Here is a 57,671-nt window from a genome sequence, read left to right on the forward strand (position 1 = left end):
GCTTGATCTGGATGACGCCGCCAGCGTTGAAAACGCCGCCGCCCAGGTCATTGCATTGACCGGGAACCGTCTGTACGGGCTGTTCAACAACGCCGGATTCGGATTATATGGGCCATTAAGCGGCATTTCGCGCCGGCAGCTTGAGCATCAGTTTTCCAGCAACCTGTTTGGCACGCATCAGCTAACCCAACTGTTGCTGCCCGCTATGCTGCCGCACGGCGAAGGGCGAATTATTCAAACCAGTTCGGTGATGGGGCTGGTGTCCACGCCCGGACGGGGTGCTTACGCCGCCAGCAAATTCGCCCTTGAAGCCTGGTCGGATACGTTGCGCATGGAGCTACACGGCAGCGGCCTGCATGTCAGCCTGATCGAACCCGGCCCGCTGGCGACCCGATTCACCGAGAATGTCGATCAGACCCGAACCGATAAACCGGTAACCAATCCCGGCATTGCCAAACGTTTTACGCTGCCGCCGGAAGCCGTATTGCCCAAACTTCATCATGCGCTGGAAAGCCCGCGCCCCAGGCTTCGTTACCCGGTGACGCTGGTTGCGCACGGTTTATCGTGGTTACGTCGTCTGCTGCCCGGACGCTATCTGGATAATCTATTACGAACCCGTTCCTGATATTGGCTTGAAGCGGCCGATTTTAGCCCCCACATATAGCCAAAACGGATAAGAGAGAACCCCATGCTAGAACAACAAGCCGATATTATTGATGTTAACGAGTCCAACCTTCATCAGGTTTTGGAACATTCCACAACGCTTCCCGTGTTGTTTTACTTTTGGTCGGCGCGTAGCCAGCACTGCCAACAGTTGGAACCCGTGCTGAACAAACTGGCTCAGGAGTATGCCGGCCAATTTATTCTTGCCCGGGTGGATTGTGATGCCGAGCAGCGCGTCGCCGCGCAATTCGGTCTGCGCGCCATCCCGACGGTCTATCTGTTCAAAGACGGCCAGCCGCTGGATGGCTTCCAGGGGCCGCAGCCGGAAGAAGCCATTCGTGAACTGCTCCAGCGCGCATTACCGAAAGAAGAGGAATTGAAGGTCGCCGAGGCCCAGCAGTTGATTCAGGAGGGCAAACTGCCGGAAGCGATGGTATTGCTGAAAGAAGCCTGGCAGCTCAGCCAACAGCGTAGCGATATCGGCCTGATGCTGGCGGAAATCCAGATTCAGCTAAACCGCAGCGAAGACGCCGAAGCCGTACTGGCGACCATTCCGCTACAGGATCAGGATACCCGCTATCACAGCCTGGTAGCGCAGATCGAACTGCTGAAGCAGGCCGCGGATACCCCGGAGATTCAGCTATTGCAACAACAGTTGGAAGCCGATCCGCAGAATGCCGAACTGGCCGTGCAACTGGCGCTGCAGATGCATCAGGTCGGCCGTAATGAAGAAGCGCTCGAACTGCTGATGGGTTTTCTGCAGAAAGATCTGGGCGCGGCGGGAGGCAACGCGCGTAAAACGCTGATGGATATCATGTCCGCGCTCGGCACCGGCGATGCCCTCGCCGCCCGCTACCGCCGCCAGCTCTACTCGCTGCTATATTAATGCCGGCTATCTCCGCACGAGTCTGTCTTTAGCCCCATTTATATGCGGACAAGCAGGCAGGATCGTGCGCCGCAACGCCGCCATTTTTATGCGGCCTTGCGGCCCGCCCCGGCGCAGAGCGCACAAGCGCCGCCGGGGATGGCGACATAATCAGTCCAGCGTCTCCAACACATTTATCCAGCCGTGACCGCTGCATACCGGCCAGCCGTTCAGCCAGCGGCGTAGCATGTTCATCGCCAGCATCGCCACCACTTCCTGATGCGTCTGCAGACTGTAACGCGACACGTTAAACTGTATCGCCAGCGCAAAAGCGCCCTGCGGCGTATGCAGCGCTATCGCCAGCCGATCGCCCACTCTGGCGCTTATCGTCAATCCCAGCGCGGCCTGACGGCTTTCCGCCGTTTGCCGGGCGGCATCAGCCAGTCGTTGCAAGTCCTGCGAATCCGTATTTACCAGTAGCTCGCCGCCGGCCAGCGGCACGCCGGCCGACTGCAACTGCCAGTTCAGCAGACCGGCGGTAAAGTCTTCGCTCACCGCCAGTTGAAGTTCGCGTTCCGCCAGCCGGCGGGCCAACTGGGCGGGCAGCCCTTCCGTGCCTTCAAATACGGTATTTTCTCCCGCGACGGTGCGCACCTGCTCCCAAAGTTGTTCCATTGCGGCCTGCTGCGAGGCCGGTCCGGTCAACTTCAGCTCAATCACCGGAACGGACGAGCGATACCCCAACACCACGCCGGGAGGAAGCGCGACGCCATCCAGATGGCTGGCGAGATCGCTTTCGGAACGGCCAAAGGTGGTTAAACGCAAGCATAGCGGCGGTTCATCGATAGTAAAGCGATCGCGCAAGCGCGGCATGATTTGCTGATCCACCATGACTTTGAATTCGGAAGGCACGCCCGGAGTAAAAAACATCAGGCATTTGTTTAATTGCAGTGCAAAACCGCAGGCGGTGCCCACCGGGTTATCAACCAATTCCGCGCTGGCGGGGAGCAGCGCCTGCTTACGGTTGTTCGGCGACATAACGCGGCCGCGCTCTGCGAAGAAAGCCTCCATGCGTTCAAGCCATTCCGTATGTTCCACCAGCGCTTCCCCCGCCGCGGTCGCGGCGGCCAACGAGCTGAGGTCGTCGCTGGTCGGCCCCAATCCGCCGTTAACAATCAGAATATCCGCGACCTGGCTGCGCTGGTTCAGCGCCGATACCAAAGCATCGAGATCGTCTCCCACCGTCATGCGGCTTGCCATCGGCAATCCCTGATGGAACAGGTAATCCGCCAGCCAGGCCGCATTGGTATCAATAATCTGACCATGCAGAACTTCATCACCGGTACATAACATCTCGACCCTAAGCATTTTTCACTCCTAATGTTGTTCTACAGCCGCGGGAAATCCAGCTGATAAACAATGATTTTTTCTTGTTCCTATTACAATACGACTCGACGGCGGATAATGGATCCAACATTTGTAAAAATATAAGAGATGCAAAACGGGCGCGAATTATCGCGCCCGTTTTTGACGTCACCGCGACCGCGCAGTAATTAGAAATTCAAACCTACGCCGATATAGGCGGAATCGGCCAATTTGTTGTCTGAACGACCGCTCTCGCCCGCCAGATTGATATAACGATAGCCCACATCCACATTCAGCGGGCCAACAACCTGCCAGCGGACGCCGGCCTTGCCTTCGACGTAGTGATCTACGTGGCTGGAGAAGGCGTCAGGAGAGTAATAACCTTCGCCGTATAGCGAGAAATAACGGTTGATCGGCCACTGCACGCCGCCGCCCAGCGCCAGCGCATGGCCGTCTGAACCGTGATCCTGGTTCAAATACAGCGCCTTACCGCCGAGCGTCACTTTCAACGGGCCGGCAGGGATCGTGTAGCCCAGACCAAAACCGTAAACATCGTTATTGCTGTCGCCGTGAGCGTAGCTCACATTACCCGACAATCCAGGAACCAGCAGGCCAAAACCGACATTCGCCCCCGCATAATCACGCCCAGCTTCCCCGGAGATGCCGATGGCGTACACAGAGGATGCCGCGAACAGCAAACTTCCTGCACAAGCAATCACAAACTTTTTCATTTTTAATATCCTTCAAAGCAGTTATTAAACGCGCGTGCAAAAACAAGTTGATATCGTCGCCGATTCTACGCGAATCGCACAGGTACTCCAGCGTAACGTTGTCCTAAAGTGTCATTTTTCCCTTCGGAAGCGCCGCAAATAGCCAGGGTAAAAAGATAAGCGCCATCATTTGCCTAAAAACCACATAATGACTAATAGTATTAGGGGCAACTCAAATACTCATAGCGATAATATAAGGAAAAGATGATGAGCAAAAAAAAGCTGACGACCGTTGCCGGTTCGCCCGTGGTTGATAATAACAATGTAGTCACCGCCGGTCCGCGTGGTCCTATGTTATTGCAAGATGTATGGTTTTTGGAAAAACTGGCGCATTTCGATCGTGAGGTGATTCCGGAACGACGGATGCATGCCAAAGGCTCCGGCGCTTACGGCACCTTCACCGTAACCCACGATATCACCCGTTACACCCGAGCTAAAATTTTCTCCGAAGTAGGCAAAAAAACCGACATGTTCGTACGTTTCTCCACGGTGGCCGGCGAACGCGGCGGCGCCGATGCTGAGCGCGATATCCGCGGTTTCGCCATGAAATTCTATACCGAAGAGGGCAACTGGGATCTGGTCGGTAACAACACGCCGGTATTCTATTTACGCGATCCGCTGAAATTTCCCGATCTCAACCATGTGGTCAAACGCGATCCGCGCACCAACCTGCGCAATCCGGTTTATAAATGGGACTTCTTCTCACAGCTGCCGGAAGCCCTGCACCAGTTGACGATCGATTTCAGCGATCGGGGCTTACCCAAATCCTACCGCCACATTCATGGCTTTGGCAGTCACACTTACAGCTTTATCAATGACGCCAACGAACGTTTCTGGGTGAAATTCCATTTCCGCTGCCAGCAGGGCATCGAAAATCTGATGGACGACGAAGCGGAAGCGCTGATTGGCAAAGATCGTGAAAGTTCACAGCGCGATCTGTTCAACGCGATTGAAAACGGCGATTTCCCGCGCTGGAATCTGCAGATACAGATTATGCCGGAAGCCGAAGCCGCTCAGGTTCCCTATAATCCGTTCGATCTGACCAAGGTTTGGCCGCACGGCGATTACCCGCTGATTGATGTCGGTTTTTTCGAACTGAACCGTAATCCGGGCAACTACTTTTCCGACGTAGAGCAGGCCGCGTTTAACCCGGCGCACACCGTACCGGGCATCAGCTTCTCGCCGGATAAAATGTTGCAGGGCCGCCTGTTCTCCTATGGCGATGCGGAACGCTACCGTCTGGGCGTGAACCATCACCAGATCCCGGTGAATGCGCCCAAATGTCCGTTCCATAACTATCACCGCGACGGCGCCATGCGTATCGACGGCAACAGCGGCAACGGCGCGACCTATGAGCCGAACAGCTTTGGCGTATTTCAGGAACAGCCGAATTTCAGCGAGCCGCCGTTAACGCTGGAAGGCGCGGCCGATCACTGGAATCACCGTGCAGACGATGACTACTACAGCCAGCCTCGCGCGCTGTTTAATCTGCTGAGTGAAGAAGAGCACCAGCGTATGTTCCAGCGTATCGCCGGTGAACTGTCGCAGGTGCCGGAGTTTATCCAGGAACGCCAGATCGCGCTGTTCAACAAGGTCGATCCCGCCTATGGCGCCGGGGTTAAGAAAGCGCTGGAAGCCGTTGGGAAATAACCAAATAGGTGAGAGCGCGTTTCAAAACTCGCGTTGCCCTTAACTACCTCCCCTTTGCAGGGGAGGAGCAACTACGCGCCCTTCCCTGCAAAGGGGGATGGAGCAGAATCGGAACCACAAAGCCGCTCATCAAACCAACGGGAATACACGCCTCAGCCTTTCTGCTGATTGCTTTTACTATCAACCCACGCCTGCACCTGGCGGCGAGAGATTTTAATTCCGTTGTTTTTCAGTTCCGCCGCTAGATGATAATAGGCCACCGGACGCTGAAATCCCGCTAACTGGGGCGACAGCCAATTGCGAAGATCGTCCAGCGTCGCCGCCCCGGTGATTTCAACCACCGCCGCCGGACGCTGACCGAACTCCGCGTCATCAACCGGCACCACGCAGGCCTGCTGAACATCCGGGTGTGTGAGCAGCAGCGATTCAATATTTTCCGGCTGAATGCCTTCGCCGCCGCTGAAAAACTGGTTATCCAGACGCCCCAGAATCCGCCATTCGCCATCAACGAAACATCCGCGATCGCGAGTATGGAACCATCCCTCATCATCAACTAGCGGAAAAAGCCGCCCATCCCGCCAGTAGCCCGACGCCAGCGTACTGCCGCGCAGCAGCACTTCCTCGCCCGCCAGCCGGATTTCCCGTCCGCGCAGCGGCACACCGACACCGGCCCGGCCATCGGCGCGTTTGGCGCACACCGTCGAAGCCAGTTCGGTTAAACCGTATCCGCACCAACAGCTCACGCCGCAGGCTTCGGCCTGCCGCACTAACTCCTGCGGGATCATCGCGCCGCCCAGCAATACCGCTTTCAGCGCGACCGGCACGCTATTCTTCGATAACAGCCGCCATAGCTGGGTCGGCACCAACGATGCGTGAGTACAGCCCTGTAGCGCGAATTCCAAAGGCTGCCGGACACGCACCGCCAGCGTCGCGCCGGAGGCCAGCCAACGCCATACAATCCCCTGTCCCGACACATGAAACAGCGGCAACGACAACAGCCAGCTATCGCCGGCCGTGAACGGCATCATATCCAAAACGCCTTCCGCGCTGGCCAGATGAGCGGCAAAGGTATGCGCCGCCGCTTTCGGCGCGCCGCTGGAGCCGGAGGTTAACGTCAGCGTCGCCAATCGTTCCGGCCGCCAGGGTTGTACAGGGCGGCAAGAGAGCGGCTCTGCGGTTTCATGCCGCAAGGCGGCGATGCCGGACGGCCACGGCTGCCCGCTCAGGCACAATCCATAGGTAACGTCGAGAGAACGCAACAAAGGAAGGGTCAACGATTCGGGCAGTTGCGGATTAAGCGGCAGCAAACGGGCGCCGCATTGCAGCAGCGCCAGATAACAGAACAGCATCGTCCCGCTGTTCTTGCCGCGCAGCGCCACGCCGCAGCCGGGTTTCACCCCTTGTTGCTCAAAACCGGCCGCAAGTTGATTAATCCGCTCCGCCGCCTGCGGCCAGCTCCAGCGGGTATTCTCTTCAATCAGCGCGACGCCTTGCGGCGTCTCTCTGGCCCAGTAACGCCAGGGCCAGTCGTTCAACATTGCCATACCAGTTCCAGTTGATCGGCCGTCAACAGCGGCAGCGCGCTTTCCGGCCAGCGTTTGATCACCTGCGTCTGCATCAAATCCAGCGTGTCCAGACCGGGAACGGTATCCGGCGTCAGCCAGTGCGCCAGCCGCGCCAACTGGGTCAATCCCAGGCTGGATTCGATGCTGGAGCTGATAACGGCGGCTAACCCCGCCTGATGCGCTTCCTGAACCAGTTGCCGACAGCGCGCCAGACTACCGACCAGCGTCGGTTTTATCACGATGGCGCTGACGCCCGGTTCCGCTTCGACCCGGAAATCGGCTTCACGCACGCTTTCATCCCAGGCGATGTTGATACCGGTTTCCAGCGCAAACTCGCGGGATTCCTGACGGGTCTTGCAGGGTTCTTCCAGAAAAGCGATGCGCGAACGCAACGCCGGCGCCACATAGCGGGCAAAGCCGTCCGCTTTGGCGCGCGTCCAACTGCGATTGGCGTCCAAGCGCAGTTTCAGCTCCGGCAGGGCTTCCAGCAATACATTTACGATCATGCCGTCGCGCACGGCTTCATACAGCCCGACCTTAACCTTGGCGACCTTTTCGCCCGGCAACCCCTGAAGCATCGCGAACAGTTCGTCAGGATCGCCGGTGCACAGCGGCGCTTTACGATAGTCAGCCGCTTCCGGCAAGCGATGTTCCAGCTCAGCCAGGGCGCAGCTCAGGCCAAAAGCGACGGATGGAGGCAGCGCCTCCTCGGCCAGCGCATCGCCGGCAACCCAGCGCCGCAGCTGCGCCAGCGTTGCCGACTCCGCTTCCGCCAGCGTTTCCTTGCTGAACTCAGGCAGCGGCGCAATCTCGCCCCAGCCTTGTTCGCCATCCTGCCGCAGGAGAATAATTAGCCCGTCGCGGCTTTTCAGGCGCTGGTTGCGCAGCACCACGCCGGCCTCCATCGGTACGCTGTAGCGATAAACCTTAACCTGACGCATTACGGATTCCGTTTGAATTTACTGAAATCGGGCTGACGTTTTTCATTAAAGGCGTTACGCCCCTCCTGTCCTTCATCCGTCATGTAGAACAGCATGGTGGCGTTGCCGGCCAGCTCCTGCAACCCGGCCTGGCCGTCGCAGTCGGCGTTCAATGCCGCCTTCAGGCAACGCAGCGCCATCGGGCTGTTCTGCAACATTTCACGGCACCAGCGAACCGTTTCTTTTTCAAGCTCGGCCAACGGCACCACGGTATTAACCAGCCCCATATCCAGCGCCTGCGCGGCATCATACTGGCGGCACAGGAACCAGATTTCGCGGGCTTTTTTCTGTCCGACGATGCGCGCCATATAAGAAGCGCCCCAACCGCCGTCGAACGATCCGACGCGCGGCCCGGTCTGACCAAAGATGGCGTTTTCCGCCGCGATAGTCAGATCGCACATCATATGCAGCACATGGCCGCCGCCGATGGAGTAGCCGGCGACCATCGCCACCACCGGTTTCGGACAGGTGCGGATTTGACGCTGGAAATCCAGCACGTTCAGGTGATGCACGCCGCTGTCATCTTTATAACCGCCGTAATCGCCGCGCACTTTCTGATCGCCGCCGGAACAAAAGGCCTTTTCCCCGGCGCCGGTCAGAATAATGACGCCGACGCCGTCGTCATAGCGGGCATTTTCCAATGCGTGGATCATCTCTTTCACCGTCTGCGGGCGAAAAGCATTCCGCACCTGAGGACGATTAATAGTGATTTTGGCGATGCCGTCAGTGGATTTGTGATAGAGAATATCGACGAAATCGCCGCTGCAATCGTGCCATTCCACCGGTGCGTAAAGCAGTTCTTCACTGGGATAAAGCATAGTAATTAATCCTTAACGGGATGCGAAATGAAAGAAAGTATCCGCGCGGCATACTCCGCCGGATTGGCTAAATGAGCATTATGCCCGGCTTGCGCCACACTCAGTAACGGCAGATTATACTGTTTTGCCAGCATCTGAAATTTAGCGTCGCGATCGCCGCACAGATAGGCAAAGGGAAAAGCCAATTGCCGGAGCCGTTCCCCCAGCCAGGGCTGACGCCCGAGCGAGGTCGCCTCCAGCATATTCGCCACCGCCGCGCCCTGATTGCGTCGCCGCCGGGCCGCCAGATCGGCGCGCTGAGCCGCGTTTAAATCAGCGAATACCGCCTGCCGATACCAATCGTTCAATACCATGTCGATTGGCTCATGGCGAAAACGCCGCGCCCAGCGGGCATCATGCAACAGGCGCTCCTCACGCTGTAGCGGCTGCGTCAAACCGGGATTTCCCCCTTCGACCAGCAGGCCTTGCATGCCGTCATGCCGGCCGCAGCAGGCATGATACATGGCAATACGCCCGCCCAGCGAATACCCCAGCAGCCAATACGCATCAATGCCCTGCCGCCGCAGCGTAGCGGTCAACAGCCGGCTGACCTGGGCAAAACCGTCGCCGGCGTCGAGCGTCAGGTCTTGCGAGCCGCCATGTCCCGGCAAATCCGCCAGCAGCAAAGGCCGGTCATGGAAAAACGGCGTTATCGATCGCCAATCTTCGCCGCTGCCTAACAGACCGTGCAGGCACACCAGCCACGGACGAGAGGGAGAGACGCCCGCAGGGAGGATTTTCCGGCAGTTCAGCGTTGCCACGTCGCCGCCTGCGAAACTAATGCGTTCAACGTCTGCGCGCCGTCCTGCGGCGGTACAACCACTTCCAACAGCGTCACGCCCCCCTGTTCCCAGGCATTGGCGACCGACCCGGCGATCGCTTCCCAGTTGTCGGCGCGGATATAGTCAAGACCGAACATCGCCGCCGCATGGCCGAACTCCACATTTTGCGGCATGCAGTAAAACGCATCCCGCTGTTCCGGCGGCGTCGGCAGCAGCGAAAAGATCTGGCCGCCATTGTTGTTAATCACGATCAGCACCAGCGGAGCCGGCGCCTGACGCAGCAAAGCCAGCGCATTCAGATCGTACAGCGCGGAAAGATCGCCCACGATCCCCAACGTAGCTTTGCCGTTGCCCCGCTGAACCCCCGCCAGCGTCGAGATCAGGCCATCAATGCCGCTGGCCCCGCGATTGCCGTACACCGGATACTCCGCCGGCAGCTGCGCCAGCGCATCGACAAGGCGGATCGCCAGGCTATTGCCGACAAAAAGTTGTCCTCCCGGCGGCAGAAGTTCGGGAATGCGCTGCGCCAGCTGCGCTTCGCCAAAGCGCGACGCCAGATAGGTTATGACCTGTTGTTGGGCCTGATGCGCCAGCGTAGTCAGATCGCCGGCCCACGGAGCCTGCGCCAGAGGAGGATGGGCGGTGAGCCAGTCGCCAATATCGGCGACCAGGCGGCGGCCCCGATGGTGAGCCGGATCCAGACGACCGGGCAGCTCATCAACCAGCCAAAACTCTTGCGGCCGGCACTGTTCCTGCCATTGCAACAGCCGTTTCCCGGTCAGATTGCCGCCGAATTGCACGACGATGTCGGCCTGCCGCAGCCGTTCGGCCGCCAAAGGCGTAGCCAGCCAGATATCGGCGCAGGGCAACGGCTGGCCGCTTTGCGACAGCACATCGCCAATCAGCGGCCAGCCGAGCGTACTTGCCCACTGCGCTATCTGCGCGCCCTGCCGCGCGCCGACCTTGCCGACAATCGCCACGCCGCGCTTTTGCCGCCACGCCGCCCAGTCTGGCTGCACCATTAACGCGGACTGTCGCGCCTCGCGCAGCCAGGGTTCCCGACTTTGCCGCCAGTCGCCCAGCGGCATCAGCCAGTCACGATAAGCGTTTTCATCATCAGCGCCATATAACGGCTCCGCAAACGGGCAATTGATATGTAATACGCCGTGGGTAAGGCGGGCCATGGCGCTATCCAGCGTGGATACCAGCCAACTGGCGGGAATGTCCGGCGTAGGTCGCGGCAGGTTCAGCGCCTGCGCCGGGTGGGAAGCATATAATCCATGCTGGCGGATGGCCTGATTAGCGCCGCAGTCAATCAATTCAGGAGGGCGATCGGCGGTCAGTACGATTAAACGCTCGCCGGTCAATCCCGCTTCAACAATCGCCGGATAAAGATTCGCCGCCGCCGTACCCGATGTCACCACCACCGCAACGGGTTCGCGGCTGGTTTTCGCCAACCCCAGAGCCAAATGCCCCAATCCCCGCTCGTCAAAATGGGTGTGGCAAATCAGCGCGCCATGTTCGGCCGCGGACAGCGTCAGCGGAGTGGAACGGGAGCCGGGAGCAATGCAGATATGGCGGACGCCATGACGGGTCAGCGCCTCAAGCAGCAACGCGGCCCAGCGACGATTAAATACACTTGTTGACATTATTCACTCAACGGCCCAGGTGATAGTAATGATGATATTTTTCACTGTGCCGACTTTGATATAAACCGGCACCGGACACAACACACATAAAACAAAACTATGACATATCGCCATCTAACAGGGATTTTAACCCGGCCGCCTTGTTTTCCAACTCCAGCCACTCCTGTTCCGGATCGGAACCGGTCACGATTCCGGCACCGGCATACAGTTTCAAAATATTGTCGTTGATTTCCGCCGAACGCAACGACACGCAAAATTCCGACTGCTGAAGAGAGAGATAACCGGCGGATCCGGCATACCAGCCGCGCTCGAATGGTTCATGTTCCGCAATGAAACGGCGTGCGACGTCTCTGGGCAGACCGGCTACGGCCGCCGTGGGCTGTAAATCATTGAGGCAGACGGCGTCCGAGCGCCCCTTCAGCCCCGCCAGAATGGCGCGGCGCAGATGTTGCACTTTGCGCAGGCGGACAATTTCAGGCGGCATCACATCCAGCGATAGCGTCGACTGCCGCAGCCGTTGACAGATATCATCGACCACCAGCATGTTTTCAGCCTGGTTTTTCGCATCTTTCATCAGCCAGTCGGCAAGCGCCGCCGTTTTACCTTCGTCCTTATCACTCGCCGCCGTACCGGCCAGCGCTTCGGTCTCAAGCTGCGCTTCACATCGGCGGTAAAGCCGCTCAGGACTGGAGCCGAGAAACGCCTGCCGGGCGTTATGCGCCAGCATAAAATGAAAACAGCGATGATTGGCTTCACGGCTGGCGGCCATAAAGGTCGCCGCCTGTAATGGCCGATCCAGCGTCAGCGTCGTTGCTCTCGCCAGCACCACTTTTTCCATCGCGCCGGCCGCGATATCGCGTAGCGCAAGCTGCAATAGAGTACCCCAGCGCCGGCGATCAGGCCGATGCTCTGTCTTCCTGATTTCCGCCTGCAGAGGGGTTTGCGGGCGCATCGGCAGCAGAAAATTTATGAACGCCGAGGCTTCATCGGCATCCTGCTGCAACGCGGTTTCACTGAACAAGTTAATCCGCACGCTAAGCGTATTATCCTGACGCAGCAGCTCGATGCGGGGCAAAAAGAGATAGCCGGGGAACGTACCTTGCGCGCTCTCGCGTGGCGTCTGGTTAAATGCGTTCAATCCCCAGATACGCACATTCCGCGCGCAATTTTGCCGAGTCAGAAACGCTTCGGCATCCTGAATATGATGAAAACCGCATACCCGCCCGCACGCCGCGGCCTCTTCGTTCCCCTGACGATGCTGCCAGTAAAACTGTGGGTAAACGGGTTGCGTTGCCAGCCACGGCAATAGCTCAGCCGGTTCGCTGATGACCACAGAATGCGTTATCTGTCTGAAACCCGCATTGGGAGGCTGCGGCTTGCGCAATTCCTGCTGCATGTGGCGCAACAAGTCGGAAAGTTGTCTCAACGTAACCCCGGTGTACTAACTTAAAGTACGGGATTATACGGAAAAAAAGGCGCGGTGGGTGAGAGGTTATCAGGATAAAAGAATAATGGATCTTATGTTAAGCCGCGCTTTGCTAAGGCATCGTCTTTGCCTGCCTCATGCCGCTTTACGCTGGATGATTGCTCATCTTTCGCACAACTCGCGTTAACTTATCCGATAATCCCGCGATCTATGGTCGGAAAATAACGATCTCTTCGATTCAGCGCCGCAATTATGGTAGAAAGAATCCCCATTGCATCCACCAGGTATGTGTCGTTTAGTCCATGAGTACAACACTGAGTTCCGAGCAATCCATCAACCAGCGACATCCCGGTAAAAAGGCCCAGACAGCAACGCGTATAATTTTTTTCATCGCGGGCTTTGCCATGGCTTCCTGGGCGCCGCTGGTGCCGTTTGTTAAAGAACGCCTGGCGGTCAACGATGCATCCTTAGGCATGCTGTTGCTTTCTCTCGGCATTGGTTCCCTTCTGGCGATGCCGTTCGCCGGCTTGCTGACCGGAAAACTGGGATGCCGGACCGTCATCTTGTCGGCCGGCGCATTGTTGTGCCTGGTGCTGCCGATGCTGACGCAGGCGGATACGCTGCCGCTGATGGCCGTTACCCTGCTCTTTTTCGGCGCGACCATCGGCACGATTGATGTGTCGATGAATATTCAGGCCGTTATCGTCGAACAGGCCAGCGGCCGGGCAATGATGTCGGGATTCCACGGTTTCTTCAGCGTTGGCGGGATAGCCGGCGCAGGCGGCGTCAGCGCCTTGCTATGGCTGGGGCTGACCCCCATTATGGCAATTCTGGTTATCGTCGCCCTATGCCTGGCGCTGTTCTCTTTGGCGCAAAACCATCTGTTGCGCACCACCAATCAGGTTGATAGAACCCCGTTATTTGTGATCCCTCGGGGTTGGATCATGTTTATTGGCCTGCTGTGTTTTATTATGTTTTTGGCTGAAGGCGCAATTCTGGACTGGAGCGCGCTGTTTTTAAACGCCGAGCGCCGTCTGAACCATGCGCAAGCGGGTATCGGCTATGCCGCATTTTCCGTCGCGATGACGCTGGGCAGGCTGAACGGCGACCGTATCGTCAATACGCTGGGACGCTACGCCATCCTTGCCGGCGGCAGCCTTTGCGCGGCGTCGGGCTTGCTCTTGGCCATCGGCATCGACAACGCGGCAGCATCCATTTTCGGTTTTGTTATGGTGGGAATCGGCGCATCGAACGTAGTGCCGATCCTTTTTAGCGCGGCGGGTAATCAAAAAGTCATGCCTGCGAATCTGGCTATCGCCTCTATTACTACCGTCGGTTACGCCGGTATTTTGATTGGTCCGACACTGTTGGGATTTATCGCGCAAATCAGCAATCTGGCAATGGCATTCGGGTGTGTCGCGCTATTGTTATTGATCGTCAGCATCAGCGCGCGTGCGGTTTTTCGTTAATCAGGAGCGTTAAATAATGCCAGCAATAATAATGCGCTATTTTTCTTTGTTCATCGTGCTGTTGCTGCTAACCACCGGCACGTTTAGCTATAACTATATCTGTAGCTGGCTAATCGACAAGAAACATGCATTAACGGATATTGCTCAAGGCGTGCAAAAACGCATCGATACTTATCGGTTTTTCACCTACCAGATTTACGGCAGCCTAAACGGCGCGCCGCTGCCCGGCGATACGAATGTCAACGCCATCAGCCTGATGCCGGATGTCTTTTACGTAGAGAAAAACGATCAAAAAACCGATGCCCTGATATTCGGTCAACACGATGAGTCAACGTTAAATTCCGTATACCGCATATCGCGTTATCTGGATATCCTGTGGGGCGCGGAAAACGATGTCTATTCCATGTACTATCTCAACGGCATGGATAATAGTCTGACGATGATCTCGACCCAGACGTTGAAAGATATCTCATCCCAGTTCCGGGGAAGCTATATCACCGCGATAGCGGAAGCGCGCCGGACGGAAATGCTGCAACAGGCCAATGCCCTGGACGAACGTGAAAGTTTCTCTCCCATCCGTAAGTTGCGTTTTTATAACAACTATTATTTCACGCTGCGCACCACCTTCAATCAGCCCGGCCACCTGGCCACCATCATCGCTTTCGACTTGCCCATTAACGATTTGATCCCTCTCGATATGTCGCGAGAAAACTTCATGCTGCGGCAGGATACCTCGGCCAGTATCGACGCCAGCGGCAGCGGCGAGGATATTTCGGTGATACAGTTGAACGGCTCGCTGATCGAGATATCTTCCCAGTTGATCAACGCACCGGTAAAAATCGTTTTTCAGGTGCCGATCAGGGTGCTGGTTCTCAATATGCTGAATAATAATATTTGGCTGCTATTGCTTAATCTGGCGTTGCTGATCCTCGTTCTTTCCGGCTTTTATATTTTCCGCCGGAAATATATTCAGCCCAGTGAAGATGTCTCCCAGCAGTTAACCAATCAGTTGAGTATTTATGACGAAACGATTAGCCGAATTCCGATGGGCGTGCTGATTTATGATTTCAGCAGCAATAAGGTCGTTATGCAGAACGCGCAGTCAGAGAGTTTATTACCCCATCTCAGTCTGCAGAAAATCACCAATATGGCCGATGAACATCAGGGCATCGTTCAGGTCACGGTGAATAATGAAATGTATGAAATACGCCAGTTCCGCAGTCAATACTCCCCGGACTACTGCCTGTTTTTGCTGCGCGAGCAAGACAAAGAGATTCTGGTTAATAAAAAACTCCAGTTGGCGCAGCGTGAATATGAGAAAAATGTTCAGGCCAGGAAGCGCCTGTTCAAAAACCTGCTCAATGAAATCAAGCAGCCTTTGCTTTCTTTGCGTCAAAATGCGCTTTCCATTAGCCGCGCCGATGACATTGCCGAACGGCAGCGGATAATTCGGCAGCTCTTGACGGATGCCGGCGGCGCAATTGAATTGCTGGAGAATATCGAACTACAGGAAAAACTGGAGCAGCAGGAATGGCAGCCCGCGCACAATAGTTTTTCTCCCCTGACGATGATCGACGGTCTGTTGCTGGAACTGCTGCCGCGGATTAATCAGAAAGGACTTCTCCTGTTTAATCACTACAACCTGGATCTCAACCAAACCTATCTGGGCGATAGCGAACTTCTGCGCAAGACGCTGTCGCTGCTGCTGAATTACGCCATTACCAATACCGACTACGGCAAAATTACGGTTTCCGCCGATCGCGATGCGAATATCGCGGGGAAACTGATTATTCAGATCAGCGATACCGGAACGGAAGTTTCAGCCGCCGACCAGGATAATCTCGACTATCCATTCTTACATCCGGCGATTTCGGATCGCTTCAATCAAAGTTCGGGACTAACGATATTTCTGTGCAATCAACTCTGCAATAAACTTGGCGGCAAACTGAATATCCACAATAAAACAGGTCTTGGAACGCACTATACCTTAACGGTAACCCTGGAGCCCGAAGCTGTCCCCGTGGAGGAAGAGAAGTTACTGGACGGCATTAATGTCTTACTGGATATCACTTCAGATGAAGTGCGGAATATCGTCAGCCGGCTCCTGACAGGATGGGGAGCCAACTATGCGCTTGTTGATGAACGTCAGGTTAATCAACAAGCGGATTTAAGCATCACTGACGATGCGGAAAAAAACGAGGATTATTCCATACTGCTTAATGGCGACGCTACGACGCTAGTTTCTTTGGCGCCTCACCGTTTGCAGACGAATTATAATATCAGCCAGCACTTGCTGGAGGCGCTGCTTAAGCTGATTGAACAGCGCTTGGAAACATCTGCGGATACGCCGTCGATAGAGGATAGCGGTGATACCGGCTTTTACGTCCGTCAACTGGCGTCAAGCGATTATTATTCCCTATTTGTCGAGACAGTACCGGATGATTTAAAGAGGCTGTATACTGAGGCGGAAGATGGCGATTTTTTGTCACTCGCACAGACAGCCCATCGATTGAAAGGCGTGTTTGCCATGTTGAATCTGCATCCCGGCAAACAATTGTGTGAGCAGCTTGAACAGCATATTACCGCGCGCGATAGCGCACAGATAGAAAATAACCTTCATGAAATTGAGGAATTCGTCAGTGCGTTATTACAGCAAGGTAGCCAACATATGAGTAACCAAAACGATGAGTAATCTAAACGTAATTATTGCCGACGACCATCCCATTGTCCTTTTTGGCATCAGAAAGTCGCTTGAACAAATTGAATGGGTCAATGTGGTTGGTGAATTTGAAGACTCAACAGCGCTGATAAATAATCTGCCTAAATTGGACGCCAACGTCTTAATTACCGATTTGTCCATGCCGGGAGATAAATACGGCGACGGCATCACGCTAATTAAATACATTAAACGTCACTTCCCACATCTTTCCATTATTGTTCTAACCATGAACAATAATCCGGCGATTTTAAGCGCGGTGCTGGATTTGGATATTGAAGGCATTGTTCTGAAACAAGGCGCGCCCACCGATTTGCCGAAGGCGTTGGCCGCTTTGCAGAAAGGCAAGAAATTTACGCCGGACAGCGTATCTAAAGTATTGGAGAAAATCAGCGCCAGCGGTTATGGCGACAAACGTCTGTCTCCAAAAGAGAGCGAAGTCTTGCGGCTATTCGCCGAAGGTTTCCTGGTAACCGAAATTGCCAAGAAACTTAACCGTAGTATCAAAACCATCAGCAGTCAGAAAAAGTCGGCCATGACCAAATTGGGCGTGGATAACGATATCGCCCTGCTGAACTACCTGTCATCCGTTAACGGCAACGGTTCTTCGCAAGCAGAATAACGGCTCTTGTGGTTTTAACCCCACCCCATCCCTCCCCTTCGCAGGGGAGGGAGAAAACCCCGCGTTTTTAGCTCGTTAGCTCCTCCCCCTGACAAGGGAAGAGAAAGTTCCCGCGTTTTTAGCTCGTTAGCTCCTCTCCCTGACAAGGGGGAGGCCGGGAGGGGGTCATTAACGGCAATATTGCGAACTTATGGTTGCCGGAAACTCAACTCAGGTTTCTGATGCTTCCGTCGCTTGCCTCGATTGACGAACCACATTGCTGTAATAGGACAGGCTCTGCTGCAAGGTATCCAGCGTCACGGGTTTGGATAAACAGTTATCCATGCCCGACTGCAGACAGCGCTGCCGTTCTTCCGCCAATGCATTCGCCGTAACGCCGATAACCGGGAAAGTCATTTCCATTTCACGCAGCCGCTGCGTTAACCGGTATCCATCCATATTCGGCATATTGACATCCGTCAGCACGATATCGATTTTGTTTTTGCTTAATACGCTGAGCGCATCAACGCCGTCATTGGCCGTCATCACCATATAACCCAGCGATCCTAGCTGATCGGCCAGTAAGCGGCGGTTGATCGGATGATCGTCCACCACCAGAATCATAATGTCGCCATTTTCGACGCAGCTATAGTTGTTCAACGGCGTCGAGAGCGCGGTATGCGATGAAGCATCTACATCCGGGCGGTAAATTTTCTCCAGCAAATTCGGCAAATATTGGGGCGCAGAGGTGCTATGCACCCAGTATCCGGGGCGGATTTCCTGTGCGGATCCGGTGTGCGAACCGCTAATAATAATAAAGGCTCTCGCCTCAAACTGCTGCGAAACCGGATAATCGCTGATAATCACATCATCCCGACCGATGGTTTGATGCTGATAACGGCAAGCCTGCATCCCGTGCGCCTGTAAAAACGCGAGCAAATAAGACTCCATCCGCGCATTACGCACCATCAGCCAACATATTTTTCCCTGCAAGCCGGCGCTGATCGCCAACGGCACATAACTCGCTTTATACAGCGGGATCCTGACGCCGAACTGGCTGCCCAGACCAGGCTCCGATTCAATTGAGATATCGCCATCCATCAGGTTGACCAATTTCTCGCAGATGGCCAGACCTAACCCCGTCCCCTGGAAATGGCGCTGAACGCCGCTGCCGGCCTGGAAGAAGGGATCAAATAGCTTAACGGTTTCCCGGAACGGGATGCCCAGCCCGGTATCCCGCACCAGAAACTCCAGATAACCGTCGCGGCAGCCGACCTGGAAAATAATGCATCCGGTATCGGTAAACTTGATGGCGTTGCTCAATAGGTTAGAGAGCACCTGCTGCAGGCGCACCGGATCGCCGGATAAGCTGACCGGCACATTCGGGTCAATAAAGCAGTACAGCGTAAGGCGTTTTTTCACCACCAACGGTAAATAGTTGCTGGAAATATGACTAATCACCTCATGCGGCGCGAAATCACAGGGTTCAATTTTTAATTGTTCAGATTCAATCTTGGAGAAGTCGAGAATATCGCTGATGATTTTCAATAATAGCGAGGATGAGTTATTCATCGCCGCCACCAGACGATTGGCATCCTTGGGTAAGGCTTTGGTCTGCAATAAATCCAGGTTGCCGATAATGCCATAGAGCGGCGTGCGCAACTCGTGACTGACCGTTGCCAGGAACATCGACTTAGACTGACTCGCCTGCTCCGCGGCGTTGGCCATTTCCTGCAGCGACTCTTCCATTTTAACCCGGGCGCTGACGTCCAGCAGCACGCAGATCGCCACATTCTCATTGCGATAACGGGAGTGCACAAAGCTGATTTGCAGGTGATGGTTCCGGCTGGTCATTACATCGACGAACTTCGACTGCTGCTCGCAAATAATACGGGTAATACGCAGACGATCTTCGTGAGTAAGCAAATTCAGGTAATTATGCGCTAATTCATTACTGAGAATATTCGTCCCGTCATTGATGCGCAGAATACAGATCCCTACCGGCGCGGAGGCCACAATCTTACGGTTGAACTGTTCATTTTCTTCCAGCTGAAACGCATTGACTTCGGCAGGCAGCAACATTTTCCGCTCGAAGAACCAGCTCAGCATAAACAATAGAATGGCCGACAGCGTATTAAGCACCGTCATATTAATAATCAGCGGCCCGATATGAGACAACAATACCTTTAACGGCAGAGAATAGATGATGCTGAAATTAGTCGGTAACAGACTCTTCTTCAGAATAATTTCGTCATAACCGTTCACGTAGCCAAAATAGTTATGATCGACGGGATAGATGCTGGTAGATGAGGAATGATGGCCAGACTCCTCAGAAAACTGCAGTACCGTCTGGTTATATTGGTTGATCAGCTTGGCGCTGATCGGGAATTTCCCCAACAGCACAAAATCATCAAGGCGAATTGTCTGCTCAATTCCCATGATCACTTCCAGCTTGCTGCCGATATAGATTGGCGTCAGCGCATACAGATAACCGACATCCGAGATGGAGGCGGGCGTAATCCAATAGACGGTTTCATCCCGTATCACGGACTGATTGGTATTTTTCTGCTCCACAAAGCGATCCTGCACATTCTTAAGCAGAGTATCGCGGTCGAGCGACTGATTGCGAATACCGAAATCGACCATACACTGCCGATCGCCGCCGACAAAAAACACCCGATTAAGATCGTACACGGCGGAAAAGTTTTCTCGCCAGCCGTTAAAAAAATTATTCAGCGCGGCTAAGGAGCTATTACTATCCTCATAATCAACCGAGCAGTTCGCCCCAGGCAATAGCGGATAAATTGATAAGGATGAATCCCCATCAATCGGCTGGTTTTGATTCCCGATGGTGTTCATCAGACGGTTGGCGGCCAGATATTTAAGCTCGCGCACAATATCCGCGGCGTGACGAATATAGCCCTGAGACTGATCGAAGCTCAGGTTGTATTCCTGACGCAGCTCCGATTCTTTTTCATTCAGCATGTTGCTGATATAAAAAATGGATATCAGCGCGCCAAGCGTCCATAGCATAACCGCCAGCACTCGGAACAAATAACGGGAGACTTTTAATGTCGTATGGAACGAGGCCAGATATTTCAAATGGATACCATTGAACAGAGAGTGCTGATGAGCGTAATTATCTGTCGATACACTACCGATACTACATAAAAAAAGCCAGCGTATAACACGCTGGCCTGATATTTACAATAAGCTTACCGATGCTTATCCTTATTCGTCGTCTTCCACGATGTCGTCATCATCGGCGTCAATGTCGTCGGCAGCGCCTTCGTCTTCGGCGATTTCACCGTCAACGCTGGCAACGCCATCCAACTCTTCATCTTCCACCGGTTCGGCTACACGTTGCAGACCCACCACATTTTCATCTTCAGCCGTACGAATCAGCGTTACGCCCTGGGTATTACGCCCAACGATACTGACTTCGGAAACACGGGTACGAACCAGCGTTCCGGCATCGGTGATCATCATGATCTGATCGGCGGCGTCTACCTGAACGGCGCCGACAACTTTGCCGTTGCGCTCGCTCACCTTGATGGAGATAACCCCCTTGGTGGCGCGGGACTTGGTCGGGTATTCGCTGACCGCGGTACGCTTACCAAAACCATTCTGCGTCACGGTCAGGATGTCGCCCTCGCCTCGCGGAATAATCAGGGAAACGACGCGATCTTCGCCTTGCAGGTTGATGCCGCGCACCCCGGTCGCGGTACGGCCCATGGAGCGCACCGCTTCTTCAGAGAAGCGAACGACTTTCCCATCCGCCGAGAACAGCATGACTTCGTTGCTGCCGTCGGTCAGATCGACGCCAATCAGCTCATCGCCGTCATTCAGATTAACGGCGATGATGCCGGCGCTGCGCGGACGGCTGAATTCGGTCAGCGCGGTTTTCTTCACCGTTCCGCTGGCGGTCGCCATAAAGACGTTCAGCCCTTCTTCGTATTCCCGTACCGGTAAAATCGCCGTGATACGTTCATCCGGCTCCAGCGGCAGCAGGTTGACGATAGGACGGCCGCGCGCGCCGCGGCTGGCTTCCGGCAACTGATAAACCTTCATCCAATACAGACGGCCACGGCTGGAGAAGCACAGGATCGTATCGTGCGTATTGGCGACCAACAGACGATCGATAAAGTCTTCTTCTTTAATACGCGCGGCGGATTTGCCGCGCCCGCCGCGGCGCTGCGCTTCATAGTCACTCAGCGGCTGATATTTAACGTAGCCCTGATGCGACAAGGTTACGACCACATCTTCCTGATTAATCAGATCTTCGATGTTGATATCAGCGGTATTGACGGTGATTTCAGTACGGCGCTCGTCACTGTATTGTTCCTTGATGGCTTCCAGCTCTTCGCGGATCACTTCCATCAGGCGCTCAGGACTTTCCAGGATATAAAGCAGTTCGGCGATTTGCTCCAACAACGCTTTATATTCATCCAACAGTTTTTCATGCTCCAGACCGGTCAGTTTCTGCAAACGCAGATCCAGAATCGCCTGAGCCTGTTGCTCCGTCAGATAGTAACGCCCGTCGCGGATGCCGAACTCCGGCTCCAGCCATTCAGGACGCGCGGCGTCGTCGCCCGCACGTTCCAGCATCGCGGCAACCGTACCCAGCTCCCACGATTGGGCGATCAATCCGGCCTTCGCCTCCGCCGGCGATTGCGCCCGGCGAATCAGCTCGATGATCGGATCGATGTTAGCCAGCGCAATCGCCAGACCTTCCAGGATGTGCGCGCGGTCGCGGGCTTTACGCAGTTCAAAAATGGTCCGGCGGGTCACCACTTCACGGCGGTGACGGACAAACGCGGCGAGAATGTCCTTCAGCGGCATAATCTTCGGCTGGCCCTGATGCAGCGCCACCATGTTGATGCCGAAAGAGGTTTGCAGCTGCGTCTGGGAGTAAAGGTTGTTCAGAACCACTTCGCCCACGGCATCGCGTTTGATCTCGATGACGATACGCATACCGTCTTTATCGGATTCGTCACGCAGCGCGCTGATGCCCTCGATACGCTTGTCTTTCACCAGTTCGGCAATCTTTTCAATCAGGCGCGCTTTGTTCACCTGATAAGGAATTTCATGCACGATAATGGTTTCACGCCCGTTTTTATCGTCGACTTCCACCTCGGCGCGCGCGCGAATATAAATCTTGCCGCGTCCGGTACGGTAAGCCTCTTCGATACCGCGCCGGCCATTAATAATGGCGGCGGTCGGAAAATCCGGCCCTTTAATATGCTCCATCAACCCTTCAAGGCTGATGTTTTCGTCATCGATATAAGCCAGACAGCCATTCACCACTTCCGTCAGGTTATGCGGCGGAATGTTGGTCGCCATCCCCACCGCAATACCGGAAGACCCGTTAACCAACAGGTTAGGTATACGGGTTGGCATGACGTCGGGAATTTGCTCCGTGCCATCGTAGTTCGGCACGAAATCAACGGTATCTTTTTCCAGATCGGCTAACAACTCATGGGCGATTTTCGCCATGCGTATTTCGGTATAACGCATAGCCGCCGCTGAGTCGCCGTCAATTGAACCAAAGTTGCCCTGTCCGTCAACCAGCATGTAACGCAGTGAAAACGGCTGCGCCATACGTACGATAGTTTCATAAACGGCAGAATCGCCGTGTGGGTGATATTTACCGATCACATCCCCAACGACGCGGGCCGATTTTTTATAAGGTTTGTTCCAGTCATTCCCCAATACACTCATCGCGTATAACACGCGGCGGTGTACCGGCTTTAGTCCATCACGAACATCTGGTAACGCACGCCCGACAATAACGGACATGGCATAGTCCAGATATGAGCTCTTAAGCTCTTCTTCGATGTTGACCGGTGTGATTTCTCTGGCAAGGTCGCTCATGGAGCCGCTATCCCTCTATTTATGCATCTACCCGAGTTCAAAAGGTGAAAAAGTATATCACAAACCGCAGTTTCGGGGGAAACTCCCCGCCATTCAGCAAATGATATCTTCCGGGCATGGCCGTTAACGGATACGGCCGGAACCCGGTGATAACGAAACGATGATTGCTACAACATTGCAGGCGCTGACGATATACTCGCAGCAGATAACGCTAACCAAAGGTCGTAATTGCACATGAATGCAGAAAATCAGAAACCGAATGTCGACCAGCAGGAAATAGCCAAATTTGAGGCGATAGCCCCCCGCTGGTGGGATTTGGAAGGTGAATTCAAACCCTTGCACCGCATCAACCCGCTGCGGCTGGGTTATATCGCGCAGCGCGCCGAGGGGCTGTTCGGCAAGAAAGTGCTGGATGTAGGCTGCGGCGGCGGTATTCTGGCCGAAAGCATGGCAAAGGAAGGCGCCGATGTCACCGGCCTGGATATGGGCGCGGAACCGTTGCAGGTGGCCCGCCTACACGCGCTGGAAAGCGGCATGACGATGAATTACATTCAGGAAACCGTGGAAGCGCATTCCCAGGCGCACCCCGGCGAATACGATGTGGTTACCTGCATGGAAATGCTGGAGCACGTTCCCGATCCGCAGTCAGTGGTTCAAGCCTGCGCGCAGTTAGTCAAGCCGGGCGGCCACGTGTTCTTCTCCACCATTAATCGCAACGCCAAAGCCTGGGCGATGGCCGTTATCGGCGCCGAATACATTTTGAAGATGGTGCCGCGCGGAACGCACGATATAAAAAAATTCATTCGCCCGGCGGAGCTGATCGGCTGGATCGATACCACGCCGTTGCGCGAACGGCACATCATCGGGCTGCACTATAACCCGTTGACGGACCACTTCAAACTCGGCCCCAATGTAGACGTCAATTATATGCTGCACACCCGGCGCGAAGCGTAAGTTCGACATCCAATGATATGGCGCCCCCGCTTCGTTCGACGCAACTGTTGCGTATGCGCGCATTTCCCGTCATCCCTGCCGCGGTAGGCAGGGATCGGCGAGCGGCCTTAAAATAACCAGACAATTCCTAGTACCGTTGGTCATATGAGCGTTTGAGCGGTATGATAAAACCCATCGCGAGCAAGAAAGCGGCAACCGATCAATTATTTATTTTTTTATCCCCATCCATTGACAGGACCAGAGGCCGCGAGTAAACCGGCGCTTAGCAAATAAATAACATTTACTACCCAAGTTATCCACAATTTAGCGTGATTTTGTTCACTTGCAATAACACGCTTTTCTCATTATCTTGTTATCAAACTAAACCCCACCCCCTACATATAGTGTTTGCGTTAAGCGAAAAGGCACCACTGTGTCTGACGTTTTTTTTGTCTATGCGCACCCCGTGTAGGGTTAAAAAAATGGATAGGTATTACGTCCCATGAACCAGAGCCTGCTAGTAACCAAACGCGATGGCAGTAAAGAAAAAATCAATCTGGACAAAATCCACCGAGTCATCACCTGGGCCGCGGAAGGATTGCACAATGTCTCTGTTTCTCAGGTCGAGTTGCGATCCCACATTCAGTTCTACGACGGCATCCGCACCGCTGATATCCATGAAACCATTATCAAAGCAGCGGCCGATCTGATCTCCCGCGAAAGCCCGGATTACCAGTATCTGGCCGCGCGCCTGGCCATTTTTCACCTGCGTAAAAAAGCCTACGGCCAGTTCGAACCGCCAACGCTGTTGGCTCACGTCGCCAAAATGGTCGACATGGGCAAATACGACAAGCACCTGCTGGAAGACTATACGGCGGAAGAGTTCGCCGAGATGGACGGCTTCATCGACCACTGGCGCGACATGAATTTCTCTTATGCCGCGGTCAAACAGCTGGAAGGGAAATACCTGGTGCAGAACCGCGTTACCGGCGAAATCTACGAAAGCGCGCAATTTCTGTATATTCTGGTCGCCGCCTGCCTGTTCTCCGGCTATCCGCGGGAAACCCGTCTGAATTACGTGAAGCGCTTCTACGACGCGATCTCGACGTTTAAAATTTCGCTGCCGACGCCGATTATGTCCGGCGTCCGCACGCCGACCCGCCAGTTCAGCTCTTGTGTTCTGATCGAGTGCGGCGACAGCCTGGATTCCATCAACGCGACATCCAGCGCCATCGTAAAATATGTGTCGCAACGCGCGGGCATCGGCATCAATGCTGGCCGCATCCGCGCGCTGGGCAGCCCGATCCGTGGGGGCGAAGCCTTTCATACCGGCTGTATCCCGTTCTATAAACATTTCCAGACCGCGGTGAAATCCTGTTCGCAGGGCGGCGTGCGCGGCGGCGCGGCCACGTTGTTTTACCCATTGTGGCATCTGGAAGTGGAAAGCCTGCTGGTCTTGAAAAATAACCGCGGCGTTGAAGGCAACCGCGTCCGCCATCTCGACTACGGCGTGCAGCTCAACAAGCTGATGTATCAACGTTTGGTGAAAGGCGAAGAGATTACGCTGTTCAGCCCGTCGGACGTGCCGGGGCTCTATGACGCCTTCTTCGCCGATCAGGACGAATTCGAACGTCTCTACGTGCAATACGAGCAGGACGACAGCATCCGCAAGCAGCGTATCAAAGCGGTCGAGCTGTTCTCTCTGATGATGCAGGAGCGCGCCTCGACGGGCCGTATCTATATTCAGAACGTAGACCACTGTAATACCCACAGTCCGTTCGACGCTAACATAGCGCCGGTACGCCAGTCCAACCTGTGCCTGGAAATCGCCCTGCCGACCAAGCCGCTGGAAGATGTTAACGACGAAAACGGCGAGATCGCGCTCTGTACGCTATCCGCCTTTAACCTCGGCGCTATCGACAGCCTCGACGATCTGGAAGAGCTGGCGACGCTGGCGGTACGCGCGCTGGATGCGCTGCTGGATTATCAGGACTACCCGATCCCGGCCGCCAAACGCGGCGCGATGGGCCGGCGTACTCTGGGCATCGGCGTCATTAACTTCGCCTACTACCTGGCGAAAAACGGCGTTCGTTATTCCGACGGCAGCGCCAACAACCTGACGCACAAAACGTTTGAAGCTATTCAGTATTATCTGCTGAAAGCGTCCAACGTACTGGCGCGCGAGCAAGGCGCCTGCCCGTGGTTCAACGAAACGACCTACTCCCAGGGCATATTGCCGATTGATACCTACAAACGCGATCTTGACGCGATTTGTAACGAATCGCTGCATTATGACTGGGAAACGCTGCGTAACGACATTAAAGAATACGGCCTGCGCAACTCTACGCTGTCCGCGCTGATGCCGTCTGAAACCTCTTCGCAAATCTCCAACGCCACTAACGGCATTGAACCGCCGCGCGGCCACATCAGCGTTAAGGCGTCTAAAGATGGTATCTTGCGTCAGGTGGTGCCTGAGTATGAAAAGCTGAAAGACGCCTACGAACTGCTGTGGGAAATGCCTAGCAACGACGGTTATCTGCAGTTGGTCGGCCTGATGCAAAAATTTGTCGATCAGGCGATTTCGTCCAACACCAACTACGATCCGTCACGTTTCCCATCGGGAAAAGTGCCGATGAAGCAGTTGCTGAAAGATCTGCTGACGGCGTATAAGTTCGGCGTAAAAACGCTCTATTATCAGAACACCCGCGACGGCGCGGAAGATGCGCAGGACGATCTGCTGGCCGCCGAGCCGCAGGACGACGGTTGCGAAGGCGGAGCCTGTAAGATTTAAGCCTTTTATAATTTATAAGGTTGCTGACAAAACACCCCCTCCCATCCTCCCCCTTATCAGGGGGAGGCGCCACCCCAGCCCTCCCCTGTGAAGGGGAGGGCTGGGGTGGGGTTGATTCAGCCAACCTCAGTCAGGTATGCAAACGCTTCATTTTTATGGCGGGCCGCCGCAAGCGGCGTTAAAAAATGCTGCGGCATTTTTTGGAGAGATCTATGGCCTATACCACTTTTTCACAGAATAAAAACGACCAGTTACTAGAACCTATGTTCTTTGGTCAATCGGTTAACGTTGCCCGTTACGATCAGCAAAAATACGAAATCTTTGAAAAGCTGATCGAAAAACAGCTCTCTTTCTTCTGGCGTCCGGAAGAGGTTGACGTTTCCCGCGATCGCATCGACTATCAGGGGCTGCCGGAGCACGAAAAACACATTTTTATCAGTAACCTGAAATACCAGACCCTGCTGGATTCCATTCAAGGCCGCAGCCCGAACGTGGCGCTGCTGCCGCTGATTTCCATTCCGGAGCTGGAGACCTGGGTGGAAACCTGGTCGTTTTCCGAAACCATCCACTCACGCTCCTACACGCATATCATCCGTAACATCGTCAACGATCCGTCGCTGGTGTTTGACGACATCGTGACCAATGAAGAGATCCTGAAGCGCGCCAAGGACATTTCCGGTTATTACGACACGCTTATCGAGATGACCGGTTACTATCACCTGTTGGGTGAAGGAACCCACCTGGTGAATGGTAAAACCGTTACCGTTAACCTGCATGAGCTGAAAAAGAGCCTGTATCTGTGCCTGATGAGCGTCAACGCGCTGGAAGCGATCCGCTTCTACGTCAGCTTCGCCTGTTCGTTCGCCTTTGCCGAACGCGAACTGATGGAAGGCAACGCGAAAATCATCAAGCTGATCGCCCGTGATGAAGCGCTGCACCTGACCGGCACCCAGCATATGCTGAACCTGATGCGTTCAGGCCACGACGATCCGGATATGGCCCAGATCGCGGCAGAATGCCAGCAAGAATGCTATGACCTGTTCGTGCTCGCCGCACAGCAGGAAAAAGAGTGGGCCGAATATCTGTTCCGCGACGGCTCCATGATTGGTTTGAATAAAGATATTCTTTGTCAGTACATTGAATACATCACCAATATCCGCATGCAGGCCGTAGGTCTGTCGCTGCCGTTTGAAACGCGCACCAATCCGATTCCGTGGATTAACGCCTGGCTGGTTTCCGATAACGTGCAGGTTGCCCCGCAGGAAGTGGAAGTCAGTTCCTATCTGGTGGGTCAGATTGATTCTGAAATCAATGCCGACGACCTCAGCGACTTCCAACTGTAATCATGACGGCATCCACCATTACGCTGCGCGCGTCCGGCGCGCAGTTCACCTGTTCCGACCGGCACGCCACCCTGCTGGATGCGCTGGAATCTCAGCGAATGAGAGTGGAGTATCAATGCCGTTCCGGCTATTGCGGCTCATGCCGTATCCGCTTGCTCAAGGGTAAAGTGGCATACCGCCAGACGCCGCTGGCCTGCATTCAGCAGGGAGAAATCCTCCCCTGCTGCTGCATGCCCGTCAATGATATTGAACTGGATATGTGAATGTGTTCCGCGGCGAGGGTTACGCCTGTTCCTGTTCCGCCGCGACGGGCTGTTCGGTCAGCCAGCCGAGCACCTCGTCAATACCAAGCACATCCGCATAGCGGGCATTGAGATCCAACAGGGTGAAATCCAGCACGGATTGACTTCTGTCGCCGACAATCTCCCGCGGCACCACCACGTGGAACCCCGCCTGGAACGCTTCGATCGCCGTGGCGCGCAGGCTGCCGCTGGCGGTCACGCCGCCCAGGATCACCGTATCCACGCCCTGCCGCTTCAACCACATCGTTAGATCGTGACCGTGCAAATCGGAGATATAGCAAGTGGACTGCATCCGATCGAACGCAACGCCCTCCAGAGCCGCATCGGTCTGATTAAGGTAGGCGTCATCCGTCAGGACGGTGATAGAGGAAAACTTTTTCCCCCACATGCGGGAAAAAGGGTGATCTTCCTGATAAATCGTGCGGGTAAATACCGTCGGTAGCTGATGTTGTCCGGCCGACTTCAGTAACCGGCGCAGCGCGGTTTTATTAAACGACGTATTGATCGCCAGCGTCGACCCGGAATCCATAAAGGCATAGGTGACGTCCCGAATCAGAACCGCCGCCTTCGAGCCAAAACCAATTTTACTGGCGAACCCGGTCTGTGAATAAATGCGTTGGATTTCATCGGCCAGATAGCGGCGCTGACCGCCAGGCGTGTAGACCACCTTGAGGCCGTAGGTTTTCACCTCGCCATTTTCCTCCAGGCGCCTTAAGGTGCTGGCGGAGATCCCCAGCATTTTCGCCGCATCAGAAACCGTCAATAATTTATCGTACATAACACGCCATCCTGGTTAACCGGAAAAGACTACCACGCACAAACCGCGCGCTTAAAAAACAGGCGTGTTTAAGATTGCTGACAAAGTCGCCTGTAAGCCTGAGATACACGGGGCGAGGCGTCCCTGCGGGAACCTCATCCCCGTGTTTCCCCTAAAATCTAACGTTGTCAATGGCCTGAAACGCGGGCGTCTTTCAACGCCGCTTGCGGCGGCCCATCATCAAAAAATCATAATGTATTTATCGCCCGCCCGACGAATTGAGCGGCGGGCGGCCTATTTTCAGTGTCGACAGACCGGAGGCAAACAAGCATGCCAATCGGTCATCTGCTGATAATACAACCCTAAATCCGCCAGCGCCTGTTCGTTGCCGTGCCGGGCCACCCACTGCATGCCGATAGGCAATCCCGAACGGGAAAAACCAACCGGCAGCGCCAACGTCGGCACGCCGGCGTTGGTGAACGGCATATTAAACGCCGGCGAACCGGTAAGCGCCAGGCTATAAGGCGCCAGCGTCGGCGCGGCGGGCGTCATCAGAATATCCGCCTCGTCAAACAACGCGGCCAGCTCAGCCCGGTAACGGGCCCGCGTCTGCTGGGCCTGCAAATACTCATGGGCGGAAATAGCCAAACCCTGTTGCAGGAACTCCTGTAAATAAGCGCCGAATAAGTCCGGCGTTTGCATGAACGTCGAACGATGATAGGCCGCGCATTCGGCCTGCATCACGATCTGGTGCGCCTGGCAGGCCGCGGCGAAACTCGCCGGCAGCGCAATACTACGCAGCCGGACGCCATGTTCGGCCAGTTCGTCCATCGCCTGCCGGCAGGCGGCGCCGACCTCATCATCCACGTTGGCGAACCACGGATGCTCCACGATGCCGACAGTATAATCATGCTTTTCCCTTAATTGCAGCGGCGCGTAGGGCAGATTCTGCGTAGTTTCATCCCTGGGGTCCGGACCGGACAGCGCGTTATACACCAGCACGGCGTCTTCAACGGTGTGGGTAAAGGCGCCGACGTGATCCAGCGACCAGCTGGCAGGGATAACGCCGGCCTTACTGATACGCCCGTAGCTGGCCTTCAGCACCGTGACGCCGTTAAACGCCGCCGGGCGGGACAGCGATCCGGCGGTCTGCGTTCCCAGCGTCATCAGCGCCATACGCGCGCCAAGCGCGGCGGCGGAACCGCTGCTTGAACCACCGGGCGTATGCTGCGGATTCCAGGCGTTGCCGGTTTCCGGCGGCGTGCCTAAATTGGCGAACTCCGTCGTGGTCAGCTTGCCCAACAACAGCGCGCCCATCTCATCCAGCCGATCGATAACGCTGGCGTTTTCGCTCGAAATCATCCCCTGAAGAACTTTAGAACCGCCTTCGGTAGGCAACCCGCGAGTATGGAAAATATCCTTGGCGCCATAGGGAATGCCGAATAATACCGGTTTGCAGGCAATCGCCGCCATCTGCCGATCCAGCTCCGCCGCCCGTCGCTTGGCGCCGTCACGGTCGAGATAACGCCAGGCTTTGATCTGAACGTCGCGTTCGTCGATACGCGCCAGGAAATGAGACAGCAACTCCCCCGGCGAAACTTTGCGAGCGGCCAACAGCCGCCGGGTGGCGGCAATGGTGGCAAAAGGAGAAGGGTCCAACACGTTTTTCATAGAGCCGATCCTTAATTAGGGTTTGCTGGCGAACTGGCCATCAACGATCTGTTCATAAGGCATATCCTGCGTGATATTGCCGACGAATTTCTGGATGTCGATGGCGGTGGTGAATGCCTGGGGGGAAATAACCGCATCAGTGGGGTAGACATTGCTGTCGATCATGCGCTGCACCGCCGCATCCACTATTTTGCCGTCCAGAGAGGCGAACTCCAGACGAGCCACCTTTTTCGCTTCATCCGGATGCTGGTGAATAAAAGCCAGCGACTCATTGATGGATTTAACGAAACGCGCGACCAATTGAGGATTGTCGGCGATGAGTTTCTCCGAAGTATTGATGGTGGAGAAAGCGTACTCAGGGTAATCGCGGGTAAAGTCATAAACCACCTTCAACCCCTGCCCTACGCCCTGATCGGCCTGAGGTTCATAGACCACCGCGACGTCCGCCCTGCCGGCCAGCAATGGTCCCAGTTCCGAGCCATTCTGCACTTCGTTGAGCGTGACGTCTTTCTTGGGATCCAACCCCTGCTGTTGCAGCAAACGCATCAGCAGGGTATGAGACGTGCCGGGCGCCAGTCCGGAAACCAGCCGTTTTCCTTTCAGATCGGCAGGCGAATTAAAGGTAAAATCCGGCTTAGCCAGTATCCACACCGGCGCGCTGTTGGCGACGGCGCTGACGGCCTTGGCCTGGCCGCCTTTCTGCTGCGCGAACCCCACATGTTCGGGCCCGTGCACCGAGAACTGCGCCTCGCCGGACATCACCGCCGCCAGCGCGGTCGGGCCGGAGCCAGCCGAACGGATAGTCGTCACGTCAATTTGGTTCTGGGCAAAGATACCCTGATGTTTCGCCACATAAACCGGCAGATACAGCAGCGTGTGAAAAGCCTCGGTCACCAGCACGCGATCGGCCTTGCCGTCAGCGGCAAAGCTGCCGGCGGAGCCCAAAGTCAAAGCAGCGGCGCACAGCCATGAAACAATTTTATTCATCTGTGAATTCCTTCGGTTAACGGGTTACGGAACAAGCAAACGGCATGACTAACGATTCACGGACTGGCGTTCCCAAGGCAGCAGCCAGCGCTGTAATTGGATAACCAGCAGATAAAGCACGATGGCGACGAACAGCAAGGTAAAGACGCCGACCCACACCACATTGAGGTTGAACAGGTTGCCGGCGACGAAAATCATTTTGCCGAGGCCATAATCAGAGGAGATGAATTCCCCCCCGATATCGGCGATCAGCGCAAAACCGATATTCAGACGGAAGGCGGAGATGATCCATGGCAGCGTGGACGGGATCACCACCTTACGGAAAATCTGGTTCTTATTGGCGCCCAGCGAACGCATCAAGTTCACCTGACTGTCGTCAATCTGATGCGTACCCTGCCACGCCGACAGCAATGCCACGATATAAGTGGCGATAAACGCCAGGGCGATTTTGGAAAACATCCCGGATCCGAACCAGATAATGATGATGGGAGCCAGCGCGATTTTCGGCAGTCCGTTCAGGGCGATGAAAAACGGATCGAGAATGCGCGCCAGCGTGGACGAATACCACAGCAGCAGTCCAGACAACGACCCCAGCAGACTGCCCAGTACAAATCCGGTCACCGTGGCGTAAACCGTGACATAGGTGTTGGTCAGCAGTTCGCCGTTAGCCAGCAAACGGACAAACTCCTGCCAAATCCCCGCCGGCGATCCCATCAGAAAGGCATTGACCACGCCGCTGTCTACGCCGTATTGCCACAGCGTCACCATCCCGATGAGGATCAGCGCCCGCCAGCTATTATCTTTCAGCAGCGCCAGCGCTTTCTTCTTGCGCCGGCGGCTCGCAGCCGATGGATTGGCGCGCGTTTTATTCGCGGCGGTAGCGGGCATGTTCATAGCAGGCCTCCCAGTTGAATATCCATATCGGCCCATATCGCATCGAAAAACTGCTGATAGCGCGGATCCTTACGGGCGCCGATGGCTGAGCCGTGCTGCTTGGCCAGGCCGACTTCATAGGTTTTTTTATTCCACGTTGGCCGCTGCGACATCACCACGATCCGGTCTGACATGGAAATGGCTTCGCCGATATCGTGGGTGATCAGCACCACCGTTTTGCCATATTCGTTAAGAATCGACAGGATCTCCTCTTCCAGCACCAGGCGGGTCTGGTAATCCAGCGCGGAGAAAGGCTCATCAAGCAAAATGATGTCAGGATCGATAACCAAAGTGCGGATCAGCGCGGCTCTCTGGCGCATCCCGCCGGAGAGCGTGGACGGATAGGCGTGAGCGAAATCCCCCAAGCCATATTTCAGCAGATAGTCCATGGCTCGCTCATGGCGCTCTTTCTTCGGCACCTCGCTGATTTCCAATCCCAGACAAACGTTATCGAGGATGGTGCGCCAGGGAAACAGCAGATCCTTTTGCAGCATATAGCCCACCCGGCCTTTTTTGGGCATTGAGTAATATTGGTCAAATACCTGGATCTCGCCGGCGGAAGGCGTCAACAGACCGGCGATCATGTTGAACATGGTGCTCTTGCCGCATCCGCTGGGACCGACGATGCTAATAAACTCCCGGTGATAAATATCAATCGTGATGTCTTTAATCACGTCCACCACGTTTTCATCATGATCCAGAAACTGTTTTTTTACTCCCCTCATTGAGATAGCGACCGGGGGCGGCGCAGGGACGGTTGTCGATGTGTTGTTTATTGCAGGTGAAAGACTCATCACATACTCCTGATTAACAGCATTCCCAGAGACGCCATTGCCGCAGCATGGACGCATCGCCGGATATAGACCAAGAATGAAGGAAGTCGGTTGTGCAGGATCACCGTAGCAAAAACTTTCCAAACTTGTCTAATATGACAAACTTATCAAACTTGTCATTTCTGCTCATCCGCTTTTCCACTGACATGGCGTAAGTGCCGGGCAAAGAACGGCGAAAACGGCAAAACAACGGAAAATAACCACAGAACCCCACTGAATCCGGCCGCGCTTGGGTTACACTTAGCGGCAGATAAAACAACCAGGAGGTTTTAGATAATGCTTACCGTCATTCCCGTATTGATCTTTGTTGCGCTGATCGTTGTTTGGTCAGGAATTAAAATCGTACCGCAGGGCTACCAATGGACCGTTGAACGCTTCGGCCGCTATACCAAAACGCTGATGCCAGGCCTTAATCTGGTGGTGCCGTTCATGGACCGCGTCGGCCGAAAAATCAATATGATGGAACAGGTGTTGGATATTCCGTCCCAGGAAGTCATTTCGCGCGATAACGCCAATGTCGCTATCGATGCGGTCTGCTTTATTCAGGTGATCGACCCTGCCCGCGCGGCGTATGAAGTCAGCAATCTGCAACAGGCGATCGTCAATCTGACCATGACCAACTTCCGTACCGTGCTGGGTTCGATGGAGCTGGATGAAATGCTCTCCCAGCGCGACAGCATCAACAGCCGTTTACTGCATATCGTCGATGAAGCCACCAACCCGTGGGGCGTTAAGATTACCCGTATTGAAATCCGCGACGTGCGTCCGCCGGCCGAGCTGATCGCGGCGATGAACGCGCAGATGAAAGCGGAACGTAACAAACGCGCCGATATTCTTGAAGCCGAGGGCGTTCGCCAGGCCGCCATTCTGCGGGCCGAAGGGGAAAAACAGTCGCAAATACTGAAGGCGGAAGGGGAACGGCAGTCCGCCTTTTTAGAAGCCGAAGCGCGTGAACGTGCGGCTCAAGCGGAAGCGCAGGCGACTAAAATGGTGTCTGAAGCCATCGCCGCGGGCAACATTCAGGCGATCAACTACTTTGTGGCGCAAAAATATACCGACGCGCTGCAGCAAATCGGTTCATCCAACAACAGCAAGGTCATCATGATGCCGCTGGAAGCCAGCAACCTGATGGGGGCCATCGGCGGTATTACCGAACTGATTAAAGATAGCCAAGACAGCCGGAGTAAATAATGGGTATTGAACTGGTGATGGAAAACGCGCACTGGTTCTGGCTGTCGCTCGGTGGCCTGTTGCTGGCGGCCGAGATGCTGGGCGCTAGTGGTTATCTGTTATGGAGCGGGATATCGGCGGTGCTGGTTGGGCTGCTGGCCTGGCTGATGCCGATAGGCTGGCCGTGGCAAGGCATTGCATTCGCCGTTCTGACCATCATCACCGCCGTGCTTTGGTGGTACTGGCTGCGTAAACGCACGCTTGCCCGTCCGGCGTCCTCGCTGAACCAGCGCGGACAGCAGCTAATTGGGCGGCGCGCCACGCTAATCGAACCCACGGTGGATGGTTACGGACGCATCAGAATAGGCGACAGCACCTGGCGGGTAAAATCAGAGCAACACCTGGCCGCCGGAACGCATATTGAAGTGATCGCCATTGAAGGCATTACGCTGCATGTGCGCCCGGTTACGTCTTAACCAGCGGATCGTCATTCAGGGAGTGCGTTGTCTCTGAATGACGGCAACCGGCAAGATTATCGATGATCGGGCAGTTCGCGCCGCCGTCTCCCGGACACTGTTCCGCCAGCGCCAGCAAACGCTGGCGCATCGCCCTCAGTTCTTCAATCTGGACTTCGATTTCCGTCACTTTTTGCAGCGTGCGCGCTTTAACATCCGCGCTGCGGCGTAGCGGATCGTTAAACAGCGCGATCAGCTCCTTACACTCTTCCAGATTAAACCCCACTTGACGAGCCTGACGCAGTAACGTCAGCTCTTCAATATGATGAGCGCTATAGCTGCGGTAGCCGTTTTCAGAACGCAACGGCGCGGTCAGCAGCCCTTTCTCTTCGTAGAAGCGAATGGTCTTACTGGTAAGCCCGGTTTTTTTTGCCACATCGCCGATATTCATCACTCCCCCTTACGCCTCCCTTGCGGGTAGATCGTCAACTAAAATGAGCATACGTCATCGCCAGTGAAATGTCAGAATGGTTATCTCCGATCTGAATATCCACAGAAGATGTTCCCTATTTTTCAAGATAATCGCCTATGGCGTGCGGCCTTATATTGGGTTATGTACAATTGAGCGCCGGATCGGGGCTTGCCGTAAAACCGGCAGATTGACGATGATTGAATAAATAAAGCAGGAGCATTATGCATTATGGGATATTTCAAAACGTTGAGTCAGACGATTGATAACGCGCAACGGCTGAAAGAGCTTCATCAGTACATTGAACGTCACAATGTGCCCGTCACGTCAAAAGATGACCTCTCTCACCAGATTATCGAGATTGAACGATATCTGGGCGGGTCAAAGTACGCCAATCTGAATAAGAAAAAACGTTCCGCCAACATCATATCGGGGATTTTAGCGCTCCCCCTTTTGATCTTCTCTCTTTTTCTGTTTTTCAGCCGCTATCAGAAATATTTTAGCTTCGGGTTTGATATTGAAAATATGATGAAAAACCTTTTCCTGATGATCATCGAATACCCGTGGGCGGTGATCTTATATGCCGTCGCATTTGCCGCTATGGTCTTCTATTTTTATCGATTAAATAGTCAGTCTATGGCGGAGGTAGATAAGATTATTCACGCGTTCATGACCAAATCGCCATCCATCATCAAACCTATTATCGAATAACTGAGTCTTGCAACCTTACCTTTACCTGGCGCATCGCGATTGAAGGGAAAAGCGAAACAATATTCGAAGACCCGCGCCGCAGCCGGTAATGCGGCGCGATATTTCAAATGCCGGCCAAATTCCACAGTCATACATCCCCTTTATTCAAAGCGCGATCGCGGCGTCGGCGTCGATTTTAAAAGCCTGCTTTAATCAGCCAAATAATATCTTGACCTTCCCCTTGCTGTAAGGTTTAACCTGCTTAATCATCGGTAAAAAGCCGACTGACGGCCAGCGTATTCGACCGCCGGTTGCGCTCACAGGAGATAACGCTCATGTCACAAACTATCGTTTTGTCATTGCAGGGACTCACCTGCGGACACTGCGTACAGCGGGTAAAAAAAACGCTGGAGGAGTTGCCGGATGTTGAACAGGCGGACGTCACGCTGAATTACGCCAAAGTCACGGGCGATGCGAAAACGCCGGCGCTAATCGCCAGTATCGAACAGGCCGGATACGAAGCCAGCCAGGCCGCCGCCCCGGATGTCGCTCTGCAACTTTCCGGATTGAGCTGCCAGCACTGCGTCGCCTCAACGCGTAAAGCGTTGGAAGCCGTTCAGGGCGTTGTCGCGGCAGAGGTATCCAAAGAGCAAGCCGACATCTACGGCGAGGCCGATCCGGCGGCGCTAATCAGCGCGGTGGAACAGGCCGGTTATCAAGCCAGGGTATTGCAGGAGGCGGCTCACCCAAAAACTGAGCCGCTGGCACAGGTAGCGACGACGCCGGAAACGCTGCCAGCGGCCCAGAATAATAGCGTTCCGGCCTCATCCGTTGATGACGACAGCGTGCAAATGCTGCTTCAGGGGATGAGCTGCGCCAGCTGCGTCAACCGGGTGCAGAAAGCCTTGCAAGGCGTTGCCGGCGTAACCCAGGCGCGCGTGAATCTGGCCGAGCGCAGCGCGCTGGTGAGCGGCCATGCGGCGCCGGAAGCGCTGATCGCCGCCGTCGAGCAGGCGGGCTACGGCGCCGAAATCATTCAGGATGAGGAGCAACGCCGCGTCCGCCAGCAGCAGACCTCGCAACAAAACATCCGGCGTTTTCAGCGGCAGGCCGCGCTCGGCCTGCTGTTGGGCGTGCCGTTAATGCTGTGGGGCGTGCTCGGCGGCAGCATGACCCTGACGCCGGAAAACCGCACGTCGTGGCTGATCGTCGGCGCGCTGACGCTGGCGGTCATGATTTTCGCTGGCGGCCATTTTTATCGCAATGCCTGGCGCAGCCTGAAAAACGGCGCCGCGACCATGGATACCCTGGTCGCGCTCGGCACCGGCGCGGCCTGGATCTACTCGATTACCGTCAATCTATGGCCGGACGTTTTCCCCATGGCGGCCCGCCACCTTTATTATGAAGCCAGCGCCATGATCATCGGTCTGATCAATCTGGGTCATGCCCTGGAGCAGCGCGCCCGTCAGCGCTCGTCCCACGCGCTGGAAAAGCTGTTGGATCTCACGCCCCCCAGCGCCCGCGTCGTGACGCCGGACGGCGAGAAAACGCTGCCGCTGGCCGCCGTGCAATCCGGCATGACGTTACGCCTGACGACCGGCGATCGTATTCCCGTCGACGGCGCAATCCTGCAGGGGGAAATCTGGGTAGATGAAGCGATGCTGACCGGCGAGCCGCTGCCGCGGCAAAAAGAGCCAGGGAGCGAGGTTCGCGCCGGTACGCTGGTTACCGACGGCAGCGCGCTGTTTCGCGCGGACGCTATCGGCAGCCAGACCACGCTGGCGCGCATTATCCGGCTGGTCAGGCAGGCGCAGAGCAGTAAACCGGCTATCGGGCAGTTGGCCGACAGCATTTCCGCCGTGTTTGTGCCGGTGGTGGCGGCTATCGCCGTCGTTAGCGGCGCCGTCTGGTTCTTTGCCGGACCGGCGCCGCAAATCGTCTACACGTTGGTGATCGCCACCACCGTGCTGATTATCGCCTGCCCTTGCGCTCTTGGGCTGGCGACGCCGATGTCGATTATTTCCGGCGTCGGCCGCGCGGCCGAATTCGGCGTACTGGTGCGCGATGCCGATGCCCTGCAACAGGCCAGTAAGTTAGACATCCTGGTCTTTGATAAAACCGGCACTCTGACCGAAGGCCAGCCGCGCGTGGCGGAGATTCACACCTTTGGGGCGGCGACGGAACAGCAGGCGCTGATTTGGGCCGCCTCGCTGGAACAGGGAGCCAATCATCCGCTGGCAAAATCCATCGTTAACCGCGCCGAAGGCTTGGCGCTCACGGAGATTACGCAGTTTCGAACCTTGCGCGGTCTGGGCGTCAGCGGGCAAACGGCCGATGGCGTGTCGCTGCTGCTGGGCAATCCGGCGCTGTTGAAGCAGCGCCAGGTCGACATCCGGGAGGGCGAAGCGCTGATCGATCAGCAGGCGCAACGCGGCATTACGCCGGTGCTGCTGGCGGCCGACGGACATATCGTCGCCATGTTCTCCATTCTCGATCCTTTGCGCGAAGACAGCGCCGCGGCGTTGCAACGTCTGCATCAGTCGGGCTACCAACTGGTGATGCTGACCGGCGATAATCCGCTGACGGCCAATGCGATAGCCAAAGAAGCCGGCATCGACCGGACGATCGCCGGCGTGCTGCCGGACGGCAAAGCGGATGCCATCAAGCAACTTCAGGCGCAGGGAAAACGCGTGGCGATGATCGGCGACGGCATCAATGACGCGCCCGCGCTGGCGCAGGCGGATGTGGGGATCGCCATGGGCGGCGGCAGCGATATCGCTATCGAAACCGCGGCCATTACCCTGATGCGCCATAGCCTGCACGGCGTAGCCGATGCCCTGGCCATATCCAACGCCACGCTGCGCAATATGAAACAAAATCTGCTGGGGGCGTTCGTCTACAACGCGTTGGGGATCCCGATCGCGGCCGGCGCGCTTTATCCGCTGACCGGGACGTTGTTAAGCCCGGTGGTTGCCGGCGCGGCAATGGCGCTATCGTCCATCACCGTCGTCAGTAACGCCAACCGGCTGCTGCGCTTCAAACCCAGGAGATGAGCGGCGCGCTGCGCGCGCCCTCTGGCATCCGCATTTTCAGCCTATTACCAGTACAACTTGCCTTTCGATGCGTTTAGCATAGACGGATGAGAATCGGGAGACGGGATCTATGGGACATCTGCTACGCCAAATTGCGACTTTTTTGGGTTTTATCACGCCCTTGACCTACGCCTATCCCGCAGTGGATGTTCAACTGCCGGATGACCGCCTGTTTCATCTGGTCGGCAGTATTCATATGGGCAGCATGGATATGGCCCCCCTGCCCGATGAACTGCTGAAACAATTGCAAAGCGCCACCGCGCTGATTGTCGAAGCCGATATTTCCAGCGCCGGTTCGCCTTTTGAACATACCGCGTCCGAGCCGCCGCTCTCGGAACGGCTCAGCCCGGAAGATTACCGCCGGCTACAGCAAATCTGTGAAAAGTTGTCCTTCAGCGAAAGCCTTATCGACCGCGTTCCCGCCTGGCAAGCGGCGCTGATGCTACAGGCCCGTCAGGCCCAGGTACTGGGATTGCGCCCGGATTACGGCATCGATTATCAGTTGATTAACGCCGCTAAGGCGCAAGGGGTGAACATTATTGAACTTGAGGGGCAACAAACTCAGGTCGATTTGCTGCAACAGCTGCCGCAGGGCGGTTTACCGCTGCTGCAAGATACGATCGTACACTGGCATACCAACGCGCGTCTGTTGCAAACCATGGTCGGCTGGTGGCTGGACAGCAAACCGGGCAAGATGTCGGCCTCGCTTCCCGCCGCCTTCAGTAATGAGATGAGCAACGTGCTGATGAATCAACGTAACCGGCTCTGGCGGCAAAAGCTCCAGGCTTTGCCTCCCGGCAATTATGTGGTTGCAGTCGGCGCGCTACATTTATATGGTGATGACAACCTCCCCACGTTATTACAGGCTAATTGAGCGAAATATACCCGACAGATGTCAATATGCAGGAGTTCAATACGCCTGCGACATGCAAGAACAGGATATCGCCCGTTAAGGATATTTGAATCATGACACCCGCAATTAAACTGCTTGAGAAAAACAAGATCGCATTTACTTTACACAGCTATCATCACGACAGCGACGAAACCAATTTTGGCGAGGAAGCGGCCAAAAAACTGGGGCTGAACAAAGAGCAGGTTTACAAAACACTGTTAGTATCGCTGAACGGCGATGCCAAGAACCTCGCCGTTGCGGTTACGCCGGTCGCCGGAATGCTGGATTTAAAGAAAGTGGCCCGCGCGCTGTCGGCTAAAAAAGCCGATATGGCCGATCCCGCGATAGCCCAACGCGTAACCGGCTATCTGGTCGGCGGGATTAGTCCGCTGGGGCAAAAAAAACGTTTGCCGACCGTGATTGACGAAGCGGCGCAACAGTTCAAAACCATTTTTATTTCCGGCGGTAAGCGCGGGCTGGATATCGAGCTGGCGGCGCAAGATCTGGCTCGTCTGTTAGAAGCGAAATTTGCCGACGTCGCCAAGCATGAGGGTTAAATAATTACGCGCGAAGTAATGCGAGCGATAGAAGGCTGCCCGCAGGGCAGCCGGAAAACCTAAAACAATTCATTCAGCCAGACGGGTAAAGCCGTCGCGGATCTCCTGCTCGGGCAGATCCCTGCCGATGAAAACCAGTACGCTTTTCCTTTCTTCGTCATCCCGCCATTCTCTGTCCCAGTCGGCGCTGTACAGGCGTTGTACGCCCTGAAACAACAGGCGCCGCGCGTCGCCGTTAATCGCCAGAATCCCTTTGTAACGCAATAAATTATCGGCGTGATTCACCAGAAAACTTTCCATCAGATCGGATACCGCGGCAAGCTCAACCGGGGCGTCGAGATGAACGACGATAGACTGAATATTGTTTTGCGCGGGCGCAATAAAGCGGAAGGTCGGCGTGTTCACCGCCAGTTTATCGTTAAGAATGAAGCCTTCAATATTAAATAACACGCTTAAATCAATGTCCCCGTTCACCACGGAATATATCGGCGCTCTGGCATTAATGCGCTGAAGACGCTGGATCAACGCCTCATCTTCGCCGGCGATATCGGTTTTGGTCAGCAGAATTCTATCGGCATAGCCGATCTGCGACTGGGCGATCGTGAACCGATCGAGTTGCTGCTGGGCATGTACCGCATCCACCAGCGTAATAATGCCGTCCAGCATAAAACGCTCGCAGATAACCTCGTGGGAAAAGAAGGTCTGGGCCACCGGGCCGGGATCGGCCATGCCGGTACACTCAATCACCACATGGTCGAAATCCAGCGTACCGCCGTCGATGCCGTCCAGTAAATCCAACAGCGCATCGGCCAGCTCATTCGCCTGACTACAGCAGATACAGCCGTTGCTCAGGGTGGTGATTTTACTTGCCCGCTCACCAATCAGCGCATTATCGATAGGCACTTCGCCGAATTCGTTTTCAATCACGGCAATCTTATAACCATGCTCGGCATTGAGCATATGCCGCAATAAGGTGGTTTTACCCGCGCCGAGAAATCCGGTCAGAATAGTGACATAGAGAGGTTGAGTCATAACAGCTCCGATTTGCTAACAGCAACGCATTCCGCCTTTGCCATCGCCGCCGTAACGCGCCTGCTGGCGTTCGCGGAAAAATTCTTTATACGTCATCACCGGCTTATCAGGGTGATTGGTCTGCATATGCTGTACGTAGGTTTCATAGTCAGGAATACCAACCAGCATACGCGCCGCCTGGCCTAAATATTTCCCTGCCTGTCCCAGATTGCCGAACATAATCATCTCCTGTCAAAAGCGCCCAATCAGCGGCACCATCATTTCCGCCCTACCTTCGTCATTCCCGCCTACGGCCGTGGCATGACGTTTTTTATCGCTCTGCGCGTTGCCCGTTTTTCGCCGCGCGATAAAAACAACCCCAAGTTTGATGACAAACCCATTGTGATGAGATCGGGATACCCGGAGCGACCACGGGAGTGAGACGTCCCGGCGGGAACCTCCCCCCGTGTTTCTCCTAATAACAGGCTTTCGCAACAGTCTGACCCCGTATAATGTTTATACATTATACGGGGTAATTAGGATATCGCCCGCTTAGTGACTGGATGAAATCTTCACGCCCCCTTCGGGCAGCGGGACGAACGGCGTTTCCTGATCCGTGCGCTTAGGATCTTTGCGCGCATCCAACGCGGCTTTGATACCGTAAGCAATGATGCTGTACACCACGATCAGGAACAGAATGCTCAGACCGGCGTTGGTGTAATTATTGATAACGATATGGTTCATGTTAGCGATCTGCTGGGCGGTTAAGTCCGCGCCGCCTTCAGCAATCTTGCCCTTGAACATGTTTGCCATATAGAAAAAGCCTTCCAGTTGCGGATTGTTGCTGAACAGCTTAAGCCCCAGCGCCCAGGTGGTACAAATCAGCAGCCAAATCGCCGGCACCAGCGTCACCCAGATGTACTGCGTGCGTTTCATCTTGATCAACACCACCGTGCCCAGCACCAGCGCTACGGCGGCCAGCATCTGATTGGAGATGCCGAACAGCGGCCACAGGCTCTTCACGCCGCCCAACGGATCCACCACGCCCTGATACAACAGATAGCCCCACAACCCCACGCACCCGGCGGTACCGATAATCCCGGCGACCAGCGAATCGGTTTTCTTCAGGAACGGCACGAAGTTACCCAGCAGATCCTGCAGCATAAAGCGGCCGGAACGCGTACCCGCATCCAGCGCGGTCAGAATAAACAGCGCTTCAAACAGAATACCGAAGTGATACCAGAAGCCCATGTTGGCGCCCGGAATAATCTGATGGAATACGTGCGCAATCCCTACCGCCAGCGTCGGCGCGCCGCCGGCGCGATTCAGAATGGAAGGTTCGCCGATATCTTTCGCCGTTTGCATAATCAGCTCTGGCGAAATGACGAATCCCCACGAACTGACGGTGGCCGCCGCATGAGCGGAAACTTCCTGCAACTGCGCCAGAATCGCCGGCGCATCGGCCGTTCCCAACTGATGCAGGTTAGGCATGGTGATCCCTAACGCCGCCGGCGGGGTATTCATCGCAAAATACAGACCCGGTTCAATAATGGATGCCGCAACCAGCGCCATCACCGCGACGAAAGACTCCATCAGCATCGCGCCGTAACCGATGAAACGGGCGTCGTTTTCGCTAGCCAGCAGTTTCGGCGTCGTGCCGGAGGCAATCAGCGCATGGAAACCGGATACCGCGCCGCAGGCGATGGTGATAAACAGGAAGGGGAACAGCGTGCCTTTCCAGACAGGCCCGGTGCCGTCGACAAACTGCGTAACCGCCGGCATTTTCAGATCCGGATTCAAAATCACGATCCCGATCGCCAGACCGACAATTACCCCGATTTTCAGGAAAGTCGCCAAATAGTCGCGCGGGGCCAGGATCAGCCATACCGGCAACAGCGCGGAGACAAACGCATAACCAATCAGCGTGAAGGTGATGGTGGTATCTTTAAAGGTTAACGCCGGCCCCCAGTACGGGTCGTGCGCGATAACGCCGCCGAACCAAATCGCCAGCACCAGCAGCACAATACCGATAACCGAAACTTCGCCCACGCGTCCGGGGCGAATAAAGCGCATGTAGACGCCCATAAACAGCGCGATCGGCACCGTTGAACAGACGGTAAATACGCCCCACGGGCTTTCCGCCAAGGCTTTCACCACGATCAGCGCCAACACCGCCAGGATGATGATCATAATTAAGAAGCAGCCGAACAGCGCGATCGTTCCCGGCACCGGTCCCAGCTCTTTCTTGACGATTTCACCCAGCGAGGCGCCGTTGCGGCGCGTAGAGAGGAACAGCACCATAAAGTCTTGTACCGCGCCGGCCAGCACCACCCCGGCCAACAGCCACAGAGTGCCCGGCAGGTAGCCGATTTGTGCGGCCAGCACCGGTCCGACCAGCGGCCCCGCACCAGCGATGGCGGCGAAATGGTGGCCGAAAAGCACGTTGCGATTGGTTGGAACATAGTTCAACCCATCATTATTCACCACGGCCGGCGTCGCCCTATTCGGGTCCAGCTTCATAACCTTCTGAGCGATATACAGGCTGTAGTATCGATAAGCCACCAGGTATACGGCGACAGAGGCGACAATAATCCATAAGGCGCTGACATGCTCGCCGCGGCGTAGTGCGACCACGCCCAGACAAGCAGCCCCGATGATCCCCAGGATCATCCAGGGGATGTGTTTAAGAATGGTACTGCTCTTCATAAGACATCCTTCATAAAAGTCATAATTATTTGGTTTTGATGTTTATTAAATAAATCAACGCGATGACGATATTCATCACGCAGAGGGGCCGGATATAAAGGGAACGAGGCGGACGCAGCAATGGAGGCGGTACGGAAAACGACAACAGGCCGGCTTGGCGCGCCAGCCGATCCGCCGGATTGAAGACAGGATTACGGATAAGTGAAAAAACCAATGAAGTTGTCATCATGTTCCGCCGAAACACTGCTGGTGGCAGAACATTACGTCAGCGCCGACCGACGAACTATCGCTATTTTGCTAGCCGGTAATATAGCGCGCTAAGCGGTTAGAATCGTCGGGTGAACGGTTGACGGGTGAATGCCGCTTATCGCTCCGTCACGCTAAGCGGCGTCAACGCCGGGAAAAATTAAGCTGCGGCGTCAGAAAGGCTTGACGGAAATATTCGCGGATAGCCTGCATCGCCGGGGTAAACCTGGCGTCTCGATGCCAGGCCAACCCGACGCTCATCGGATGAACGGTATCTTTCAAAGAGCGGGTTTCAATACGCCGCCCTTCCAGCGACCACGGCCGATAAACCAGATCGGATAAAATCGCCACGCCTAACCCATTGGCGACCATACTGCGCACCGCTTCCACCGAGCTGGTGCGCAGCATGATGCGCGGGCGATGTCCGCTCTCATCCCAATAGCGCATGGCGCTGTGATCCGCTTCATCAACCGTCAGCATAATGAATGGTTCTTTCGCCACATCGGCCAGACTCACTTGCGGCTTATCGCACAGCGGATGACGGCTAGGCAGCCATAAGCGCCGCTCGGAGTTGAACAACTTTTCCGAGGTGATTTCCGGGTGGGTGAGATTCGCGGTCAACACCAGCGAAATATCAAAAGAGCGGTTGATCAGCCCCTGCTCAATGTCGCTGCGCTCCCGCTCGTTCAGGTTGATGGTGATATGCGGAAAACCGTAGGCCAGGCGTTGCAGATGAAACGGCAGAAAGTACCCCATCACGGTGTAGCTGGCCGCCACATTCAGCGCCCCCTGGGTGCGGTTATCCGTCAGCGGCACCATCATCGCGTCATCAACGCTGCGCAGGATGGAATAGGCGTGATTAAGAAAGTAGCTGCCGTTTTCGGTCAGCGTCATTCCATGAACCGAACGCAGAAACAGCGGTTTCCCCAGCATGCTTTCCAGCTCTTGAATCGCCGTGGTTACGGCCGACTGTGAAATATTTAAATGAATAGCGGCTTGTGATATTTGCCCCATCTCAGCGGTCGCGACGAAATAACGGATTTGGCGAAGTGTGATCATATTTTTCTCTTATTGTTTAAGCATTCTGTTTTTCAGATATCAAAGCATCTAAAAATACGTCTTTCCGAATGGAAAAAATTCACTCTATATTATTTTTAAACAAAGCCATCACAAATAAGAAATAATTATGAAATATGAAATCGACCTGAATTCCGATATGGGTGAAAATTTCGGTCCTTGGACCATCGGCGATAACGTCGATAAAGAAATTATGCCTTATATAAGTTCCGCGAATATTGCCGCCGGATTTCATGCCGGCGATCCCAATACCATTAACCAGACAATTGAATTGGCGAAATATTATGACATTGCTATTGGAGCGCATCCCGGCTTTCGCGATCTGGCGGGTTTTGGCCGGCGAAATATTAATATGCCGCCACAGGAATTAACCAATGATATTATCTACCAATTAGGCGCATTGCGCGAATTTGCTACGCTGTATCAATTACCGTTACAACATATAAAACCACACGGCGCACTGTATATGCATCTGGCGCGGGATCAGGCCGCGGCGCAATTTTTTGTGGAAACGCTGCACTCGTTGGCGCCCGATTTATTGTTGTTCTGCATGCATAACTCGGCGGTATGGCAGGCCGCAAAAAATCTACAACACCCTGTTATTTGTGAATTTTATGCCGACAGAGATTATGACCGCAGCGGATCGATCGTGTTTACCCGCCGGGTTGGCCCGCTCGTTCCTGAGCACGTGGCGCAGAAAGTATTACGCGCCTGCCGGGAAGGAAAGGTCCGCACCATCGAAGGAGACGACATTCCGGTCGTATTTGATTCGGTCTGTATTCACAGCGATACGCCGGGCGCGCTGGCATTAATAAAAGCCATACGCGAACAGCTTCATGCCGCTGATATTAATGTTAAATCGGCAGCCAGAATAATTTCTTATCCAACAAAGTAAAAATTTTAAGGGAATCCAGTGATGAAAGAATATGAAGTACGTTCCCCTTTACCCGGTGTTTTTTATCGTCGTCCCGCGCCGGACGCCGCCGTTTTTATTGAAGAAAAAGATGTTGTTAATGAAGACACCGTCATTGGTTTAATTGAGGTTATGAAACAATTCAGCGAAGTTTATGCAGAACAAGCTGGACAATTAATCTCGTTTAATATCAATAACGGCGATGCTGTCGAACCAGGGCAGGTAATAGCCATCATAAAAACGAATAGATAAAGACAGCAATATAGGAGGCGGAGATGGAAACACCAATAAAAAAACTACTTATCGCCAATCGGGGCGAAATAGCCGTCAGAATTATCCACGCGGCCAAAAGCCTGGGCATCCCCACGGTGGCGGCATGCAGTGACGCGGACGCCGATTCTCTGCCGGCCCGTCTTGCCGATGAAGTCTATATTCTTGGCCCGGCGCGCGCCGATCAAAGCTATCTGAACGTCGAGGCGCTGCTTCAAGGCGCCCGTCGCAGCGGCACCGACGCCATTCATCCGGGGTATGGTTTCCTATCTGAAAACGCCGACTTTGCTCAAGCGGTGGAACAAGCCGGATTGCGGTTTATCGGCCCTACCCCGCAAACCATCCGCATGATGGGCGATAAAGCCGTCGCCCGGCGCACCGCGCGGGAGGCCGGCGTTCCCGTGGTGCCCGGTTCCACCGCCGCATTGGGCGACATTGACGCAGCGCTGCGATGCGCCGAAGAGATTGGTTATCCGCTGTTGATTAAAGCGGCGGCCGGCGGCGGGGGCCGCGGTATCCGCGTTGTCGCCGACGCGACAGAACTGGCTCGTGATTTTCCCATCGCCCAGAATGAATCCAACGCCGCATTCGGCTGTGGCGATGTCTATCTGGAACGTTTTATCCGGCACGCCCGGCACATTGAAGTGCAAATACTCGGCGACGGAGAGCGGGTCATCCATCTCTACGAGCGGGAGTGTTCATTGCAACGGCGGCGGCAGAAGATATTTGAAGAAGCCCCGTCGCCGGCGCTTTCCCCGGTTCAGCGCGAAGCCATTTGCCATAGCGCGCTGCAACTGGCGCAACAGCTGCGTTACCGCGGGGCGGGGACGTTGGAATATCTGTTCGATGAGGATAGCGGTGAATTCTATTTCATTGAAATGAATACCCGCATTCAGGTGGAACACCCGGTGACGGAGATGGTCACCGGCGTCGATCTGGTGCAATGGATGCTGCGTATCGCGCAGGGAGAAAAACTCAGCCTGCGTCAGCAAGATATCGCGCTTAACGGCAACGCCTGCGAAATGCGGATCAATGCCGAAGATCCGGATCGCAACTTTTTCCCCTGCCCCGGCGTGGTGGACAAGCTGCTCTGGCCGCAGGGAGAAGGCATCCGTATTGATAGCCATCTATTCAGCGGCTACCGCATTCCGCCCTATTACGATTCCCTGTTGGCGAAACTGGTGGCGCATGGCCCCGATCGTCGGCAAATGCTGGCGCGCGCGGAGCTGGCGCTGCGGCAATTACGCCTGACGGGGATCGTCACCACGCAATCTCTCCATCAATGGCTGATAGCCGATCCGCGCCTGCGCGCCGGGCAATTTGATACCACCGCGCTGGAAGAGTGGCTGAAAGCGCGCGCGCAAGCCAAGACGCCGATTTCCCGGGAGGCCTGATATGGAAAACACCGCAATCCGTTACAGCTTTGGCGGCGATGAACATCTTTTCGCCGAAATTGATGAAGCGATGTCGCTGTCCGCATTCTTTCGCGGTCTGGCGATCACCCGTACCGTCGAACAGTGGGCGATCCCCGGCATTCTGGATATTTGTCTGGCGAACGCCTCTTTTCAGATTCGCTTCAACCCGGATATTGTTGCCCCCCAGGCGCTGCTGGATACCGTCCAAAAGGCGGAAAACCAGGCGCAGACGGTGAACCGGCTTGAGACGCGCATCATTGAAATTCCGGTGCTATATAACGATCCCTGGACGCGCGAAACGCTGATGCGCTTTCGCGATCGCCATCAGGATCCCAGCGTAACCGATCTGGAGTACGCCGCCGCCATCAACGGTTATCAAGATATCGACGCCTTTATCGACGCCCACAGCGGTACGCCGTGGTTTGTGTCGATGGTCGGATTCGTCGCCGGTTTACCGTTTATGTTCCAGATGGTCGAGCAGGAAAAACAGCTTCAGGTTCCCAAATATCTGCGTCCCCGTACCGATACGCCGCGCCTGTCGCTGGGGCACGGCGGATGTTTCGGCTGTATTTATTCGGTACGGGGCGCCGGCGGTTATCAGCTATTCGGCGTCACCCCCGCCCCCATCTATGACCCGCAGCAAAATCTGGACTATTTCCGCGAATCGCTGGTGTTTTTCCGCGCCGGGGACATCGTGCAGTTCAAGCCTATCGACCGGCAACGCTATGACGAGGCGATACAGGCGGTTGAGGCCGGAACCTTTAACCTGCGCATCCGGCCCGTAACCTTCGAGCTGGATAAATTTGCCGCCGATCCCGCTGGCTATAAACACTATCTCCAGGAGGTGCTGTATGCAGATTAATGTCCTCAAACCCGGACTGGCGACCTCTGTGCAGGATACGGGGCGTGAAGGCTATTACCATCTCGGCATCCCGCCCTCCGGCGCGCTGGATCAGTATTCCCTGCGCATGGCGAACCTGCTGGTGGGAAATCCTGAATCGGCCGCGGCGCTTGAAATTACGTTGCTGGGGCCGGAACTGGAGTTTACCGGCGCAGGGCTGGCGGCCGTGTGCGGAGCGAGTATGAAACCGCAATTGGACGGTGTGGAAATGCCTATGCATACCGCCTTTAGCGTCAAGGCCGGACAGGTTCTGCGCTTTGGCTACGCCGCCGCGGGTTGCCGCAGCTATCTGGCCGTCGCCGGCGGCATTGACGTTCCCGTCGCGCTGGGCAGCCGTTCGACTTATACATTGGGCGCGCTGGGCGGTCATCTGGGACGGCGTCTGGCGGCGAACGATACGCTTCCCGTCGGCGCGCCGGCGACAAAAGCCAAACCGGGAACCACCGTGCCAGAAGATTATCTGCCGGCGTTCAGCAAGGATGTCTCGCTGCGCATGGTGCCGGGGCTGTATATCCATCGCCTCACCCCGGAAGCGACGACACGATTTTTTGCTGATACCTGGTCGGTGGGGACGGAAGCGGACCGTATCGGCTATCGGCTGAAAGGCGGCAGCCCGCTGGCCTTCCAACCGCGCACGCCGCCGTTTGGCGCGGGCTCCGATCCCTCCAATATCGTCGATGCCTGTTATCCGATTGGTTCGGTGCAGGTGCCCGGCGGATTGGAGCCGATAGTTCTACTGCGTGATGCGGTATCCGGCGGCGGTTATATGACGCTGGGAACGGTGATCGGCGCCGATCTGGATATCATCGGGCAGTTACAGCCCAATTATCGCGTGCGTTTTGTTCCGATCTCGCTAGAAGAGGCACTGGAGGCGCGACGGCAATATCGTCAGCGTCTGGATCGGCTTGAACATCTATTTGTGAACTAGACCTACACACTATTTGTGAACTAGACCTACACACGCTGGACGTCTTTCCCATTGGTTTTGGCATGCGCCGAAACCAGGGGTTTGCTCGCTCCGAATACCGACGATCCCAGTCAGGCTTCCCTTGTCGTCCGGCAAGGCGCGGCCTGATTTCTGGAGGTGTACAATGGCTGATTTATCTCAAGTTGAAGGTACGCATAACGCCACATCCGCTGAAACGGTCACTGATACGGAGCGGATGGGGAAACTGTCCCTGACAATGGCCTGGTGGGCCGTATGCAGCGCCATATTTTATATCGTGGTCGGCGCGTCGCTGGCGCAGAGCTATGGCGCCAAGAACGCCATTATCGGTATGGTGCTGTCGGTGATCAGTTATGGTCTGGTGAATGCGGCGATTAGCCGTTTCGCCATCCGCAGCGGTTTATCGGTTGCGCTGTTTTCCAATCTGCTGTTCGGACGCCTCGGCTCGACGCTGGCTACGCTGATCTTCTTTTCGACCGCCATCTACTACGCGGTATTCGAAGGCGCGGTGATCGCCTATGCCATCAATCATCTCTTCCCTCAACTGCCCTACTACTGGGCTGCGCTGATCGTGGTGTTATACAGCGTGCCGCTGATTTTCGGCAGCGTACAGCACTGGCTGGATAAGTTTAACGGCATTTTACTACCCTTCTATCTGATCGGCCTGCTGCTCACGGTATTGGTCGCCATTAACCACTATGGCTATCAGCCGCAATGGCTGGATTTCGGACCGGCGTCGCCGCCGGCTTACGGTTGGTGGAACTGCTTCACTTACTATATGGGGGTGTGGATCCTGATGATGTATACCTTCGATTATGCCCGCTTCGGTAAACAGAAAGACAGCGACTATCATGCGAAATTTAACTTCGGCATGCCGTTCTACCTAATCACATTCCTGCTCAACGGCGTGGCGGGTATTTATCTGGTCAGCAGCTTTGAGCAGCAAGGCGGCGTGAGCGAGGTGGCGGTGGTAGTGGCGATATTGAATTTGCTGGGGCTATGGGGATTGCTGTTTGTGTGGGTTACCCAGACGCGGATTAACACCGCCAATTATTATCTGGCGACGGTGAATATGCAGGTATTTTTCGACCGATTGTTGCGTATCCGCTGCCGTAAGATCGTCTGGGCCTGCATTGTCGGCGCGGTGGTGTATGTGTTGATGCTGGCGGATATTTTCGCCTACATTCTGCAGGCATTGGCCTATCAGGGAGTATTTGTCGTATCGTGGGTCGGTGTGGCGCTGGGACATATTTTTTCCGCCGAGCGGACGTCGCTTCCGCATAGCGAACGGACATTCAGCGTGCCTGGACTTAGCGCCTGGTTTTGCAGCGTGGCGGTAGGCATCGCGCTGATGCACGGCGGCGCCGTGCTGCAAACATTTTCCGCGCCCGTCACCTTCGCTATCGCCCTGTTGCTATACAGCTTCTGGCCGCGTCAGAAAGACATGACGGAAATTAGCGGCATACGGTAACGCTAAGGGATAGTCCCGACTTGCCGCGGACTGCGCCAACCAACACGGCTGCGGACAGCGGAATCTACGCCTCTGCGCCCGCGGCTCGTTTTTAACGCCGCGGGTGCAGGGGAAGCGGCAGAGTTGACCGCATCAATAAGTCAGTTTCAGGCGATACACCGCCGTTGTGCCGCTGACCTCATGCCCCACCAGCAGCAATGGCTCTCCATTGGGCGACTGTTCGGCCGGCACGAACGCCAAACCTTCCGGCCCCAAGTCGCCCACGGCCGCGCCCTGCGCCTTCCAATCCAGCGATTTCAGTTTCTTCGTGGTCCAGTCGGTGCGGGTATTGATGTAATCCTCAAGCACGGGCGACTGGGGATGAGTCACGTCGTAGACCAACACGCCGCCGAAACGCTCCAAACCGACAAAAGCATAGGTCTTGCCGCCGATGCCGCCGAGAATCACGCCCTCCGGCTCCGGCCCTTTATCATCGCTGCGGTTGTCCAGACTGGCGCCTTCCTCATGATTGGAGTTAAAGAATTCTTTGCATGGCACGCTGTTGCCGCCAGAACTGAGCGTACACGCCTTGCCGCTGCGCGTGTTGATCTGGTTGGCGAAGAATTTTTCGAAATCGGCCCCTGAATCCCAAACCAAAATACCGTTAGCGTCCCGAATCGACACCGAACGTCCGCCATAGGTGTACAGCGCGTCATACATCAGGCGATCGCCGTGCGCATCCTGCTCCCCGCGCGTATTGAACAACACCGGTTTCCCCTGGGCATCCCGGCGGTAGCCTTCCGTCCAGGTGACTTTCAGGCGTCCTAATTTGTCATCCGCGCGGCAATCGCCGGCATCTCCCGCTTTGGCGCCGCAATAGCCGAATATTTCCGGGTTAAGCAGCGCGCCGGCGGCAAGCTGACGCAATTGCGGCGGCAGGTCGTCACCCGCGCGGCGGTCGAACCCTTTCTGGTGCACCAGATGCTTGACGCGAAACTCCTCCACGAATCCCTTGCCGGCGTCGCCCGCCCAGTAGGCATCGTTATCTTCGCCCCACGCCCGCGCATCGCCTTCATTGGCGGTCACCAAGTAGGTGTTGCCGTCCGACGGGGCGGTATAGGCGGCAATGCTATCCGGCAGATATAAACCGCGCAGGCCGGGCCAGGCGCGGATATCCACGCCGACCAGCTTGGCATCGCCATCGCCGTCGGAAACATCGATTTCATTGCCGGCCTCGCCATGATCCTTGAATCCCAGCGGCAGAATATCGATGACGCTGGCCTTGGCGACATCGATTTTCGCCAAGGCGTTGTTTTCCTGCAACGTCGCCCAGGCGGTTTTCCCATCGGCCGCCACCGCGATATATTCCGGCTCCAGATCCTGCGCTACGCTGGCATTGGGACCGTAAATACGTACGCCTTTGCCGCGCAGTTCGTCGGCGCGGCCGTTGAACGCGCCGAAATCCGCCGTGCGCACTTCCGGCCTGGCGGGATTAGCGACATTGATGATGCTGATGGAGCCCTCGGGATCCTTGCCGTAATCATCGCTTGGCTCGCCTTCGTTGGCGACCAGCAGCGTTTTGCCATCCGGCGTAAACACCAGGTTATCCGGCAGCGCGCCGACCTCCACATGGCTGATTAATTGCAGATCGGACGCATTGTAAAGCGCCACCCGTCCCGGTTCGGTCTTGTCGCCGGCTTCAATAGCCAGCGCCACCAGCCCGTTTCGCACGGCCACGCTGTTGACCTCGGAACCCGGCAGAATATTTTCGGTTTTCAGCGTTTGCAGCAGTTTGGGGTGGGCCGGATCGGACAGGTCGAGAACGTCCAGCGCTCCCGCCAGCGCGTTGACGACGAAAGCGCGTTTGGAGCCGGCATCGTAATTGACTATTTCAGCCGCGCTCTTTCCGAAGACGCCCGCCGCGTAGCCGCCGATTTTTTCCAGCGCGATACCGGTCGGCGTCCTTTCTGATGCGGGCTTACCGACGGCGGTTTCAGCATGGACGGAGGTCGCCATAACGGCGGACAGGATGATGCCTAGCGCCGATAATCTGCGGCGGCGCCCTGGTGGATGTAAGACATTCATGAGTGCGTTTCCCTAGAGTGTATTAATTTATTTAAGCTATCGACTATCTGAACGAGACTCGTTTTTAACCGGGAAAGGCTACAGTTTTATGACATGCGCAAGCCGCGCAGTATATCGGCCAATGCAGCGATAACGACGGTAACGCGAGGATAACCATATCGGATTGATGGGTACGGCTTCGGCAACGTTTTGCCGCGGGGGAGCGGGAAGTAAAGAAGCAGCGGTTTTCATCGGCGAAATGGAGACGAAAACCGCTTTATTCGTCAGTTACTTATAAACAATTTCACCATGAGGCTGATATGCGGCCGCATCCAGCGGCGAGTTTTTCTCGATGTACTGTTTCAATACATCCGCATCGATAAATCCGGTGTTCACATAGCCAGGGAGATTATCAATGCGCGGATACGCATCCCCTCCCATAGCGTTAAAGTTCAGGGTGGACATCCGGTAGACTTTATCCGCCTGTAACGGCTCGCCCTTGATTTTAACATCCCGGACGCCTTTACCGTCCGCCGTCAGGCTGACGTTAAGGAACTGCGCATAGGCGCCGGAATCCACGACTTTATTCGCCACCACGGCCAGATATTTCTCAACGTCGCTGCCTTTCATATCCACATAGACCAGCGTGTTGGCGAAGGGCTGTACTTTCAGCACGTCTTTATAGGTAATATCGCCGGGTTCAATCGAATCACGGATCCCCCCGCCGCTCATTACGGCGAAATCGGCATTCGCCCGCTCAAGCTGGGCGGTCAACAATACCCGGGCCAAATTCGTTTGGTGAAAACGGACCTGGCTGCGATCGCCATCCAGTTTACCGTTGACGCTGCCCACTTTTACGCCAAGCTGTTCTTGCCCTTTTTCCTGGAACGGCGTCAACATTTTCAGCATTGACGAATCCTGTTGGATTTCATGGGTATAGAAAACCCGCTCGGTTTTGCCATCCGCCGTTTCGACTTTTTTCTTCAGGTTGACCGGGATCAGTTGATAGTGTTCCAGTTTCAGCTCGCCGTTACGGAAGGTGAAATCCGCCCGGCCGACATATTTGCCCCATTCGTGAGCCTGAACGATCCAGACGCCGTTCTGACGATCCGGCGCACAGGGCGTGCCCGGTACATAATCCACCTGTTTTTTATTCTCGCTGGCCATACAGACCGGATCTTGCGAGTGGCCGCCGACAATCATATCCAGATAGCCGGCGGGTATGCTGCGGGCCATTTCCACGTCGCCCGGCGCATTGGAACCGTGATTGCCGTTGTCATAGTGGCCCATATGCGTCGCGGCAATGATGACATCGGGTTTCTCGTTTTGACGTAACTCCTCGACCACCTGCTTCACTTCCACCGCAGGTTTACGGAATTCCATATCGGTAAAATATTCAGGATTGCCTAATTTGGCCGTATCGTCGGTAGTCAGACCGATAACCGCGATTTTAACCCCTTGCTTGTCGAATAAGGCATACGGTTTGAATAACCGCTGATGGGTGCTTTTTTGATAAATATTGGCTGACAGCAGGGGAAAATTCGCCCATTTCTGCTGTTGTCTCAAAACAGAAAGCGGATTATCGAATTCATGGTTACCGAGCGCCATCGCATCGTAGCCGACCATACTCATGCCGCGAAAATCGGGTTCGGCGTCCTGCAGGTCTGATTCAGGCACGCCAGTATTAATATCGCCGCCGGAAAGCAACAGTACGCTGCCGCCTTTATCGGCGACTTCCTGACGAATCTGATCGACCAGTGTTTTTTGTGCCGCCAATCCGTATTCACCATAATTGTTATGCCAAAAATGCCCATGGTGATCGTTGGTATGAAGAATGGTGATGGAATACGTTTTATCTTTTTCCCAAGCCATTGCGCCATACGGCGCCAACACCAGAGATGCCGCCAGCGCGCATCCCAGTGTTTTTATTGAAAAACGCATTAAAAATCTCCGTGTCTTAAAAATACCCATGTAGAAAAACTTTACCTGAGCAAAGCGGTAAAGCGCAATGACGGGCTATGGGCGTAATCGCCGTCATTCCGGCGCTAACGATTCATAATAAACGCAGATGATGAAGAACACATAACGGAGCGTTCTCCGCCTGTCTTTAGGCTGTAACCAATTTTTTATAATATGAATGGTTCATCCAAATAATCCGTTGTCAGCCCTTTTATTCCCCACTTTCTATGGTTTCCGACTGGCTGATAGCGTTTTTTTATCGAACGTCCGGATAAAGCGCAAGGCATCCACGGCAATAAACCAGCTTCCCATTGATAATTACGCATGTTTATCAACGCTTATCTGAGGAAACTGTGTTTAAATCTGTGTTATCATGAGAATAAGCTGATAAGCTAACATTTTTAGCAAAATACCAGTTTTTACCAAGCAACATTTCTCCATATACAATAGAATTTATGTGTGCCCAACAGATTTCAACGTGCGGGAAGGCGGCAACAGAAAGAATTCCGATGAGATTACACCAGTAGATGATTCGGGTGAGCAAAAGAAGCCGATACTCCTGTGACTTGAAAGATAAAGGGGAATAAGAAGTCCGCTCATTCACGTTTCATACATGGCAAAAGGAGTCGGGATGCATGCTGCAACACCTCTAATTTCAACGATTGCCGGAGGGCTTGTTCTGGCCTTCCTTCTCGGTATTCTGGCAAACCGCCTGCGTATCTCCCCTCTTGTTGGTTATCTTGTTGCCGGTGTGCTTGTTGGGCCTTTTACCCCAGGATTCGTCGCTGACACCTCGCTGGCGCCTGAGTTGGCCGAACTCGGCGTCATCTTGTTGATGTTTGGCGTGGGTTTGCACTTTTCCCTGAAAGATCTTATGGCGGTAAAATCGATCGCCATCCCCGGCGCTATCGCCCAGATCGCGGTGGCGACGCTGCTTGGGATCGGGCTTTCCATGCTGCTGGGCTGGAGCCTGCCGAACGGCCTGGTATTCGGTCTCTGTCTTTCAACGGCCAGTACCGTCGTACTCTTGCGCGCGCTGGAAGAACGCCAGCTTATTGATAGCCAGCGCGGCCAAATCGCCATCGGCTGGCTGATCGTAGAAGATCTGGCGATGGTTCTGACGCTGGTTCTGTTACCCGCCTTCGGCGACATGATTAGCTCGGAACATGCCGATACCAATAAGCTGCTGCGCGATCTGGCGTGGACCATCGGTAAAGTCATCGCTTTCATCACGCTGATGATCGTCGTGGGCCGCCGTCTGGTTCCCTGGGTGCTGGCCAAAAGCGCCAGTACCGGTTCCCGCGAGCTATTTACCCTGGCGGTGCTTGCCATGGCGTTGGGGATCGCCTTTGGCGCGGTAAAACTGTTCGATGTTTCCTTCGCTCTGGGCGCGTTCTTTGCGGGCGTGGTGCTCAATGAGTCAGAGTTAAGTCAGCGGGCTGCTCACGATACGCTGCCGCTGCGCGACGCCTTTGCGGTGCTGTTCTTTGTTTCCGTCGGCATGCTGTTCGATCCGATGATTCTAATCAATGACCCGATTGCGGTGATGATTACTCTGGCGATCATTGTCTTTGGTAAATCAGCCGCCGCGTTTATGTTGGTCCGG

General features: G+C 55.2%; 45 protein-coding genes (2 of these 45 cut by a window edge). 23 read left to right on the plus strand and 22 right to left on the minus strand.

Annotation, left to right across the window (positions count from 1 at the left end):
* On the plus strand, positions 1-625 hold the 3' portion of the coding sequence (locus HC231_RS17010; RefSeq protein ID WP_208227919.1) for an SDR family oxidoreductase. 152 nt of this gene lie to the left of the window's left edge; 625 of the gene's 777 nt are visible here — the last part of the coding sequence; the start codon falls outside the window, past its left edge; it ends in the stop codon at positions 623-625.
* 63 nt (positions 626-688) lie between these two features.
* Entirely contained in the window at positions 689-1,549 is an 861-nt protein-coding gene (locus HC231_RS17015) for a co-chaperone YbbN (RefSeq protein WP_208227920.1), read from the plus strand.
* Between the two features lie 150 nt (positions 1,550-1,699).
* On the opposite strand, the gene HC231_RS17020 is transcribed toward HC231_RS17015, so the two are convergent.
* Both HC231_RS17020 and HC231_RS17025 read right to left on the minus strand, forming a co-directional pair.
* Complete coding sequence (locus tag HC231_RS17020; protein ID WP_208227921.1) at positions 1,700-2,896, minus strand: nicotinamide mononucleotide deamidase-related protein YfaY; 1,197 nt, start codon at positions 2,894-2,896, stop codon at positions 1,700-1,702.
* Between the two features lie 185 nt (positions 2,897-3,081).
* Positions 3,082-3,624, minus strand: a complete 543-nt coding sequence (locus HC231_RS17025; RefSeq protein ID WP_208227922.1) for a YfaZ family outer membrane protein — start codon at positions 3,622-3,624, stop codon at positions 3,082-3,084.
* A gap of 246 nt (positions 3,625-3,870) precedes the next feature.
* On the opposite strand from HC231_RS17025, the gene katA reads away from it, so the two are divergent.
* Positions 3,871-5,313 carry a catalase gene (gene katA, locus HC231_RS17030; protein ID WP_208231385.1) on the plus strand — a complete coding sequence of 481 codons (1,443 nt, stop codon included), beginning with the start codon at positions 3,871-3,873 and terminating at the stop codon, positions 5,311-5,313.
* Between the two features lie 152 nt (positions 5,314-5,465).
* Here katA and menE read toward each other — a convergent pair whose 3' ends face one another.
* The 6 genes from menE to menF all read right to left on the minus strand — a co-directional run bounded on the left by menE (position 5,466) and on the right by menF (position 12,572).
* The gene (gene menE, locus HC231_RS17035; protein WP_208227923.1) at positions 5,466-6,857 is read right to left on the minus strand and encodes an o-succinylbenzoate--CoA ligase; all 1,392 of its coding nucleotides are present in this window, start codon (positions 6,855-6,857) and stop codon (positions 5,466-5,468) included.
* On the minus strand, positions 6,845-7,819 hold the full coding sequence (gene menC / locus HC231_RS17040) for an o-succinylbenzoate synthase (protein ID WP_208227924.1): 975 nt from the start codon (positions 7,817-7,819) through the stop codon (positions 6,845-6,847). Before menC ends, menE begins: the two co-directional genes overlap by 13 nt.
* Positions 7,819-8,676: a 1,4-dihydroxy-2-naphthoyl-CoA synthase gene (gene menB / locus HC231_RS17045; RefSeq protein WP_208227925.1), complete on the minus strand. Its 858-nt coding sequence runs from the start codon at positions 8,674-8,676 to the stop codon at positions 7,819-7,821. The genes menC and menB overlap by 1 nt, the downstream gene beginning before the upstream one ends.
* A 5-nt stretch (positions 8,677-8,681) precedes the next feature.
* A complete protein-coding gene (gene menH / locus HC231_RS17050) occupies positions 8,682-9,476 on the minus strand; it encodes a 2-succinyl-6-hydroxy-2,4-cyclohexadiene-1-carboxylate synthase (RefSeq protein WP_246494553.1) in 795 nt (264 codons plus the stop codon).
* Positions 9,464-11,146: a 2-succinyl-5-enolpyruvyl-6-hydroxy-3-cyclohexene-1-carboxylic-acid synthase gene (menD, locus tag HC231_RS17055; protein ID WP_208227926.1), complete on the minus strand. Its 1,683-nt coding sequence runs from the start codon at positions 11,144-11,146 to the stop codon at positions 9,464-9,466. Before menD ends, menH begins: the two co-directional genes overlap by 13 nt.
* Before the next feature lie 97 nt (positions 11,147-11,243).
* Positions 11,244-12,572, minus strand: a complete 1,329-nt coding sequence (gene menF / locus HC231_RS17060; protein ID WP_208227927.1) for an isochorismate synthase MenF — start codon at positions 12,570-12,572, stop codon at positions 11,244-11,246.
* Between the two features lie 302 nt (positions 12,573-12,874).
* On the opposite strand from menF, the gene HC231_RS17065 reads away from it, so the two are divergent.
* Genes HC231_RS17065 through rcsB form a run of 3 tightly spaced genes read left to right on the plus strand, consistent with a single transcriptional unit; the run spans position 12,875 to position 17,379 of the window.
* The gene (locus HC231_RS17065) at positions 12,875-14,041 is read left to right on the plus strand and encodes an MFS transporter (protein WP_208227928.1); all 1,167 of its coding nucleotides are present in this window, start codon (positions 12,875-12,877) and stop codon (positions 14,039-14,041) included.
* A gap of 16 nt (positions 14,042-14,057) precedes the next feature.
* Positions 14,058-16,733: a phosphotransferase RcsD gene (gene rcsD, locus HC231_RS17070; protein WP_208227929.1), complete on the plus strand. Its 2,676-nt coding sequence runs from the start codon at positions 14,058-14,060 to the stop codon at positions 16,731-16,733.
* Positions 16,726-17,379, plus strand: coding sequence for a response regulator transcription factor RcsB (rcsB, locus tag HC231_RS17075; RefSeq protein ID WP_208227930.1), 654 nt, complete (start codon positions 16,726-16,728; stop codon positions 17,377-17,379). Before rcsD ends, rcsB begins: the two co-directional genes overlap by 8 nt.
* Positions 17,380-17,589: 210 nt before the next feature.
* Here rcsB and rcsC read toward each other — a convergent pair whose 3' ends face one another.
* Both rcsC and gyrA read right to left on the minus strand, forming a co-directional pair.
* Positions 17,590-20,460 (minus strand): two-component system sensor histidine kinase RcsC, encoded by a 2,871-nt coding sequence (gene rcsC / locus HC231_RS17080; RefSeq protein WP_208227931.1) that lies wholly within the window; start codon positions 20,458-20,460, stop codon positions 17,590-17,592.
* Positions 20,461-20,589: 129 nt separating this feature from the next.
* A complete protein-coding gene (gene gyrA, locus HC231_RS17085; RefSeq protein ID WP_208227932.1) occupies positions 20,590-23,232 on the minus strand; it encodes a DNA topoisomerase (ATP-hydrolyzing) subunit A in 2,643 nt (880 codons plus the stop codon).
* Between the two features lie 234 nt (positions 23,233-23,466).
* On the opposite strand from gyrA, the gene ubiG reads away from it, so the two are divergent.
* From ubiG to yfaE, 4 genes are all read left to right on the plus strand, one after another.
* On the plus strand, positions 23,467-24,186 hold the full coding sequence (gene ubiG, locus HC231_RS17090) for a bifunctional 2-polyprenyl-6-hydroxyphenol methylase/3-demethylubiquinol 3-O-methyltransferase UbiG (RefSeq protein WP_208227933.1): 720 nt from the start codon (positions 23,467-23,469) through the stop codon (positions 24,184-24,186).
* A 481-nt stretch (positions 24,187-24,667) separates the two neighbouring features.
* Complete coding sequence (gene nrdA, locus HC231_RS17095; protein ID WP_208227934.1) at positions 24,668-26,956, plus strand: class 1a ribonucleoside-diphosphate reductase subunit alpha; 2,289 nt, start codon at positions 24,668-24,670, stop codon at positions 26,954-26,956.
* Positions 26,957-27,168: 212 nt separating this feature from the next.
* Positions 27,169-28,299, plus strand: a complete 1,131-nt coding sequence (gene nrdB, locus HC231_RS17100; protein ID WP_208227935.1) for a class Ia ribonucleoside-diphosphate reductase subunit beta — start codon at positions 27,169-27,171, stop codon at positions 28,297-28,299.
* A gap of 2 nt (positions 28,300-28,301) precedes the next feature.
* Positions 28,302-28,562 carry a class I ribonucleotide reductase maintenance protein YfaE gene (gene yfaE / locus HC231_RS17105; RefSeq protein WP_208227936.1) on the plus strand — a complete coding sequence of 87 codons (261 nt, stop codon included), beginning with the start codon at positions 28,302-28,304 and terminating at the stop codon, positions 28,560-28,562.
* 19 nt (positions 28,563-28,581) lie between these two features.
* On the opposite strand, the gene HC231_RS17110 is transcribed toward yfaE, so the two are convergent.
* The 5 genes from HC231_RS17110 to HC231_RS17130 form a co-directional block, all read right to left on the minus strand.
* The gene (locus HC231_RS17110; protein WP_208227937.1) at positions 28,582-29,379 is read right to left on the minus strand and encodes an isochorismatase family protein; all 798 of its coding nucleotides are present in this window, start codon (positions 29,377-29,379) and stop codon (positions 28,582-28,584) included.
* Positions 29,380-29,658: 279 nt separating this feature from the next.
* Entirely contained in the window at positions 29,659-31,029 is a 1,371-nt protein-coding gene (locus HC231_RS17115; protein WP_208227938.1) for an amidase, read from the minus strand.
* 15 nt (positions 31,030-31,044) lie between these two features.
* On the minus strand, positions 31,045-32,016 hold the full coding sequence (locus HC231_RS17120; RefSeq protein WP_208227939.1) for an ABC transporter substrate-binding protein: 972 nt from the start codon (positions 32,014-32,016) through the stop codon (positions 31,045-31,047).
* Between the two features lie 48 nt (positions 32,017-32,064).
* Positions 32,065-32,910 (minus strand): ABC transporter permease, encoded by an 846-nt coding sequence (locus HC231_RS17125; protein WP_208227940.1) that lies wholly within the window; start codon positions 32,908-32,910, stop codon positions 32,065-32,067.
* The gene (locus HC231_RS17130; RefSeq protein WP_208227941.1) at positions 32,907-33,743 is read right to left on the minus strand and encodes an ABC transporter ATP-binding protein; all 837 of its coding nucleotides are present in this window, start codon (positions 33,741-33,743) and stop codon (positions 32,907-32,909) included. Before HC231_RS17130 ends, HC231_RS17125 begins: the two co-directional genes overlap by 4 nt.
* A gap of 315 nt (positions 33,744-34,058) precedes the next feature.
* On the opposite strand from HC231_RS17130, the gene HC231_RS17135 reads away from it, so the two are divergent.
* Together HC231_RS17135 and HC231_RS17140 are read left to right on the plus strand one after the other, a co-directional pair.
* The gene (locus HC231_RS17135) at positions 34,059-34,973 is read left to right on the plus strand and encodes an SPFH domain-containing protein (protein ID WP_208227942.1); all 915 of its coding nucleotides are present in this window, start codon (positions 34,059-34,061) and stop codon (positions 34,971-34,973) included.
* Positions 34,973-35,428 carry an NfeD family protein gene (locus HC231_RS17140; protein WP_208227943.1) on the plus strand — a complete coding sequence of 152 codons (456 nt, stop codon included), beginning with the start codon at positions 34,973-34,975 and terminating at the stop codon, positions 35,426-35,428. The genes HC231_RS17135 and HC231_RS17140 overlap by 1 nt, the downstream gene beginning before the upstream one ends.
* On the opposite strand, the gene cueR is transcribed toward HC231_RS17140, so the two are convergent.
* Positions 35,418-35,858 (minus strand): Cu(I)-responsive transcriptional regulator, encoded by a 441-nt coding sequence (gene cueR, locus HC231_RS17145; protein WP_208227944.1) that lies wholly within the window; start codon positions 35,856-35,858, stop codon positions 35,418-35,420. The genes HC231_RS17140 and cueR overlap by 11 nt on opposite strands.
* Before the next feature lie 249 nt (positions 35,859-36,107).
* Here cueR and HC231_RS17150 point away from each other — a divergent pair, with 249 nt between their 5' ends.
* From HC231_RS17150 to ybaK, 4 genes are all read left to right on the plus strand, one after another.
* Complete coding sequence (locus tag HC231_RS17150) at positions 36,108-36,587, plus strand: DUF6097 family protein (protein WP_208227945.1); 480 nt, start codon at positions 36,108-36,110, stop codon at positions 36,585-36,587.
* Between the two features lie 314 nt (positions 36,588-36,901).
* The gene (copA, locus tag HC231_RS17155) at positions 36,902-39,619 is read left to right on the plus strand and encodes a copper-exporting P-type ATPase CopA (RefSeq protein ID WP_208227946.1); all 2,718 of its coding nucleotides are present in this window, start codon (positions 36,902-36,904) and stop codon (positions 39,617-39,619) included.
* A gap of 109 nt (positions 39,620-39,728) precedes the next feature.
* Positions 39,729-40,532 (plus strand): TraB/GumN family protein, encoded by an 804-nt coding sequence (locus HC231_RS17160; RefSeq protein ID WP_208227947.1) that lies wholly within the window; start codon positions 39,729-39,731, stop codon positions 40,530-40,532.
* 92 nt (positions 40,533-40,624) lie between these two features.
* Positions 40,625-41,107: a Cys-tRNA(Pro)/Cys-tRNA(Cys) deacylase YbaK gene (gene ybaK / locus HC231_RS17165; protein WP_208227948.1), complete on the plus strand. Its 483-nt coding sequence runs from the start codon at positions 40,625-40,627 to the stop codon at positions 41,105-41,107.
* A gap of 69 nt (positions 41,108-41,176) precedes the next feature.
* Here ybaK and yjiA read toward each other — a convergent pair whose 3' ends face one another.
* The 4 genes from yjiA to HC231_RS17185 form a co-directional block, all read right to left on the minus strand.
* Positions 41,177-42,139: a GTPase gene (yjiA, locus tag HC231_RS17170; protein ID WP_208227949.1), complete on the minus strand. Its 963-nt coding sequence runs from the start codon at positions 42,137-42,139 to the stop codon at positions 41,177-41,179.
* 15 nt (positions 42,140-42,154) lie between these two features.
* Positions 42,155-42,358 carry a YbdD/YjiX family protein gene (locus HC231_RS17175; RefSeq protein ID WP_208227950.1) on the minus strand — a complete coding sequence of 68 codons (204 nt, stop codon included), beginning with the start codon at positions 42,356-42,358 and terminating at the stop codon, positions 42,155-42,157.
* A 312-nt stretch (positions 42,359-42,670) separates the two neighbouring features.
* Positions 42,671-44,824, minus strand: a complete 2,154-nt coding sequence (locus HC231_RS17180) for a carbon starvation CstA family protein (protein WP_208227951.1) — start codon at positions 44,822-44,824, stop codon at positions 42,671-42,673.
* Between the two features lie 390 nt (positions 44,825-45,214).
* Complete coding sequence (locus tag HC231_RS17185; protein ID WP_208227952.1) at positions 45,215-46,129, minus strand: LysR family transcriptional regulator; 915 nt, start codon at positions 46,127-46,129, stop codon at positions 45,215-45,217.
* A 127-nt stretch (positions 46,130-46,256) separates the two neighbouring features.
* Here HC231_RS17185 and HC231_RS17190 point away from each other — a divergent pair, with 127 nt between their 5' ends.
* From HC231_RS17190 to HC231_RS17215, 6 genes are all read left to right on the plus strand, one after another.
* Complete coding sequence (locus tag HC231_RS17190) at positions 46,257-47,042, plus strand: 5-oxoprolinase subunit PxpA (RefSeq protein ID WP_208227953.1); 786 nt, start codon at positions 46,257-46,259, stop codon at positions 47,040-47,042.
* Positions 47,043-47,063: 21 nt separating this feature from the next.
* Positions 47,064-47,312, plus strand: coding sequence for an acetyl-CoA carboxylase (locus tag HC231_RS17195; RefSeq protein ID WP_208227954.1), 249 nt, complete (start codon positions 47,064-47,066; stop codon positions 47,310-47,312).
* A 23-nt stretch (positions 47,313-47,335) separates the two neighbouring features.
* Positions 47,336-48,724 carry an acetyl-CoA carboxylase biotin carboxylase subunit gene (locus HC231_RS17200; protein WP_208227955.1) on the plus strand — a complete coding sequence of 463 codons (1,389 nt, stop codon included), beginning with the start codon at positions 47,336-47,338 and terminating at the stop codon, positions 48,722-48,724.
* Position 48,725: 1 nt separating this feature from the next.
* The gene (locus HC231_RS17205; protein WP_208227956.1) at positions 48,726-49,607 is read left to right on the plus strand and encodes a 5-oxoprolinase subunit B family protein; all 882 of its coding nucleotides are present in this window, start codon (positions 48,726-48,728) and stop codon (positions 49,605-49,607) included.
* Entirely contained in the window at positions 49,597-50,574 is a 978-nt protein-coding gene (locus tag HC231_RS17210; protein WP_208227957.1) for a 5-oxoprolinase subunit C family protein, read from the plus strand. Before HC231_RS17205 ends, HC231_RS17210 begins: the two co-directional genes overlap by 11 nt.
* Positions 50,575-50,737: 163 nt before the next feature.
* Positions 50,738-52,063: a purine-cytosine permease family protein gene (locus tag HC231_RS17215; RefSeq protein ID WP_208227958.1), complete on the plus strand. Its 1,326-nt coding sequence runs from the start codon at positions 50,738-50,740 to the stop codon at positions 52,061-52,063.
* 132 nt (positions 52,064-52,195) lie between these two features.
* Here the strand turns inward: HC231_RS17215 and HC231_RS17220 are convergent, their stop codons facing one another.
* A complete protein-coding gene (locus tag HC231_RS17220) occupies positions 52,196-54,127 on the minus strand; it encodes a choice-of-anchor I family protein (RefSeq protein ID WP_208227959.1) in 1,932 nt (643 codons plus the stop codon).
* Between the two features lie 267 nt (positions 54,128-54,394).
* Entirely contained in the window at positions 54,395-56,047 is a 1,653-nt protein-coding gene (gene ushA, locus HC231_RS17225; RefSeq protein ID WP_208227960.1) for a bifunctional UDP-sugar hydrolase/5'-nucleotidase UshA, read from the minus strand.
* A 649-nt stretch (positions 56,048-56,696) separates the two neighbouring features.
* On the opposite strand from ushA, the gene ybaL reads away from it, so the two are divergent.
* A protein-coding gene (gene ybaL / locus HC231_RS17230; RefSeq protein ID WP_208227961.1) for a YbaL family putative K(+) efflux transporter crosses the window boundary here: on the plus strand, positions 56,697-57,671 show its 5' portion. The gene runs 711 nt beyond the window's last position; only the first 975 of its 1,686 coding nucleotides appear in the window; the start codon lies at positions 56,697-56,699; its stop codon lies off the right edge, out of view.

This window comes from Brenneria izadpanahii (genome assembly GCF_017569925.1).
GTDB classification, from domain to species: domain Bacteria; phylum Pseudomonadota; class Gammaproteobacteria; order Enterobacterales; family Enterobacteriaceae; genus Brenneria; species Brenneria izadpanahii.

What these genes read in the sequence shown, in the direction of transcription:
- ushA (WP_208227960.1), bottom strand. Translation starts at nt 56,047, where the DNA reads ATGCGTTTTTCAATAAAAACACTGGGATGCGCGCTGGCGGCATCTCTG.
- copA (WP_208227946.1), top strand. Translation starts at nt 36,902, where the DNA reads ATGTCACAAACTATCGTTTTGTCATTGCAGGGACTCACCTGCGGACAC.
- HC231_RS17190 (WP_208227953.1), top strand. Translation starts at nt 46,257, where the DNA reads ATGAAATATGAAATCGACCTGAATTCCGATATGGGTGAAAATTTCGGT.
- menD (WP_208227926.1), bottom strand. Translation starts at nt 11,146, where the DNA reads ATGTCAACAAGTGTATTTAATCGTCGCTGGGCCGCGTTGCTGCTTGAG.
- menC (WP_208227924.1), bottom strand. Translation starts at nt 7,819, where the DNA reads ATGCGTCAGGTTAAGGTTTATCGCTACAGCGTACCGATGGAGGCCGGC.
- HC231_RS17205 (WP_208227956.1), top strand. Translation starts at nt 48,726, where the DNA reads ATGGAAAACACCGCAATCCGTTACAGCTTTGGCGGCGATGAACATCTT.
- HC231_RS17140 (WP_208227943.1), top strand. Translation starts at nt 34,973, where the DNA reads ATGGGTATTGAACTGGTGATGGAAAACGCGCACTGGTTCTGGCTGTCG.
- HC231_RS17210 (WP_208227957.1), top strand. Translation starts at nt 49,597, where the DNA reads ATGCAGATTAATGTCCTCAAACCCGGACTGGCGACCTCTGTGCAGGAT.
- HC231_RS17025 (WP_208227922.1), bottom strand. Translation starts at nt 3,624, where the DNA reads ATGAAAAAGTTTGTGATTGCTTGTGCAGGAAGTTTGCTGTTCGCGGCA.
- HC231_RS17220 (WP_208227959.1), bottom strand. Translation starts at nt 54,127, where the DNA reads ATGAATGTCTTACATCCACCAGGGCGCCGCCGCAGATTATCGGCGCTA.
- HC231_RS17175 (WP_208227950.1), bottom strand. Translation starts at nt 42,358, where the DNA reads ATGTTCGGCAATCTGGGACAGGCAGGGAAATATTTAGGCCAGGCGGCG.
- HC231_RS17185 (WP_208227952.1), bottom strand. Translation starts at nt 46,129, where the DNA reads ATGATCACACTTCGCCAAATCCGTTATTTCGTCGCGACCGCTGAGATG.
- HC231_RS17065 (WP_208227928.1), top strand. Translation starts at nt 12,875, where the DNA reads ATGAGTACAACACTGAGTTCCGAGCAATCCATCAACCAGCGACATCCC.
- HC231_RS17130 (WP_208227941.1), bottom strand. Translation starts at nt 33,743, where the DNA reads ATGAGTCTTTCACCTGCAATAAACAACACATCGACAACCGTCCCTGCG.
- ybaK (WP_208227948.1), top strand. Translation starts at nt 40,625, where the DNA reads ATGACACCCGCAATTAAACTGCTTGAGAAAAACAAGATCGCATTTACT.
- HC231_RS17200 (WP_208227955.1), top strand. Translation starts at nt 47,336, where the DNA reads ATGGAAACACCAATAAAAAAACTACTTATCGCCAATCGGGGCGAAATA.
- HC231_RS17215 (WP_208227958.1), top strand. Translation starts at nt 50,738, where the DNA reads ATGGCTGATTTATCTCAAGTTGAAGGTACGCATAACGCCACATCCGCT.
- cueR (WP_208227944.1), bottom strand. Translation starts at nt 35,858, where the DNA reads ATGAATATCGGCGATGTGGCAAAAAAAACCGGGCTTACCAGTAAGACC.
- nrdA (WP_208227934.1), top strand. Translation starts at nt 24,668, where the DNA reads ATGAACCAGAGCCTGCTAGTAACCAAACGCGATGGCAGTAAAGAAAAA.
- HC231_RS17020 (WP_208227921.1), bottom strand. Translation starts at nt 2,896, where the DNA reads ATGCTTAGGGTCGAGATGTTATGTACCGGTGATGAAGTTCTGCATGGT.
- HC231_RS17160 (WP_208227947.1), top strand. Translation starts at nt 39,729, where the DNA reads ATGGGACATCTGCTACGCCAAATTGCGACTTTTTTGGGTTTTATCACG.
- HC231_RS17150 (WP_208227945.1), top strand. Translation starts at nt 36,108, where the DNA reads ATGGGATATTTCAAAACGTTGAGTCAGACGATTGATAACGCGCAACGG.
- HC231_RS17125 (WP_208227940.1), bottom strand. Translation starts at nt 32,910, where the DNA reads ATGAACATGCCCGCTACCGCCGCGAATAAAACGCGCGCCAATCCATCG.
- HC231_RS17180 (WP_208227951.1), bottom strand. Translation starts at nt 44,824, where the DNA reads ATGAAGAGCAGTACCATTCTTAAACACATCCCCTGGATGATCCTGGGG.
- HC231_RS17115 (WP_208227938.1), bottom strand. Translation starts at nt 31,029, where the DNA reads ATGAAAAACGTGTTGGACCCTTCTCCTTTTGCCACCATTGCCGCCACC.
- HC231_RS17120 (WP_208227939.1), bottom strand. Translation starts at nt 32,016, where the DNA reads ATGAATAAAATTGTTTCATGGCTGTGCGCCGCTGCTTTGACTTTGGGC.
- katA (WP_208231385.1), top strand. Translation starts at nt 3,871, where the DNA reads ATGAGCAAAAAAAAGCTGACGACCGTTGCCGGTTCGCCCGTGGTTGAT.
- HC231_RS17110 (WP_208227937.1), bottom strand. Translation starts at nt 29,379, where the DNA reads ATGTACGATAAATTATTGACGGTTTCTGATGCGGCGAAAATGCTGGGG.
- nrdB (WP_208227935.1), top strand. Translation starts at nt 27,169, where the DNA reads ATGGCCTATACCACTTTTTCACAGAATAAAAACGACCAGTTACTAGAA.
- rcsD (WP_208227929.1), top strand. Translation starts at nt 14,058, where the DNA reads ATGCCAGCAATAATAATGCGCTATTTTTCTTTGTTCATCGTGCTGTTG.
- yjiA (WP_208227949.1), bottom strand. Translation starts at nt 42,139, where the DNA reads ATGACTCAACCTCTCTATGTCACTATTCTGACCGGATTTCTCGGCGCG.
- HC231_RS17195 (WP_208227954.1), top strand. Translation starts at nt 47,064, where the DNA reads ATGAAAGAATATGAAGTACGTTCCCCTTTACCCGGTGTTTTTTATCGT.
- HC231_RS17015 (WP_208227920.1), top strand. Translation starts at nt 689, where the DNA reads ATGCTAGAACAACAAGCCGATATTATTGATGTTAACGAGTCCAACCTT.
- gyrA (WP_208227932.1), bottom strand. Translation starts at nt 23,232, where the DNA reads ATGAGCGACCTTGCCAGAGAAATCACACCGGTCAACATCGAAGAAGAG.
- rcsB (WP_208227930.1), top strand. Translation starts at nt 16,726, where the DNA reads ATGAGTAATCTAAACGTAATTATTGCCGACGACCATCCCATTGTCCTT.
- HC231_RS17135 (WP_208227942.1), top strand. Translation starts at nt 34,059, where the DNA reads ATGCTTACCGTCATTCCCGTATTGATCTTTGTTGCGCTGATCGTTGTT.
- menB (WP_208227925.1), bottom strand. Translation starts at nt 8,676, where the DNA reads ATGCTTTATCCCAGTGAAGAACTGCTTTACGCACCGGTGGAATGGCAC.
- menE (WP_208227923.1), bottom strand. Translation starts at nt 6,857, where the DNA reads ATGGCAATGTTGAACGACTGGCCCTGGCGTTACTGGGCCAGAGAGACG.
- yfaE (WP_208227936.1), top strand. Translation starts at nt 28,302, where the DNA reads ATGACGGCATCCACCATTACGCTGCGCGCGTCCGGCGCGCAGTTCACC.
- ubiG (WP_208227933.1), top strand. Translation starts at nt 23,467, where the DNA reads ATGAATGCAGAAAATCAGAAACCGAATGTCGACCAGCAGGAAATAGCC.